Origin of the sequence: Vibrio mytili (genome assembly GCF_000830505.1) — a bacterium.
Lineage (GTDB): Bacteria > Pseudomonadota > Gammaproteobacteria > Enterobacterales > Vibrionaceae > Vibrio > Vibrio mytili.
Map to the genome: position 1 here is coordinate 1 of NZ_JXOK01000063.1, position 57,671 is coordinate 57,671.

General features: G+C 42.8%; 46 protein-coding genes and 8 pseudogenes (1 of these 54 running past the window's edge). 35 read left to right on the top strand and 19 right to left on the bottom strand.

The genetic code is table 11. The features are described 5' to 3' along the window. The first annotated feature begins 111 nt into the window (after nt 1-111). From SU60_RS16240 to cas6f, 8 genes and pseudogenes are all read left to right on the top strand, one after another. Nucleotides 112-597 carry a S24/S26 family peptidase gene (locus SU60_RS16240; protein WP_041156448.1) on the top strand — a complete coding sequence of 162 codons (486 nt, stop codon included), beginning with the start codon at nt 112-114 and terminating at the stop codon, nt 595-597. Between the two features lie 56 nt (nt 598-653). Next, entirely contained in the window at nt 654-1,751 is a 1,098-nt protein-coding gene (locus tag SU60_RS16245; protein ID WP_041156449.1) for a metallophosphoesterase family protein, read from the top strand. A 77-nt stretch (nt 1,752-1,828) separates the two neighbouring features. Then, the gene (locus SU60_RS16250) at nt 1,829-3,637 is read left to right on the top strand and encodes an ORC-CDC6 family AAA ATPase (protein ID WP_041156450.1); all 1,809 of its coding nucleotides are present in this window, start codon (nt 1,829-1,831) and stop codon (nt 3,635-3,637) included. Further along, on the top strand, nt 3,634-4,548 hold the full coding sequence (locus SU60_RS16255; protein WP_041156451.1) for a hypothetical protein: 915 nt from the start codon (nt 3,634-3,636) through the stop codon (nt 4,546-4,548). The genes SU60_RS16250 and SU60_RS16255 overlap by 4 nt, the downstream gene beginning before the upstream one ends. Nucleotides 4,549-4,818: 270 nt before the next feature. Next, nucleotides 4,819-6,030: a TniQ family protein gene (locus SU60_RS16260; protein WP_041156452.1), complete on the top strand. Its 1,212-nt coding sequence runs from the start codon at nt 4,819-4,821 to the stop codon at nt 6,028-6,030. Nucleotides 6,031-6,033: 3 nt separating this feature from the next. Then, a pseudogene (locus SU60_RS16265) lies at nt 6,034-8,123 on the top strand (type I-F CRISPR-associated protein Csy2). 6 nt (nt 8,124-8,129) lie between these two features. Continuing rightward, nucleotides 8,130-9,166 (top strand): annotated as a pseudogene (csy3, locus tag SU60_RS16270) (type I-F CRISPR-associated protein Csy3). Beyond that, nucleotides 9,163-9,777 carry a type I-F CRISPR-associated endoribonuclease Cas6/Csy4 gene (gene cas6f, locus SU60_RS16275; RefSeq protein ID WP_342418119.1) on the top strand — a complete coding sequence of 205 codons (615 nt, stop codon included), beginning with the start codon at nt 9,163-9,165 and terminating at the stop codon, nt 9,775-9,777. Before csy3 ends, cas6f begins: the two are co-directional and overlap by 4 nt. Before the next feature lie 349 nt (nt 9,778-10,126). Here the strand turns inward: cas6f and SU60_RS16280 are convergent, their stop codons facing one another. Next, complete coding sequence (locus tag SU60_RS16280) at nt 10,127-11,095, bottom strand: BrxR family helix-turn-helix transcriptional regulator (RefSeq protein ID WP_041156454.1); 969 nt, start codon at nt 11,093-11,095, stop codon at nt 10,127-10,129. A 191-nt stretch (nt 11,096-11,286) separates the two neighbouring features. Between SU60_RS16280 and SU60_RS22020 the strand changes: the two genes are divergently transcribed. The 5 genes from SU60_RS22020 (at nt 11,287) to SU60_RS16300 (ending at nt 14,942) form a co-directional block, all read left to right on the top strand. Next, nucleotides 11,287-11,448, top strand: coding sequence for a hypothetical protein (locus SU60_RS22020; RefSeq protein ID WP_164833050.1), 162 nt, complete (start codon nt 11,287-11,289; stop codon nt 11,446-11,448). Nucleotides 11,449-11,737: 289 nt separating this feature from the next. Continuing rightward, nucleotides 11,738-11,986 (top strand): multiubiquitin domain-containing protein, encoded by a 249-nt coding sequence (locus tag SU60_RS22025; RefSeq protein WP_041156455.1) that lies wholly within the window; start codon nt 11,738-11,740, stop codon nt 11,984-11,986. Next, complete coding sequence (locus tag SU60_RS16290; RefSeq protein WP_052481551.1) at nt 11,961-13,166, top strand: ThiF family adenylyltransferase; 1,206 nt, start codon at nt 11,961-11,963, stop codon at nt 13,164-13,166. Before SU60_RS22025 ends, SU60_RS16290 begins: the two co-directional genes overlap by 26 nt. Next, entirely contained in the window at nt 13,157-13,594 is a 438-nt protein-coding gene (locus tag SU60_RS16295; RefSeq protein ID WP_041156456.1) for a ubiquitination-like system serine protease family protein, read from the top strand. Before SU60_RS16290 ends, SU60_RS16295 begins: the two co-directional genes overlap by 10 nt. Nucleotides 13,595-13,931: 337 nt before the next feature. Beyond that, complete coding sequence (locus SU60_RS16300; protein WP_041156457.1) at nt 13,932-14,942, top strand: 5'-nucleotidase; 1,011 nt, start codon at nt 13,932-13,934, stop codon at nt 14,940-14,942. A gap of 311 nt (nt 14,943-15,253) precedes the next feature. Here SU60_RS16300 and SU60_RS16305 read toward each other — a convergent pair whose 3' ends face one another. The 5 genes from SU60_RS16305 to SU60_RS16325 all read right to left on the bottom strand — a co-directional run bounded on the left by SU60_RS16305 (nt 15,254) and on the right by SU60_RS16325 (nt 21,817). Then, complete coding sequence (locus SU60_RS16305) at nt 15,254-16,237, bottom strand: hypothetical protein (protein ID WP_041156458.1); 984 nt, start codon at nt 16,235-16,237, stop codon at nt 15,254-15,256. A gap of 125 nt (nt 16,238-16,362) precedes the next feature. Next, a complete protein-coding gene (locus tag SU60_RS16310; RefSeq protein WP_041156459.1) occupies nt 16,363-17,250 on the bottom strand; it encodes a hypothetical protein in 888 nt (295 codons plus the stop codon). A 1-nt stretch (nt 17,251) separates the two neighbouring features. After that, nucleotides 17,252-20,341: a hypothetical protein gene (locus SU60_RS16315; protein WP_041156460.1), complete on the bottom strand. Its 3,090-nt coding sequence runs from the start codon at nt 20,339-20,341 to the stop codon at nt 17,252-17,254. A 117-nt stretch (nt 20,342-20,458) separates the two neighbouring features. Beyond that, nucleotides 20,459-20,647: a hypothetical protein gene (locus SU60_RS16320; protein WP_041156461.1), complete on the bottom strand. Its 189-nt coding sequence runs from the start codon at nt 20,645-20,647 to the stop codon at nt 20,459-20,461. A 753-nt stretch (nt 20,648-21,400) separates the two neighbouring features. Next, on the bottom strand, nt 21,401-21,817 hold the full coding sequence (locus tag SU60_RS16325; protein WP_041156462.1) for a septal ring lytic transglycosylase RlpA family protein: 417 nt from the start codon (nt 21,815-21,817) through the stop codon (nt 21,401-21,403). Nucleotides 21,818-22,031: 214 nt separating this feature from the next. On the opposite strand from SU60_RS16325, the gene SU60_RS16330 reads away from it, so the two are divergent. The 3 genes from SU60_RS16330 to SU60_RS16340 all read left to right on the top strand — a co-directional run bounded on the left by SU60_RS16330 (nt 22,032) and on the right by SU60_RS16340 (nt 23,309). Then, complete coding sequence (locus SU60_RS16330) at nt 22,032-22,277, top strand: hypothetical protein (protein WP_041156463.1); 246 nt, start codon at nt 22,032-22,034, stop codon at nt 22,275-22,277. Between the two features lie 97 nt (nt 22,278-22,374). Continuing rightward, on the top strand, nt 22,375-22,689 hold the full coding sequence (locus tag SU60_RS16335) for a hypothetical protein (protein ID WP_041156464.1): 315 nt from the start codon (nt 22,375-22,377) through the stop codon (nt 22,687-22,689). A gap of 2 nt (nt 22,690-22,691) precedes the next feature. Next, entirely contained in the window at nt 22,692-23,309 is a 618-nt protein-coding gene (locus tag SU60_RS16340; RefSeq protein WP_041156465.1) for an HAD family hydrolase, read from the top strand. Nucleotides 23,310-23,848: 539 nt separating this feature from the next. Here SU60_RS16340 and SU60_RS16345 read toward each other — a convergent pair. Then, nucleotides 23,849-24,874: an IS110 family RNA-guided transposase gene (locus tag SU60_RS16345; RefSeq protein ID WP_041156466.1), complete on the bottom strand. Its 1,026-nt coding sequence runs from the start codon at nt 24,872-24,874 to the stop codon at nt 23,849-23,851. Nucleotides 24,875-24,974: 100 nt separating this feature from the next. Here SU60_RS16345 and SU60_RS16350 point away from each other — a divergent pair, with 100 nt between their 5' ends. After that, nucleotides 24,975-25,712, top strand: a complete 738-nt coding sequence (locus SU60_RS16350) for a hypothetical protein (RefSeq protein WP_041156467.1) — start codon at nt 24,975-24,977, stop codon at nt 25,710-25,712. Nucleotides 25,713-26,035: 323 nt separating this feature from the next. Here the strand turns inward: SU60_RS16350 and SU60_RS16355 are convergent. Continuing rightward, nucleotides 26,036-27,051: pseudogene (locus SU60_RS16355) on the bottom strand (IS110 family RNA-guided transposase). A gap of 118 nt (nt 27,052-27,169) precedes the next feature. On the opposite strand from SU60_RS16355, the gene SU60_RS16360 reads away from it, so the two are divergent. The 5 genes from SU60_RS16360 (at nt 27,170) to SU60_RS22445 (ending at nt 31,593) form a co-directional block, all read left to right on the top strand. Then, nucleotides 27,170-27,916 (top strand): hypothetical protein, encoded by a 747-nt coding sequence (locus SU60_RS16360; protein WP_041156468.1) that lies wholly within the window; start codon nt 27,170-27,172, stop codon nt 27,914-27,916. Between the two features lie 248 nt (nt 27,917-28,164). After that, nucleotides 28,165-28,575, top strand: a complete 411-nt coding sequence (locus SU60_RS16365; protein ID WP_041156469.1) for a hypothetical protein — start codon at nt 28,165-28,167, stop codon at nt 28,573-28,575. Nucleotides 28,576-28,804: 229 nt separating this feature from the next. Further along, nucleotides 28,805-29,401 carry a tyrosine-type recombinase/integrase gene (locus tag SU60_RS16370; RefSeq protein WP_041156470.1) on the top strand — a complete coding sequence of 199 codons (597 nt, stop codon included), beginning with the start codon at nt 28,805-28,807 and terminating at the stop codon, nt 29,399-29,401. Nucleotides 29,402-29,827: 426 nt separating this feature from the next. Then, on the top strand, nt 29,828-31,081 hold the full coding sequence (locus SU60_RS16375; RefSeq protein WP_245228423.1) for an AAA family ATPase: 1,254 nt from the start codon (nt 29,828-29,830) through the stop codon (nt 31,079-31,081). Between the two features lie 23 nt (nt 31,082-31,104). Beyond that, on the top strand, nt 31,105-31,593 hold the full coding sequence (locus SU60_RS22445; RefSeq protein ID WP_245228424.1) for a hypothetical protein: 489 nt from the start codon (nt 31,105-31,107) through the stop codon (nt 31,591-31,593). A 209-nt stretch (nt 31,594-31,802) separates the two neighbouring features. Here SU60_RS22445 and SU60_RS21030 read toward each other — a convergent pair whose 3' ends face one another. The 6 genes and pseudogenes from SU60_RS21030 to SU60_RS16400 form a co-directional block, all read right to left on the bottom strand. Further along, entirely contained in the window at nt 31,803-32,657 is an 855-nt protein-coding gene (locus SU60_RS21030; protein ID WP_052481552.1) for a sensor histidine kinase, read from the bottom strand. A gap of 17 nt (nt 32,658-32,674) precedes the next feature. Continuing rightward, the gene (locus tag SU60_RS21035; protein ID WP_052481553.1) at nt 32,675-33,286 is read right to left on the bottom strand and encodes a hypothetical protein; all 612 of its coding nucleotides are present in this window, start codon (nt 33,284-33,286) and stop codon (nt 32,675-32,677) included. Then, nucleotides 33,286-33,963 carry a response regulator transcription factor gene (locus SU60_RS16385; protein WP_041156471.1) on the bottom strand — a complete coding sequence of 226 codons (678 nt, stop codon included), beginning with the start codon at nt 33,961-33,963 and terminating at the stop codon, nt 33,286-33,288. Before SU60_RS16385 ends, SU60_RS21035 begins: the two co-directional genes overlap by 1 nt. Before the next feature lie 63 nt (nt 33,964-34,026). Then, nucleotides 34,027-35,906: pseudogene (locus SU60_RS16390) on the bottom strand (LTA synthase family protein). A 106-nt stretch (nt 35,907-36,012) separates the two neighbouring features. Further along, the gene (locus tag SU60_RS16395; RefSeq protein WP_245228425.1) at nt 36,013-36,357 is read right to left on the bottom strand and encodes a diacylglycerol kinase; all 345 of its coding nucleotides are present in this window, start codon (nt 36,355-36,357) and stop codon (nt 36,013-36,015) included. A gap of 386 nt (nt 36,358-36,743) precedes the next feature. Further along, nucleotides 36,744-37,646 carry a DMT family transporter gene (locus SU60_RS16400; RefSeq protein WP_041156472.1) on the bottom strand — a complete coding sequence of 301 codons (903 nt, stop codon included), beginning with the start codon at nt 37,644-37,646 and terminating at the stop codon, nt 36,744-36,746. Nucleotides 37,647-37,743: 97 nt separating this feature from the next. Between SU60_RS16400 and SU60_RS16405 the strand changes: the two genes are divergently transcribed. From SU60_RS16405 to udp, 6 genes are all read left to right on the top strand, one after another. Beyond that, complete coding sequence (locus SU60_RS16405) at nt 37,744-38,670, top strand: LysR family transcriptional regulator (protein WP_041156473.1); 927 nt, start codon at nt 37,744-37,746, stop codon at nt 38,668-38,670. Between the two features lie 211 nt (nt 38,671-38,881). Next, nucleotides 38,882-39,379 carry a type VI secretion system tube protein Hcp gene (locus SU60_RS21040; RefSeq protein WP_052481554.1) on the top strand — a complete coding sequence of 166 codons (498 nt, stop codon included), beginning with the start codon at nt 38,882-38,884 and terminating at the stop codon, nt 39,377-39,379. Between the two features lie 189 nt (nt 39,380-39,568). Further along, nucleotides 39,569-40,303, top strand: coding sequence for an RNA methyltransferase (locus SU60_RS16415; RefSeq protein ID WP_041156474.1), 735 nt, complete (start codon nt 39,569-39,571; stop codon nt 40,301-40,303). 192 nt (nt 40,304-40,495) lie between these two features. Next, the gene (locus SU60_RS16420) at nt 40,496-40,915 is read left to right on the top strand and encodes a CBS domain-containing protein (protein WP_041156475.1); all 420 of its coding nucleotides are present in this window, start codon (nt 40,496-40,498) and stop codon (nt 40,913-40,915) included. Between the two features lie 274 nt (nt 40,916-41,189). Continuing rightward, complete coding sequence (locus SU60_RS16425; RefSeq protein WP_041156476.1) at nt 41,190-43,496, top strand: zinc/cadmium/mercury/lead-transporting ATPase; 2,307 nt, start codon at nt 41,190-41,192, stop codon at nt 43,494-43,496. A 282-nt stretch (nt 43,497-43,778) separates the two neighbouring features. Beyond that, nucleotides 43,779-44,537, top strand: coding sequence for a uridine phosphorylase (udp, locus tag SU60_RS16430; RefSeq protein ID WP_041156477.1), 759 nt, complete (start codon nt 43,779-43,781; stop codon nt 44,535-44,537). Nucleotides 44,538-44,639: 102 nt separating this feature from the next. Here the strand turns inward: udp and SU60_RS16435 are convergent. Beyond that, nucleotides 44,640-45,811, bottom strand: a pseudogene (locus SU60_RS16435) (DUF1887 family protein). A gap of 153 nt (nt 45,812-45,964) precedes the next feature. Beyond that, a pseudogene (locus SU60_RS16440) lies at nt 45,965-47,954 on the bottom strand (methyl-accepting chemotaxis protein). 362 nt (nt 47,955-48,316) lie between these two features. Here SU60_RS16440 and hinT point away from each other — a divergent pair. The 7 genes and pseudogenes from hinT (at nt 48,317) to SU60_RS16475 (ending at nt 54,703) form a co-directional block, all read left to right on the top strand. Next, a pseudogene (gene hinT, locus SU60_RS16445) lies at nt 48,317-48,666 on the top strand (purine nucleoside phosphoramidase). 130 nt (nt 48,667-48,796) lie between these two features. After that, nucleotides 48,797-50,194, top strand: a complete 1,398-nt coding sequence (locus SU60_RS16450; RefSeq protein ID WP_041156478.1) for a COG3014 family protein — start codon at nt 48,797-48,799, stop codon at nt 50,192-50,194. Further along, entirely contained in the window at nt 50,194-50,586 is a 393-nt protein-coding gene (locus SU60_RS16455; protein WP_041156479.1) for a YcfL family putative periplasmic lipoprotein, read from the top strand. Before SU60_RS16450 ends, SU60_RS16455 begins: the two co-directional genes overlap by 1 nt. A gap of 68 nt (nt 50,587-50,654) precedes the next feature. Continuing rightward, a complete protein-coding gene (gene lpoB, locus SU60_RS16460) occupies nt 50,655-51,245 on the top strand; it encodes a penicillin-binding protein activator LpoB (RefSeq protein ID WP_041156480.1) in 591 nt (196 codons plus the stop codon). A gap of 59 nt (nt 51,246-51,304) precedes the next feature. Beyond that, the gene (thiK, locus tag SU60_RS16465; protein WP_041156481.1) at nt 51,305-52,192 is read left to right on the top strand and encodes a thiamine kinase; all 888 of its coding nucleotides are present in this window, start codon (nt 51,305-51,307) and stop codon (nt 52,190-52,192) included. A gap of 205 nt (nt 52,193-52,397) precedes the next feature. Then, a complete protein-coding gene (gene ycfP / locus SU60_RS16470; protein ID WP_041156482.1) occupies nt 52,398-52,937 on the top strand; it encodes an alpha/beta hydrolase YcfP in 540 nt (179 codons plus the stop codon). 476 nt (nt 52,938-53,413) lie between these two features. After that, nucleotides 53,414-54,703 carry an NAD(P)/FAD-dependent oxidoreductase gene (locus SU60_RS16475; protein WP_041156483.1) on the top strand — a complete coding sequence of 430 codons (1,290 nt, stop codon included), beginning with the start codon at nt 53,414-53,416 and terminating at the stop codon, nt 54,701-54,703. A 147-nt stretch (nt 54,704-54,850) separates the two neighbouring features. Here the strand turns inward: SU60_RS16475 and SU60_RS16480 are convergent, their stop codons facing one another. The 3 genes and pseudogenes from SU60_RS16480 to mfd all read right to left on the bottom strand — a co-directional run. Continuing rightward, nucleotides 54,851-55,399 carry a GNAT family N-acetyltransferase gene (locus SU60_RS16480; protein ID WP_041156484.1) on the bottom strand — a complete coding sequence of 183 codons (549 nt, stop codon included), beginning with the start codon at nt 55,397-55,399 and terminating at the stop codon, nt 54,851-54,853. 97 nt (nt 55,400-55,496) lie between these two features. Then, complete coding sequence (locus tag SU60_RS16485; RefSeq protein ID WP_084735938.1) at nt 55,497-56,348, bottom strand: peptidoglycan binding protein CsiV; 852 nt, start codon at nt 56,346-56,348, stop codon at nt 55,497-55,499. 7 nt (nt 56,349-56,355) lie between these two features. After that, nucleotides 56,356-57,671, bottom strand: a pseudogene (mfd, locus tag SU60_RS16490) (transcription-repair coupling factor) (it continues 2,145 nt past the right edge of the window).

Genomic DNA, 57,671 nt, shown 5'->3' on the forward strand with positions numbered 1-57,671 from the left:
GGGCTATTTGATATGAAAGCATGGTGCTATCCTTTTAAGTCATTGAATGTTTAGTATAGGATCATAGAGCTGCCGGTCTAAACGTCTGAATGCGAGAATTACTGATCGTATATGCAAGAAAAACAGTACCAATTACTGCCTTTTGATTACGAAGGTGGTAAAAATGTGACCGAAAGACTATGTGAAACTCTTGTAGAAGGTGAGCCATTTCCGAATAGGCAAATGACTGAAGAACAGCTCGAAAGTCTAGAAGAGAAATATCTTATCGATATTGACGTATTTAAAATTCTCAATGGCGAACTAACGAAATTACGAACTCTCACATTCGATAAAGCACTTTTAGAAGAAGCAGCTATTGAGAGCGCTATAGCAATCTATGACGGTGACTCTACCTTTATCATGTATAAGAGTTCACAGCAAGCCGTAGCCGGAACCTACCTAGTAGATGTGGACGGCCGGCTCTCCCTAAACGAAATCCAACGTATTCTGGGTAAAAAGCTAGCTATCAGTTTTAATGGAACGACGATTACTGTTGATGAGGGTGATGTGAAGGTTGTGAGTCGGGTTGCTTTAGTAATATCAAAATCAAATTTGTAGGCTGTAGACACCAATAATGTAGCGAACGATTAAAAATTTATTATTTGACAGATTATATGAAAATTTTACTTCTATCAGATTTACATGCCGTTTTAGAAAATGACAGCCAAAATCTAAGCAACTCAAGGCTTCACCTTGATCAGAATGGAAATGGTGAATGGGGTAACGCACTTATACGTTACATCAGCACACTTAACATCAAATATGACTTAATAGTCTGCTGCGGGGATATTGCTAACAAAGGATCTAAAGCATCTTTCATGGCTGGGTGGACGTTTCTTAACAATTTGAGTAGCGCGTTACCCAACGCAAAATTAGTATGTGTACCAGGTAATCATGACCATCAGTCAAGACCAGACCTTAATGACCCAGATGGTTTTTCTCCAAAACATCAATTGCAGTTTTGTGAACCACCTTTCCCGTTTAATTGTCATGAAAAGAATACACATTTTTGGGCATGGAACTGGGTTTTAGACGATAGTGACCCCCAGTCAAACTTAGTTTTACTAAATACAAGCGCTTATCATGGCTTTAGTAATGAATCACATCATGGCAGAGTGGCTCTCGAAACAGTCGACCAAATAGAGAAAAGACTTGCCAACCAATCAAGTCCCAAAGCAATAAACATTCTTATCTGCCACCATCATCCACAAAGAATGGAACATGCACATGATGATTATGACGGTCAACAAATGAGCGGCGGACAAAAGTTACTTAACTCATTGCAGAAAGTAGATCAGGGTCCATGGCTAATTTTACATGGTCACAAGCATTATTCCTGTATTTCAAAAGCTTCAAGTGAAGGCGAAGATCCACCAATAGTCTTTTCGGCAGGCAGTACATCTGCAAAATACGCAGACCTCATAGATAATCAATTTTATTCAATCGATATTGACATAACAAAAACTTCTGAAAACGAACGGGTTATTGGTACATTTGAAACGCATCAGTTCTCTGTTGGCAGCGGCTGGAAGCCTTCAGCTTCCACCAATATGCCAGCTAAAAGTGGACTTGGTTCAAATATCAATTCACGAACATTGATTAATAGAATAAAAGAGCTTTTAAAAAATGAAGCATTTCTAGAAGAAACTGACATAAAAGATATAAACGACGAACTCCGATATTTTTTTGCCTGCAGAGTTCAAAAAATTTAAGAAAAGGTTAGAAAAAAATTCACTAGTTTCTGACATTGATGAAGCAAACCAGTTCATTTTACAGGTAGGGCCAGCCAATGCTAAATAGAATCCCAAGTGTCAGCGATTCTTTCAACGCAAAGACATCAACTACAGAGGATCTCTGCGAAACTTTTATCACAAATGAATTCTATGACAAATTAGCTTGTCCAAACCACTGTATTATGATCGGGCCTAGAGGTAGTGGTAAAACAACGCTTATGAGAATGTTGGATATTGAATCTCTTGAGCTGTGGACATCAGAAAAAGCAAGTGAATATAGAAAAACCATCAATTATTCAGGTGTATTTATACCCACAGACCGTTATTGGAAAACGCAATATCAAAAAATTGAAAATAAATTAAAAGATGATGAAATATCAAAGAAAGAAAAATTACGATATGACACCGCAATTATTCTTTTAGAACAATTATTTTCTTATCACGTTTTTGAAAACCTCCTCTCTGTAGTTAATTACAGATGCAGCAGAACAATAAAGAAAAAGAACAATTTTAAGAACGTGGAACTTACCAAAGAATCTGAAGTAGAGCTAGTTTTTAGCCTAAAAAGCATCCTAAATGTTGAACCAAGAATAAATTCTTTAAAAAGTCTTTTAGCAGAAGTAATCTTAAAAAAACAACTTATATCAAATGCCGTAAACAACCTTATATCCAACGATGATGTTGATGTCCAAAAAGTAGGTGACTTTGATTTAATCAGTAATCTAGAAAGTGTTGTTGCTATCGTTAACACATACTTTGAAGAAAAAAGTGGAAAATGGGCGTTTTTATTTGATGAGTTGGAACTTGCACCAAACCAGATAATAAAACCACTGGTAAACGAAATGCGTGGTGGGCATAAGGATATTATATTCAAACTTGCGCTATCACCTTATCACAAAGGTGTATCTATAACTGATGACACTGATAGTGCCATGAAAGCCCAAGATATAGAATTGATTGATCTAACAGGTCTAAGTGACAATGGTGGTAATAACTTCGCTAATTCACTATGTACCGCTCTATTTCAAAGAAAAGGGCTCTATAACAATATTGAGCATTACTTTGAAGAACCTAAAGATATAAATATCGACAAAGATTTTAGCGATTTGTCAGCGAAGGACCCTTCCTTCAATAACTATCTTATTGAAAGAGGTTTCAAGTCTGATATCTATACTAATCAGGATAGCCAACTTAGAAAAATAAAATTTATAGTGCATCTACGGAACTTTAAACGTAGTAAAGATGGTAAAAAACATGCACGAAGAAGACCTGCCGACTACTATGGTGGGTTTGAAAACATATGCAAAGCGGTCGAGTATAATCCTAGAATGCTTATCGGTTTAATGAATAAATTTATTTCTCATGCTAAAGAAGGGAAAGTAAGTTTAAATCAGCAATTAATAAGCTTACAAGAATACTTTCATGACTACCGTTCGTTACTAGGCACAATTGCAGTAGATTCCGGAGACAATAAATTTAACAATATATATGATTTAATATCAGAGATTGCACAATTTTTTAGAGACGAAATCCATGGACCACAGTTTAAAACCCAACCTAAAGGTTCAATAGCAATCAAAAGCAAAATAAGTGATGAACTCAATGAAATAATAGGATATGCACTTAATGCTGGCGCACTTATACCAATCGATACTGAGATAGGTTCGTTAAATGATTTAAACTCTAGTAAACGTTGCAGATTATCTTATATCTTCTCACATCATTATGACCTGTTAATGACTAAGCAAAGTGAGATAGATATCGTAGAGCTAATAAATCAAACTAAGCTTAAATCGACTAGATTGAAAATCGTTGACTTACTAGGTTTTACTAACTATCAACAATACTCTTTGGAGCTTGAATGAAAATACTAAGTGATAGCTTTAATGGACCGTATGATTTATCAATATTAGGATTAGGTTACGAAGAACGAGCGTCAAGTAAATATAACCAAGAAAAAGACTCACTTGGTGAAGTCTTAGCTTTGGGTTACCTGACACATACTGAGATTCTTCATTATAAAGATAATAAAGATAAGTATGTTTCAGGGCATAGCAATGTCTTTGAAGGAAATGATAACGATGTTAAATCATATTTGAATGAATGGCTTAAAGAAAAGATTGGTGAAAAAAATAAACCTATCAATGTATTAATAGATATCACAGTTTTTTCCAGACCAAGACTTGCTGCACTATTATATATTTTGGTGAAAAGCCTGCCTAAAAACTCTATCTTAACTATATCTTATGAAATATCGAAGTTCGTTTCTGCACCTGATGGGCTATCTCCAATAAAAAAAGTGGGGGATATTATACCTGAACTATCTGGCGCTATAGGGGATCTAAATAAACCGACAGCGTTAATCTTAGGTTTAGGTTATGAAGACGGCAAAGCTCTTGGATTAGCAACTTATCTTGAGCCAGAGTTCAATTTTGCTTTAGTCCCAATTGGTGTTGACAAAAAATTTGACGATTTAGTTGTTAAAAATAATCAGGCATTCTTAAATGAGATCCCTAGATCGAGAATTGTCCATTACAGATTAGATCAACCTTATAACACATACATTGATATGAGAGACCTAGTAAGTGCGACCTCTTCGTTTGCGACACCTCTTATAGCCCCGTTAGGACCTAAAATTCTGACAGCCATTAGCGTTCTTATTGCTATTGAATTTAATGAAAAATTGCCTGTTTGGCGAGTATCTTCCGACTATGAAGAAAAACCAGTAAACAGAAAACCTAGTGGAACCAGTGTTAAACTTTCAGTTATGATTTAAATAAAGACGCCCATATTTTTGTGGGCATTTTATTTACTTACACAGCAACTCTGACTCTATGCCTTCTTCACTAGCCTAGGACCGCCACCTAAGCAATAATCGCTATCAAACTATGGGGCATAAATTTGTTAGCTCGAATCGCGCTGACATGCCCTGTGTCTACCTGTGATCACCGTGAAGTGTACTTTTAATTTATTAACTAGCCTCATTTGTAATCTGCCAAAACAGGGAACATACTAAAACTTAGTTACTCTAAGTTTTAGGTTGGCAATGGATACGGAAATTGAACTCTACTCTGATGAATCGCTCGAAAGCTTTCTACTGCGTTTAAGTAAGTATCAAGGCTACGAGCGGTTCGCTCATTTTGCTGAAGACATCTGGCAGAGTACGTTACTACAACATGAAGCTATTCCCGGCGCTTTTCCTTTTGAGCTAAGTCGAATCAATATCTATAGAGCTCAAACAACTAGCCAAATGCGTGTTCGAGTACTCATAGATTTAGAAAAGCGGCTGAAACTTAACGACTTTGGTCTTCTGCGATTAGCTCTTTCCCATTCGAATGCGAGTTTTTCTCCGGATTACAAAGCGGTGCATAGCTTTGGTGTTGATTACCCTTTAACTTTTCTTAGAAAACGTTTCACTCCTGTTTGCCCTAAATGCATAGATGAAGCACCTTATATCCGTCAATTGTGGCATTTTATTCCTTATCAAGTTTGCCATAAACACCATTGCCAACTCGTTCAGCGATGCACTGAATGCGGAAAATTATTGGACTACCAGTCGTCAGAGCTAATTGATCAGTGTGAATGTGGCTTTTCCTTACCTAATAGCGAATCAGAGAGGGAAAGTGGTTCGGCATATATCGTTGCTCAATGGCTAGCGGGAGAAACGGTGATAGAATCTGGGTTAATGACTCGGGAGTTGACTCAATCAAGTCGATTTGGGGTTCTGCTTTGGTATATCAACCGATATGGTGAATTTGATGATATTAGTATCGACGACTTTGTTGAGTACTGTAAAACTTGGCCGAAGAAGCTCTATGACGATCTAGATGCAACCGTGCAAAGGGCTGATGTAGTGCGAATTCAGCCTTGGAATAAAATCTACTTCAGCGAGGTGTTTGGTGATCTACTGAAAGAGTGCCGAAACCTTCCAAGTCGTGACCTTAGCAAAAATCCGGTGCTGCAGAATGTAGTTCGCTATTTCAGTAGGTTGGTTGCTAATTATCCTAGGGCGAAATCAGCTAACATCGGTGATGTTTTATTAAGTCCTTTAGAAGCTTCTACGCTACTTTCATGTAGCACACAAGAAATATGTCGCCTGTACCAGTTTGGAGAGCTTAAAGCGCAGCTCACGCCCAAATTGCACACTAAAATTGAAAACCATCACTCTGTTTTCACTCTTCGTAGCATTATAGAGCTCAAATTATCCGGGATGTGCAGTGAAACTGATGGTTTAAATCATTATTTACCAGAGTGGTAAACTATGACGACTTTGCAAGACTTAATCGATATTGAAGACGCTAAGCTCCGCTTTGCTGAGATTAAAAAAGCGTTCATGCCCTATACGCGACCAGTAGAAGTTGATGGGAGTGAAAAACAGGCATTAATTGTGTTACTCAATCTATCATTGAGTAAACCGGAAGCTAAAGACTGGCTCGATTTTACTCGTGCCTTGGGTTACTTCGCCAATTCAGATAATTTAGCGACTGCGGAACAAGAAATTCAGTGGTTTCATACTCATAACCTCAAGTTTCCAGATTGCCGTGTATCGGAGCAGCGAATTATAGCGAAACCTCTGTACAGTGAGACGCTGACGCTTACCAGTCAGTCATTCAACAAAGCTTATGGTTGGGCGCATAATTCAGCTGTTTATAAACATACTATTTGGTTATTAAATGAGTTCCGCTGGCGTGGAAGATTGGAAAATCTACTTAATCTCATTCGTGCTGGAGATGATTTCTGGCTGGAACTTTTAGCTGATATGGGATTAAAACCTAAAGCACAAATACAGCTCAAAGACCTAATTGAATGCCAGTTGCCACCAACGCATCTCCCGACGAAGTGAACCGCTATAGCAAGCAGCTACGCTTCCCTTGGAAGGGTGATTATTTATCCGTAACTCCAGTTGTTAGTCATGCTATCCAGCAGGAGCTCTCTGTATTGTCTCGTCAAGTTGAATGCTCTCTTCGCTTTAAAACGATGAGCTATCCCAATTCAGCTAGTATTGGGAATTTATGTGGCTCACTTGGCGGATATATAAATATACTCAGCTATCCGATTGATGTAGTGGCGAATCGGCATCAAACACTCGGTGCAAGCCGCAGTAGAACTAACCGCTACTTCGATGATTTTCAGTTAACCTCAAAAAGAACCTGTAGTGTGTTAGCTCATTTGATAGGTTTTGAACAACCTCAAACGCGCAAAGCGCAGAAACAAGTACGCCAATATCAGCTCAAATTCATACGTAAACAAATCGCGCGATGGTTACTACCGCTCATCGAATTACGAGACAATTCAGTCACAGAACCAATAGGCTTTTATGATGAGCCAGATGACGATCTGGTGAAGCGGTTCTTATCCATCAATGAGTCTGACTTTTTAGAACTGATAACTGGTTTAAATCAACGCTTGAACTTAGCTCTGCAGAACAACCGCTTTGCTTCTCGTTTTGCCTACCATCCCAAACTGATGCGAGTGTTAAAAACGGAACTTATATGGGTACTAACTCAGCTAAGTCGTCCTGAACCTGATCATCCTGCCGTTTTTGATAGCAAAGTACAGTATCTTTATCTTTCATCTATGAGGGTATTTGATGCCGCGGCTTTGAGTTGTCCATATTTATCAGGTGCACCTTCATTAACGGCAGTGTGGGGATTTGTTCATCGTTACCAAAGAGAGTTGCAAGATTTACTGCCTGATGGTGAAGGTCAATTCGAGTTTAAAGACTTTGCTATTTTCGTTCGCAATGAATTAGTTCAAACCAGCGCAAAACTCACCGAACCAAGTGTAATAGCTAAAGCTCGGAGTATTTCGCCAGTTAAGCGAACCACAATCATTCGTGAAGACTGTTCTGATTTGGTATTTGATATTGTAATTACAATAGAAAGTGACCAGCGTCTCTCAGACTACCAAAGCCAGTTAAGAGCTGCGTTACCAACTAATTTCGCCGGAGGTACTTTGTTTCAACCTGAAATTGATTCAGAGATTAATTGGTTAAGAACCTTTGTAAGTAAGTCAGTTCTGTTTCAAGCGGTGAAAGGTTTACCTGGCTATGGTACTTGGTTATCACCATATTCTTTCCAGCCTCAAAATCTGGCTGAGTTACAAAAGCGTTTATCTATTGATGGTTCGTTAATTCCGGTAGTAAATGGCTTTCATTTTCTAGAGCAGCCACAGGAACGAAAGGGCGCATTGACGAACCTTCACACTTATGCGGAAAACAATATTGCTTTAGCGAAGCGGGTTAATCCAATTGAAGTAAGATTAGCTGGAAGAGATCAATTTTTTGAACAGGTATTTTGGTCGCTGGAGGTGACCGAGCAGACTATCCTTATAAAAAACAAAAGGGTTTAGTCGCTTATGGAACTCTGCAGTCAGTTAAATTATGTTCGTTCATTATCACCTGGAAAAGCATATTTTTATTATCTTGATAGGGATAATAAAATGCGCCCACTTCAGATAGACCGGACTTATCATCGATCTCCTAAGAGTGGTTATTCAGAAGCTTATTCTGGCGACTTAAAAGCGAAAAATGTAGCACCGCAAGACCTTGCACTTTCAAATATTCAATTTCTAGAACACTGTTATGTCCCTCCTAGAGTAGATGATATCTATTGTGCCTTCTCGTTAAGAGTTCGAGCTAATTCGTTATCACCAGAAGTATGTGTTGATAATGAGGTCCGAGACATACTCAGTAACCTTGCTGCCCTGTATAAAGAATTGGGAGGATACAAAGAGCTGGCAAGGCGTTATGCTAAAAATATTTTGATGGCATCGTGGGTTTGGCGTAATCGAGCGTGTAGAAATATTGAGGTTGAAGTTAAAACAGAAGATAAACAGTGGGTAATTGCTGATGCAAGATTATTGGATTGGTATGGTTCATGGGATAAGAATTCACAAATAGTCTGGGATGAATTTACAAACTATTTAACTAAAGCTTTGTCGGATAGGACCGGCTATTTCAATGTGGATATTAAAGCGAAGCTCACCGTAGGCTGGGGCGATGAGGTGTACCCAAGCAAGAGTTCTTAGATGCGAAAGAAGCAGGAAAACCAACCAAACAGTTAGCAAAGGTAATAGTCAATGGAGAAGAGTCAGCAGCATTTCATTCGCAGAAAATTGGAGCCGCAATCCAACTAATCGATGATTGGTGGGATGAAAATGCAGATAAGCCGTTACGAGTGAATGAATATGGCGCTGACAAAGAATATGGAATCGCAAGGCGACATTGTTCACAGCACCGAGATTTTTACTCATTGATTGCAAAAACTGAAAGTTATGTTGAATCGATGCTTGAAACCAATCTAATCCCAGATGACGTTCATTTTATCATGGCGGTATTAGCTAAGGGTGGTGTGTACAGCGGTGCGAGTAAGAAAAATAAGAAGGATGAATGATGGAATCACGGTATTATTTTTCTATTCGTTACATACCGGAGCGTGCTGATAATGAGCTCTTGTCAGGCCGCTGTATTTCAAATATGCACGGCTTTCTTTCTCATGAGCGCAATAAGCAATTCAAAAACAGTGTTGGTATCTGTTTCCCTTTATGGAATGAACAAACCGTTGGTAATGTAATTACTTTTGTCTCGACCAATGAAAGTATCCTCACTGGCCTATCGTACCAACCCTACTTCTCCACAATGATGAACGAAAACCTCTTTGAAATCTCAGATATTAAGGTTGTTCCTGATGACGCAGAGGAAGTACGATTTGTATTCAATAAAACGATTCAAAAGATCTTCAACGGTTCGAAAAAGCGAAGAATTAAACGAGCAATGAAACGTGCTGAGGAGCAAGGTCGTATTTACACACCCATATCTATTGAAGATCGGGAGTTTGATCTATTCCATGAAGTCCCTATAAGTAGTCAGTCATCAGGCCACGAATTTGTTTTGCATATTCAGCGGCAATGTCATGTGGAAGCGGAAATAGGACAGGGCTTTAATGGTTATGGTTTCGCATCCAATAACAAGTGGAGAGGGACAGTACCTATCATCACGGTTTAACCCTATTTTAGAACGCTAAAAGTTAATGGTCTAAAATCAAGCAGTTAAATATAGAGCTAAAAAGAAAGGTATTTTAGCTAGAAAAGTTATAAATATTCGTTTAATAAATGAGTTATGGTGTAATCTTAATAGTACTCCGCCGAGTAGGCGGCTAATAATTTTACTAGTCCTGATCTAGTTAAAGGTTTTTGGTACTCCGCCGAGTAGGCGGTCAAGAATAGGTCAGGAAGTAAGCCCCCTGTATCCGCTGGGCTAGCGGTAAATAAGCCAACTAACCCGTCATAGTCGAAAGCCTGTGGTTCTGCCTTTATGGGAGGATGAAACACTCCTCAATACTGAGTACATGATTTTAAAACCTCTCGTAGCAATCATTTGTTTCAAGTAGTACTTTAATCATGTCTAGGTTACATAGTCTAAACTTATAGTACTTTTTACTTCCTGCCATGTTTGCTTTCTCGAGTCGTTTATTTTCTTCCTTGATTTGCTCAGGTGACCGAGTATCAATATTCCATTTGTTTTTTAAAATCCACAAAAAAGCAGCTCTCTTTAAAACAAATAACTGGTCAGTCCCGCTACTTAAACCAAAGTCGATTCGGATTTCCTCTCGCTCTTTTTCATTTCTATCCTCATGTAACTTTAAATCTAAAGGAATTTCTACGTTCCAATCTGGGTCGGAGTCTAAGTCTTCGTGCTTTTGCTTTTTGAAACCTAGGCTTGCTTGATTGTTTTCGAGTTTAAGAACTCTGGAAAAGTTAAAAAACTTGAAGGGGTTTCTAGAAACATCTGTTTCTGAACGGTCATAGGCTCTAAACAACCAAAACTCGCCATCATTTAATATTTGAAGTGGCACTAATTCTCTTTTTGAGCGTCCTTTCCCACTTTTGGAGTAATACTCGCAAAAGACTGGGTAGCCGTTGCTGATTGCACGAGTTATAGCAGAGACAGTATCAACTTTCATTTGATCAGGCAGCGATGTTACCTTCTCATATGGAATCACGGTGTTACTGTGGTCAGAAAGCTTATTTTTGTTGAATCCATTCGCTAACATTCCAAGAGCAACTTCTGCTTTCCACTCTATCAAAGGTTCATAACTGCTCTTTAGAATATTAGAGCGAATAGAATGATCGTATCGCATATTCAGAGGGCATGCGTCATTGTATGCGGCGAGAACTTTCGATGCCGATGCATCCGACAGATTAAATTGGTTCCCTAAGTCTGAGCGTTTAATAGTGCCAGTAAATCGTAGCATGAAGTCGATGTAAGCAAAGCGATCTGCATTGTTTTTATACTTCTTCTTTAGTTCATCGTAGTTGAGCATTATAAATCTCTCGAGTTAGTTACTATAAACATGATAAGTATTCATATTGAATTTAGCTACATTTAAAGTTAAATGTTACAACTAGTTCGTCTATTTTTTATAAGTGCTGTTGATCTTTTGATCGATCTAATGTTAGATTAGTAACGGTAGCAGGAAGTGGCTTTGTTTTTTAGAAATAGAGGAAGGTAGAAATGGCCAAAAATACGGGCAATGATTATCGGAAAGGTGCGGTAAAGAATCGGAGCCAGACTCAGACGGGGTCAGGTAATTGGGTAAAAAGAGATGCTGAAACAGGGCGGTTTATGGAAGTGAAAAGCGACAAGAAACCATTCAAGGGTGTCTCTAAAGAATAAAAAGGCACTTACAGTTGAACTGAAGTGCCTTTTTACCAGTGAAGTGAAAGATAAAAATCATTGCAGTGATTCTTATCGGACTCAACACATTGAGGAATGAGTTCACTAAAGGAACATCAATCACTCGGTCAGAATTGTGATAGTAGCTTCCTTTGGTTTTCACCTCAAGGTTAAGCATTCATTTTATTATTTTAATGAGATGTCTGTTTATCCATTCCTCTGTCAATTGTTCGGATTTCAAACAATGAATCTGAATGCTATTTATAATTTTCAGAATATGGTGACAACTATGTCTATTCATAAAGAAGACAAACCAACGAACATCATCATTAATGGCCGCCCGAAAAAAATTGAAGGTGGTTCTGTTTCTTACACAGAAGTTGTTGAACTTGCATATCCCGGAGAATCCAGTTCGGGGATTGTATTTACAGTGACATATATGGGACCTCAAATGCCTGATGGTACTTTGACTGAAGGTCAGTCTGTGGAGATCAGAAATGGGGTGAAGTTCAATGTCAACAAAACAAACCGATCGTAATCCATCTATTCTTCGCTTAATTGAAGAAGGTTTTGATGTGGAAATTGTGAACCAACATTTGTTGGTTCATTCCATCCCTTATTTAAATTCAGAAGGTGTTGTTGAATTAGGTGTGTTTGCTTGTCCGTATGCGGGTATGGGTGAGCAGGATACGTGTCCCAGAGACCATACAATGTGGTTTCAGGGGAAAAAGCCGTTTATGAGTACTGGGCGGGAAATGTCTCAGGTGATCAATAACTCGAATCCACGGCAATTGTTTCAGGGTTTTACTGCTCAGCATTACCTTTCCAATAAACCTAACGGTAAGGCTTTTACTAACTACTATGACAAAGTTGTTCACTATCATACTTTGTTCGTTAGTCAGGCTAGAGCTGTTGAGCCTAACGCTGATGCCAGAACGGGGCGAATCCATCGTGAGCGAGACTGCAGATCTGTTTTTCAGTATCCGGATACGGCTTCGTCCCGGGTTGGGATTACGGCACTGAGTCAGAAATTAGAAGGTGACAAGGTTGCGATTATCGGGCTTGGCGGGACCGGAAGTTACATTCTGGATCAGCTGGCCAAAACGCCTGTAAGTTCCATTCTTTTATGTGACGGAGATATTCTGGAACCTCATAACGCCTTTCGCTCGCCCGGAGCGGTAGCGTTTGAAGATCTGGAGAAGAAGCCGAAAAAAGTTGAGTACTACCAGGCTATATATTCACAAATGCACAAGCATATCGGGATCGTTGATGAGTTCATTACTGCAGACAATGTATCGATACTGAAAGATTGTGACTTTGTTTTTCTTGCGCTTGATAGTGGAAGTGCAAGAAAACTTTTGACTGATTACCTTGTGGAAACAGGCATCCCTTTCATTGATGTCGGGCTGGGGATTGAACGTCTTGAACTGAAAAGTGGTGATGCAGTATTGCGTGGTAGTTGCCGGGTAACGTTAGCAACTCCAGAAAAGCATGATCATTTATCTAAGCATCTGGTTTTTATAGATGATGACCCTGATGAGGCTCTTTATAAGAGCAATATTCAGGTTGCTGATATGAATGCAATGAACGCTATGCTGGCTGTTGGCTTATGGAAACAGTACAAGTCTTTTTATCAGGAAGAATGTGATGGCCCTCATAACATGGTCTATACCCAACCCTTCCAGTCGATTTCCAGGAGCGAGGAGCGATGCGAGTAAAACAGATCACGCCAGTTTTTGTTGAATACATTCCTGATCATATAGAAAGCGGAAAGCTTTATATCAGTGATGAATATGAGATAGCAATTCACAAATGCTGTTGTGGCTGTGGTGAAGAGGTGGTGACACCTCTTTCACCAGTTGATTGGCGATATACCATAACATCAGAAGGAGTTTCTCTGTTTCCGTCGGTAGGAAACTGGAAATACCAGTGCCAGTCTCACTATTTCATCCGTGACAATGGTGTTTTATGGGCTAAAGGAATGTCACCGGCTCAAATCAAAAAAGTGGAACAGCGAGATATTGCTGATAAACAAAGATTCATTAATGAGCGTAATGCACAGCGAGGTTTGTTCAACTTGTTTAGACCTCTTGTAGCGATATGGAAACGTATAAAAGCTTACTTGTTCACGAACAGTAAAAAATGAGTTTTTTCTACCTAATCGCTTCCAGTTCAGTTCCAAATTGTTCACCTTCAGGTGAGCTCATTCTGGCTGAAATATGTCTGGCTCATAGTGTTCTAGCCAAAGATTTAGGACACATTCTATTTATTATTAAATTGACCTACTTTTTCCAATAATGGAATGCTTGCTCGGTGTTGTATGGTCTGTTTTTGTCGGCGATGTTTGGGTGCGTGATTGTTTTTGTAATATAAAACAATTGATTAAATGTTATTCTTTAAGTTCAAATAGATGGTGTCTAGTTGAACAATACTGTTAGTTGCGCTAACAAAAATAAATTAATATGTCAGAGAGGCAAAGCATTATGCCAATAGATTTAACAGAAACTTTGGTTATAGGGATTTCAGCTACTGCACTATTTGATTTATCTGAAGCTGATGAGATCTTCAGGAAAAAAAACGAAACAGATCCAAATACTGCGATCGATGAGTATCGTACATATATGCTTGAGCATGAAAATGAACCCTTAAAAGATGGTACCGCCATGCCTCTAGTAAGGTCATTACTCAATCTCAATACTCACAAGAGCTCAGAAGCCACCGCACCGATAGTTGAGGTGGTTGTTATTTCGAGAAATAGCCCAGAAACGGGTTTTAGAGTATTAAATGAAATTCGCAGGAGAGAGCTTCCTATTACTCGTTCTGCATTTACTGCTGGCGAAGCAAGCTCTATCTACCTAGATGCTTTTTATGTAGACCTGTTCCTAACTACCAATGAACAAGATGCTCAAGAGGTTATCGATAGTCGCGTATGTGCTTCAGCACTAGTTAAACGACCACCGCAATCAGAGGCAAGCTTAAACGAAGATCAAGTGCGCTTTGCATTCGATGCGGATGCTGTTCTTTTTAGCGAGGATAGCGAAATTGTTAATCAAAAAGATGGATTAGAAGAGTTTTGGCGAAGTGAAAACGAGAAACAAGACATCCCTTTGCAAGAAGGACCTTATGCTAATCTTCTGAAAAAGCTCTCTAAAGTACAGGAAAGGCTACCTGGGCGTATCGAATATTCGCCTGTAAAATTAGCAATCATGACTGCCCGAAATAGTCCCGCAGAAATGAGAGTAATAAAAACACTTCGAAGTTGGAATGTTTATATTGATCAGGCCTTCTTTCTTGGAGGTTTAGAGAAAAGTCGTTTTCTAAAAGCGTTTAAGCCACATATCTTTTTTGATGACCAAGACTCACATTTGGACCCAGCGTCAATTGAGGTGCCGAGTGCAAAAGTTCTTTATCCATCAAACTCAGTACTAAATAAAATAATGCAGGACAAAGTCAGCGTAAAAGTAGAAATCATGCAAGACGAAGATTGCAACTAACAGAGTACTTATGGAGCCAGTCTCGATGCTTCTAACTCGTTTCTGCCCCATTCCGTGTTTCTTCGGATATATGCGCTATTTATTCACGCTACTCTTTGACTGAATTTATCTAATAGATTTATAGCTCACTTGGCGATCAAACCTGTCGTATGTATAGACCATGAACAACGGAGACATTCGATGCTCTACCGAAAAGGTAGCGTCAAGTGAGGGAGGGCAGATGGCTATGTCGAATGTATGAACAGCCTAAACTTTGGGCTTTTTGGGTAGGGAATGTCCATTTATTTGATAACTGACCAGCTCCCCGAGGATTACACTTGGCGAACGACTATCTTCAAGTCATCTCTAGGTATATTGCCAAGACGGTCGGTTAGAACATTCAGGTCTTCGCGCGCCATCGAAAGGCCTCCTCCGGCTAAGTCTGTCGCCGTGATTTTCGGAACTCGACCTGTTCCAGTCGTTAGAGGAAACTCGATGAACATGTTCTCCTTGGTGGTTCCACGTAGAGCGACGCGGTGGTAGGTGCCTTCTTGCAGTCCATCGTCACTACCTTCAATTTTGAATGCCCGATCCAAATGCCAAAGTTGCGTATTCGTAGAACCACGTTCTAGAGAAAGAACCGATGCGCTAGACGTACCAGCCAAAACGTCAGCACGGGCTCGATCTGGGCCGCGCACAAGTGACTTCACAACCTCAGCAACTTGATGAATGCCAGATGCACCGCCAGCAAGCAGCCCCCCTGTCACAATTGTATCTACCCCACGCAGGATTGATCTGGAGAGTTCGACATTTTCTGCCGATATTCTGCCGATCTCTTGTGCTACTTCTTCTGTAGTAATTTGAAGGGCGAGTTGGTTGGCTTTGTTCTGGAGATTTGTGACCACCATCCGTGCTATTTCCATAGTAGAGTCGATTTCTGACGGTTCGATGCTAATAAGCGGAGTGATCACTCCAATTCCAGTCAATCCAACAGCTAGACCCAATGGGAGGCTAATCATCATGGCGGCCCGTGAGCCATCCTTGGCTTTTACACCAGTTGCCTCAACAATGGCCCGGTCGGTACCATCGGTCTTGGTTAGAAACAGCATACTTTGCGTTGCTCGTTCAATGGCGGTGGCGAGGATAGCAAGTATTGCGAGGTGTTCTAGAAACTGGAGTGCGTCAAAATCAGCATTTAGTTTGACCGAATTTGGCAGAAGGACAGCAACTCCCCAACCGAGCCCAACGATAGCCAGGACCGCAAGTGCGATTCCGAACGCGCTAGTCCAATTCCAACCTGAGTCCTGAATATCCATAAAACTCTCCTTCTGTCGGGTGTAAATTTTCCCTGACCTGTCTGCCCACTTCTTCAGAGCTACAGAAGTCTTTCAATATTACGTCTCTAGCTAGCTCGGCTAGGGTGTTCTAAACCGGGTAGCCGTTAGAAGTTACTTCGGACACTGTTAACGAGATCATTGGCGGCCTGACCGCCCACGATCATGCTGCCCAAACGTCCACCAAGATAGATTCCAGCTCCCAGAGCAATCGCACATCCTACAACCCCTATCCCTCCAGTCGTCACTATCAGTGCCGTACAGAATTTGGCTCCGCCATACACACCGAGCGAAGAGCCAAGGTCTTCTCCCAGACCGCTGAGTGCAGCCTGTTGTTCTTCCGGCGTATTGGCAAAGTAGACTCGTCCTGCGGAGGTCGATATATCGGCGACCATAACAATCGCGCTGCCCTTTTTTAGCAGTTTGCCAACACCGCTTCCAATCGTGGTGAATTTTGTTGCCGGTCCAGCCCGGACCGACGCCTCGATGGCTCCTCGATAATTACCCTGCTTGTAAAGTTTCACAAAGGATGGATCTCCACTACGCTTGCTTTCGCGATACTTGTCCACGATCTTGTAAGCAAAATTCGGGATCGGGTCCTGTGCTCTGGACGATTGCCGCGTGATCTTGCGCAGGGCGATCATGTTATCGGCAACTTTCTTGGTTACCTTGCGACCATCATCGATCCATGCCTTGTGCGTGGCCTCAAGGGCAGAAATGTATTGTTTGCGGGTCTCATGGAGGTGCTTGAGGATATCCCCTGCGATACCAGCTGGTAGATAGTATGATGACGCAAGAGAGGATGAGAGCTGGTTCGAGATTTCCTGCAATATCCTATTAGAATGATCCTCTGACTCCCCTGGTACAAAGAGCAGGTTGGACTTGTCTGCAAGGGCTTCAGGCTGAACCGGCCCATAGCACATGAGTTGGTTGCTAGACGTGGTCTCGACATCACCCGCGAAGCCGAGACTGTTGGTGTCACTGAATCTCAGCATTTCACCCTTCCATATTTAGATTGATAAGAATGAATGTTCGACCCTTGCGTATGTTGATCAATCGTCCTTCAGGTTCAGCCAACCATTCTTGAGCTTCACCGCAATCGTGTTCGACCGTCTGCTGATCTTCTGCGATATCGAAGCTGGTGACCTCTTTCGCATCGACTTCTAGCTTCCACCTCCCAGAGGTCACGAACTCCCGTAACTGGATGACGATTTCCTGATCAGACTTTGCATAGGCGTAGAGGATTTGCGGCTGGTCTCTGCCACCAGAGCCAAGTGGTTCCTGACCCGACAGGACACGGTAATAATCGGCAATGGCCCCCTGTTTGGCGACCTCTGCCGCTTCCATGAGAACTTTCTGTGCACGCATTTCTTCGGCATAGGGTTCGGTTGCCGGAGAAACACCCATGACTGTATCCACATAGAGGCCGGGCGATGCCACGCGTAAGTCGTGTGAGAGCAGTGGCAGCAACGGTTCATTCTCATCAAGCGCGTCGTCGACAGATTTTTCTAACTGTTCGATGATCTTCTCAATAGCCTCCTGTAACTTGGCATAGAGATTTTCGAGCGTGTACTTGTCCTCTCCATCGCCCAGTACGATATACGGTGCCTTGCCTCCGACAGTTGTTGCTTCATTCATTATTTCGCTTAGGGCATTAGACACTCGAATTACCTTTGCCGAGGCTTCCGCACCCCCAACATCATACTCCTTTTTTAGTAGGTTTAGGATTTGGTCGATGATGTAGGACCAATATGAAACAAACAGCTTAGCATATTCTTCTGAGCCTGGCGTGGCCGCTGTCTGGTAGGGCAGGTTGCTTAGGTCAAATGGTGAGAGCGCCTGATCCATGTCCGACAACTCAAACACCTTAGGAATTGTAATCCCGCTGCCTGAAACCAGTTCGATCCCGTCTTCAGATACGAATTGTAGACTCTCAGCAGTCAGGGATGCGTCAAAAATGTTGTATAGCCTGTAGAAAAGCAAGTTCAGTGTCCGGCCTTCGTTTACGTTCTTCACGTTGATTGACGTGCTTTCGCTGCGCGAAGCTTTGGTGGTTACCGTGGTTGTGGATTTGACCTCCTGATGTGACCGTCGGGTAAGGTTTCTAGCAGCCTTGCGGGCGACCTTCTCCATCTGGCGCGAGAATTGCTTAGCAGTCTTGGTGGAGGATGTGCTGCCCGATGCACTGCCGCCAAAGGCACCAATGGAGCCACTAGCGGAGGCTGAAAAGGTACTTGTGCGTGTCGACTCAGATGAGTTACCGGCTTCTCTTTCGATCTCGCTTGAGAGTTCCAACGTATCAGAGCGGGTGAGGTCAAGAATGGAGGTCGTGGATTGTACCGTTTCAATCTGGCGCGACGTTGTCTGTTCAACTGTAATCGTCCGTTCTTCACCTGGTCCCATATTGATCGAATGCACTAGCTCACCTAGCTCCGAACTGCGCCATGCTGTGCGATAACTCAGAGCTTCGTGAACAAAAACGGCCGGCGATCGTACGGGTGCATAACCTCGGAAGGGCCGCTTGATAATAGTGTATTTTGTAAGGATTTCACCTTCAGTTAATTTCTGTTCATATACCGGTATCCAAATCGCGGTTTTTCGTCTGAACTCTTCATTACGGTCGCAATTCTCGATCACCGATTCCAATGAAGTGCCGTTGACGTCAAAATAGTCGCCATTGATCCTCTCAAACCGGTAGGATTCCAGACCTTCTTTTTCGGCCAGTTCGACTTCTTTCTCTTCCCATGGATCAAGATCGACCTGTACCTCACCGTATTTGGTGACTCGGCGAGAATTGTTGACCGTCTCCATCCATTCTTGACGAACACGACGCCTACTGACCACGACTCCAAATACTTTCTTGGTTCTGGTAACGTATCGAACACGCTTAACCTGAGATCGCCAATAAATCGTCGTGCGATATGGCTGGTAGAGTTTCCCAGGTACCATTTCTTCAGTACTACCGTCAACATATTTGTACGTTCTGTTGGTGAGCGGCAGGATATAATTAAGGTCAGAGGCTCTATCTACGAGTTGCCGTTCGCTGAAGGTGACATCCCGCTGCGGTTGCTTCATGCGAAGGATAGCGTTCAGAAGTTGGTTGATTTGGTTGTCGGTAAGCAGCCCTGTGACCTGTGACGTTGCCAACTCATTGGCCTTGTCTGATAAAGTCTTTGCAAAGGGTTTAAGGTCCTGCAATTCTTGATACTGGCGTAAGATGATTGACGGAGCCAGGTCTATTTCATCAATCGCTGGCAACAGCTTGTCCGCGATGCTGTCATCTTCGGTGTCCGAGAAGCTAACCTCTACACTATCTGCGCGTTCAGTCCAGATTTTGAGATAGGTTGGGTAATCCGCAAAATCTGCCTCGCTTATCGCATCCTGTCCAGCAATTGGCTCGATATAGAACCAACGATTGACAAGCGGGTGCTTGAGAACCCAGAGATTCTCCTTTTTCTCCATAGAGAAAACTGTTTTTCCATTCTCATCCCGACTAACAGACGGAATCTTGATTGTAGCCTGCTTTAAGAACTCGGCTTTGCGTTCTTCGAAGTTGCCGGGGCTGATACCCCACAATTCGTCGAAATAATTCTGAAAGTAGTTGAGTTGGTCGGTAAGTTCAAAAGTCTTGCTGGGAGCTGGTTCGTCAGTGTGATAGTCTTTGACCAGTTTGGGCGAGAATACATATTGCCAGTCGATATCGATGACACGCGATCTGTTGAAACTAAGAGCTTCAGTCGCTCTGGCTCGGTCCTGCGGTGGGTTGATTGACAAAAATGGACGAAGTTTTTCTGCTTGTTCCTCGAAAAAAATATCATGACGTTTGGACTTCTCGCCCCTGGATGAATCAGATGCTCCTTCCCCTTCGATGATTTTTTCTGTGCGGAGCAGGTTAGTATGCGCAAATCCTTCGTAGTTCTTTCCGTTGACAGTTGTGTAGCCTTCTACCCATTCACCAACGACTTTGGTGCCGAGAAACCAGTGATTTGTCGGCATCACGACCAAAACATTGGTAGGCTCGCTTGCTTGTGTTTTCCTAGGCTCACTTCTTAGATTGGTATTAGCTTTAGTTCTAAAATAGATCATGCGAATTCATCCCAGAGTCGACCAATTAATACAGCCTAGCACAACACTCAACAGATCGACGTTATCGACATGTCTCAAAACTTGGACGTTACTGTTGAGTACAGGTTTACCGCTAACCTAGATCAATTCTGATAGCCCTCGATTGTTCAACTCGCTGTCTGACGCGGATTCGACACGAGCATCTAAGGCAAACCACGTTTCTACGCCGACAGTTGGTTTCTGGTAGGGAATAATTTCCACGAAGCGACGGTGAAATTCGCGGCGCGCCCATTGTGCCGACTGCATTTGACCGCAGTATGCCGCCATTTCTGCGAGTGTATATCCTCGCCGCGTACACCGGTTAACGTAGGCCAAGGTCGGGACGGGCTCGAGCGGAACATCGCTTTGTCTATTGATATGGCGCAGCAAAATCTCAAGCGGGGCACCGTGTAAGCTGCGCGCGCATTGTCGTCGTTCAGTTCCTTGAAGTCAGTGCCGAAAAGACATTCGAGTTCTTCGGGATTCACTAACCGCACCATGTGAGCTGGATGAGCCAGCAACTAGAAAGCCCCAAAACTCTATTATCTCTCAAGCTTTTTGATATCTTGGTCGTCAAATAGGACAGCTTTGCGATACATCAGGTAATTTAAGCTTTGCTAATTTAGAAAGGCATGTAATGCGTTTTTGTCCATAAATGGTTCAATGATACTGTGTGAGGTTGTGGCTTTATCTCTTGTCGCTCTAACTAATAACCGAGATATGTGGTGTAAACTTACCACGATGAAATTTGAGAATGGTTTGAATTTGAAGTTTTTTTGCGCAATATTATGCCAACTTATACTGCAATCCCTGATGTAACCCTTTGAATATTGATTTTGGCTATGCAGACTTTTGCTGCAAACATCACATTAAAAAGCCTGCAATGTGAAAGCATTGCAGGCTTTTTTCGTAAATAAAGTTTCGTAATTGAAGTCTAGATATTGATCGCCTGACTTACGTGAGCGAGTGCTTGTTAAAGCCTTTGTCCTGACACGTTTTCGTCGAAGTTTGATGACTAAAAAGTCATATTCAAGCCGGGAATTAGTGCTTATATCTAAAGGTATTACTGTCATCAATAATTTCAATTTTGACCGGCGCAACGCCTTTCTTGATACTGCCAATTTGCTCAAAGGCTTTTTGTGAGAGGTCGATAACACGACCTTTTACAAAAGGGCCTCGATCATTGATTTTGACATCAACCTGTTTGCCATTAGCGGTATTAGTCACCCTCACGATCGTTCCAAAAGGTAAGCTTCTATGCGCAGCCGTATAGGCGCCGTTGTCATACCGCTCACCACTTGCTGTACGTTTTCCATGAAACTTTTTCCCGTACCATGAAGCTTGACCAACAAGCTGGTGTGATTTGGCATACCCCTTTGTTTTCCCGTTATCGATAGACGAGCACCCAGCTAACAGAATCAGGATGAAAGCGGTAAAAATAAGGTTGAATTTTTTCATTCTATTCGGGGGCTCCTCGACTAACATTTTTTGAGCTTACCATTCTACGCATATCCTACCAAAACACTTGCCACTTTGTTGGTAGCTAAATGCGTCTGCTAGGTTATCAAGTTTAAGGTTGAGTCAATTAAATGCCTTATGGTACAAACGATGAAATTGTAGATAACAGCAGGGTTGCCAAAGAGCTGCCCACTTTAAAACGAAAAAACTGACTATGAATTTTGATATCAATGCACTAAAACACCACCAATTGGTCGAAGATGGTGAACTAGAGGGATGTTACCTTCATCAGCCTTTACTGGGCGGTCGGCAAGACGATGAAGCGGTTTTGGCAGAGCACAAGGCGCTGGAAAAGATGGGTTATAAGGTGATGCAGGTTCAAGCTAAAGGCGGGACGACAACCTTTGCCGACGCTATGCAAGAGTTTGCGAAGAAGATGGGGCATCTGCCCAAGGAATAAGCGAGGAGTAGAAGAGGTTGGAACGCCACGGCTCCATATCGGTCAAGACAATGTAGACTAAAACCTTTTTAAAGGTGTTAAATAGGAAGTGTGCTTCATGCGTAAATCAGATAAGAAGGTCGAGAATCTCATTAGAAGTGTGTTGACCGAAGTTTGTGAAGATACTTTAAAAGGCTACGATGGATTTCTTTGGGTGACTCATACGGTCAAATTCTCCTCTTTTCCCCAAAGCTTAGAAATAGTCTGCGTATTCGAAACGAACCAATATAAAGAAAACTTTTTAGTGGGAGAGGGCCACCAGCATGTCGCAACAGCCATCCAAAAGGCGTTTAATAAGGTCGGGGTGCAAATAAAGAACGTAGGTAAGCAAATCCGTTACGATATACAGCGAAAGCGTTATGTGAAGGAGTGAAAATGAGTTCTGATAACATAAAAAATGTCGTTTTTGACATCGGTAATGTTGTTGTTCGTTGGGCTCCTTTGGAGATTATTAGGCTCACTTTTGGTGAAAAAAACTCTCTAGAAGAGCTAGCAAAATCAATATTCCAGTCTGAAACTTGGTTAAGTTTGAACAAGGGGCAGATAACTGAAAGTGACGCCAGAGCTCAGTACCAAGAAACCATAGGTTTAACCGAACTAGAATGTGAACGTCTTTTCTATTATGTGAAGCAAACACAAATCCTAATCTACGGTTCCGTAGACCTTATTAAACGTTGTAAATCTGCAGGCTATAACGTATTAGCGTTAACAGATAATGTGCATGAAATTGTATCTCACTTAAAAGCACACTATACATTTTGGGATTTGTTCGATGGTGCAACAGTTTCTGCGGAAGTCGGTTTACTGAAGCCTCAACCAGAAATCTACCACTCACTACTCTCTCAACATGATTTGCAAGCTTCAGAAACCGTGTTCATTGACGATATGTCATACAACGTTAAAGGTGCAGAGGCAGTCGGTATGTCAGCTATTCAGTTTGAAAGTGCAGCTCAATGTGAGCAAGCTTTAAAGTCATTGGGAGTTCAGCTCTAGTGGCAGAATTTCCCATAAAAACGATATGGCCTCAATAAACTTTTCCTAATCTGACAGAAGCGCTATAGCGCATGAGGTCTAGCACATTTATGTCCAGAAATGAGTTGGTAGATCGTTAGATTTGTTCATTTTTATAGCTACATATATGCTACACATATAGTTGACATGTTCTTTGGGTTTGTATCTAAGTTTTTGTATTTAAACAATTTATCATTTATCATTTATCATTTATCATTTATCATTTATCATTTATCATTTATCATTTATCGCTTATCCCTTAACTGGACTAAATGGATTCCCCCGGTTGTCAAACATCCGCTAAACTTCAAGTGATGGGTTTTGGACTGCCGCTCTACATTCGGTCTTTATAATCGATGGTTCGCAACATCGTGACCCTGATGACTTTGCGCGACTGCGGTGCCTTATTCGTTAGATGACATCATATGTGTCCGCCGCATTAACAGGCTCTATCTCCATCCATTGCGTCTGCTATGACCCGGTGGGTGAACTCTTGTTACGCTGCTTGAGTTAATGGTTTCTTAAGCAGCGTAATTCTCATATTCCGTTTGTTGGTGTAATAGCGACCAGATAATTCGAGCATTCTTTGCTGAAAGAGCGACAATAGTTCGGTTCATTCCTCGTTGTTCCAACACGCCTCGACACCACTGGCTGAGCCTGTCTTGTTTATCACCTAGATTAGCAATGACTGTTCTAGCTCCATGGACGAGTAAGGTGCGCAGGTACTTGTCTCCATGTTTGGTTATCCTACCTAACCTAGGTTTACCGCCAGTAGAATACTGCTTTGGAACTAGCCCTAGCCAGGCGGAAAAATCCCGGCTTTTATCAAACTGAGAGCCGTTACCTATAGAAGCTAGAATAGCCGTTGCTGTTTGTGGGCCAATGCCTCTGACTTTCATAATACGCTGAACATTCTCGCTAACCTTTGAAAAGGCATCAAACACTTGCTCAGTATCCGCAATACGTTGGTTCAGTTGTTCAAGGTGATAATAAGCGTCTGCAATAACGGTTCGAGCTAAGTGTGGAAGTTCGTTTTCAGCATCTTCCAGCATCAGAGGTACTTGCTTCATTAAAGAAGAGCGTCCGACAGGAATAATGAGACCAAACTCAGAAAGTAAGGCGCGAATCCGGTTCATTAGAGCAGTACGTTCACGCACCCAATGCTCACGCATTCGATGAACGGACAGTATGGCTTGTTGCTCAGGAGACTTTACAGGAACGAATCGTGTAGATGGATGTTGGACAGGTTGGCAGATAGCCACGGCATCATTGAGGTCGTTTTTGCCTTTAGTTCTATGTGGAACAACATACTTAACCGCCATAATGCGAGCATCATGTCCTAATTTATTAAGCGTTCTTGCCCAATAATGTGCACCGCCACACGCTTCGAGTCCTATACGCATGGGGGGCATATTTGCTATTGTGGTCAGTAGTTTAGAGCGAGTAACCGATTTATGAAGAGTCACTTTACCTTGTGAGTCAACGACATGAATACTAAAATGGTTTTTAGCTAAATCGATACCGCCAAAATAAGAATAATCAGACATGGTGCCTCCAGTGCTAATAAGTACCACGTAAGTGTGGCAGATCCTCGGGAGGGGGAATCCATGTCATTCGTTAGGCATTTTTATGGAGTTACGAGATTAGATGACTATATTGTTCAAAGCAGTTTTATCTCCGACATGGTTTTTGGCTAAACAACTCAAAGCTAAGAAAGTTGGTGATGAACGGAAAACTCTGTTGAAGAATCTGAATAGTTTCTATTTAGTGCTCGCAATTATATTGATTGTCCCGATTGTGTTTTTCCAGTCAGAGTGGGAGTTAAAATCAGGAGAGAGTGTTAGCTCTCTGTATGAGTTATTGCCGTTTGGATATCGTATTTTTTGGGGGTATTTCTTAATTTCGCGCTGTAATGAAATTTTTATTGCATTTTTAGATGATGCTGCAGATAAGCTAAAAAGGACTGATAGCACTAGCTCTTTAGAGTTCTTTGAACGCTTAAAATTGTCGTTGCATAGCTACCTAGAGCTAATTATCAATTTTTCTTTTATATATATGCTGACTCCGACCTCATATTGGTGTGAGGCTAGCAATAGCGTTTGTCAGTCAGACTTAGTAAGTGTGAGTGATGCGTTATTTTATAGTGCAGCAACGATCACAACCCTCGCGGATAGTAGTGTTTCTCCTAGTTATTGGCTTGTTCAGTTTCTCACCATATACCAGATATTCTGTGGATTTACTCTTTTAATAGTATGTTTTACCGTTTATACCAGCCGAGCTATCAGTGATATTGGTACAGCCTCTCAAGTAGAAAGCGCAACAGATACTGAAACTTACACTGTCACCGTAAAGCCTGAGAAACCAAATGCCATACAAACAATTTAAGAGTGATTCCCCACGCTTGGCATTTTTACTTTGGGTCTAGTTTAGTGTTTATGGCGTCCAAATTGAGTGTTGTGGCAGCGTGGCTCACATATATGGTCTCCCCCAGTTTTGCAAGTCAGTAGCATGATTAAAAGCGCAGATTAACTACCATATATACGGCCTGTTTTAACGGCTATTGCCTTGGCCAAGATGAGGCAGTCGAACACGAAGTCCTAATCACCTTATCGACTTTAAAAGCCAGTGTGAGCACAAGGTTTTCAACGTGTAGGATTTATCCTGTTATTCATCTCACTACGTACTTTGCAAAGGGTGGTGTGTGTGTTTTATGCTGGTTGATACTCTTCATTTTTTGTTATGACGGCCCAAGCGATCCGCATGAGTTTGTTCGCTAATGCTACTGCTGCTCGGTTTGGCCCTCGTCGCTCTTGGAGATCTAACATCCATTTACTCAGTTTGTCGGATTTAAATTTGGCTCGTCGTAAGGCGGCTCTAGCCCATGAACAAGTAAGGACCGAATATAAGTATTGCCTTGTTTCGTTATACCTAGAAGCATCACGTTGCCGCCTGTTGTGTCTTGCCTTGGAACAAGCCCCATCGCAGCAGAGGCATCTCGCCCAGTTTTGAACTGTTGGCCTGAACCTAGCCATACGGCAACTGCTTGGCTAGTGAGTGGCCCAAAGCCAGGAATTGACATCAGTCGCTTGGCATTATCGAATTGTTTGATGGTTTGGTTTAGCTTGTCTTCAAACCATTTGATTTGCTCATCGATATATAAATAGCGCTCATACTGACGTGATACAAGTTCACGTAATATTGGTGATAGTTGGTTGTTGGCGTCTTCCAGTGTTTCGGGAATAGCTTGTCTAAAAGAGGCTTTTCCTTTGGGGAGAATGATACCGTATTCAGCAATGAGTCCTCGAACTTGATTAATCAAACGGGTTCTTTCAGTGACACATAATCTACGCATTCGAATCAGTGATTGAATATCTTGCTGTTCGATAGAGTTGTGTGGAACGGGGTAATGTCGTTGGTAAAGGGCCAGCTCAGCAATGGCTCCAGCATCGTTATAGTCATTCTTTTGTGTGCGGCGCTGATTTTTAACATGCTGGGGTGGATATAAAAGTACTTTGTGTCCAAGGTTTTCGAATTCACGAGCCCAGTAATGCGCCCCAGAACAGGCTTCCATCGCGATGGTAGATGGAGTTTGATTTGCGACGTAGTTAAGCAGTTTACTTCGTTGAAGTTTTTTACGGCCGAGGTTCTTTCCTTTATGATTGATTTCAAAAATAAAGAAGATATTTTTTGCTAAGTCGATGCTGATGATTTTATGCTGAGTCATGGTCTTCTCCTTTTGCTTCGGGACCTAAACACTCCAAGCATGGCCGATGGACATGCGAAGAGGTAGGGGGAGACCATCTCATCACCTTAATTGGGCGTTGGTTAAAGGAGATAACCTCATGAAAACGTTTCTTGAAAGGAACAAAATATATTTCGATACTGCAATTGCAACACTTGTCGGTCTCGCTTCAATTGCCCTTGCTGTTATGGCAATCCTAGTTTCGATCAACGCTAACTCGATAGCACAGTCCCAATTACAAGTAGCTGAAGCCTCACAACAGCTAAATATGTGGACACATCTACCCAAAGTATCAGCAACGTTTTATCACGTTGATACGACGGAGGGTGTTCGACAAGAAACACTAGAAATTGTAAATAATGGGCAAGAGTTATACGATTTAGAATTGAAGCCCATTGCTATTCTAGGTTATAAGCAAGATCAAATTATAGATAGTGAAAATCAGTTCGACTCAAAGTTACAGCTAAAAAAGGGTGAGTTCCCGCTAGTCAGTTATTTCCCCAGTGTGAGATATGGCTATAACGAAAACACAGGTGTTCTTGTACGCATCCATTTAAAAAATGTGAATGAACTGAATAAACGACTCGAAGATATATCTGATTCGTTGCGTAGTGACGTGCTTTCATACAACTTCTACGTTAGGAGATATTTGCACATTTCCTATATTGACAATTTTGGTATAACTCACGAAAAATATTATCGCTTTACCGCAGGTGGTACATCGGTTCCTATAAGCATGGAAGAGGGAAGTACTTTATTTAATAACTATGAAAATAATATTAAGAACAAAAATTTAGTAAACTATAAAAAATCCACTTCACAAGAAATCTTAAATAGACTTCTGTGAAATTAACCTAACAAACGTTTAAGGTTTCTAGATACGTATTCTTATCTGAAATGATGCCACTAAATGATTTGAGCTAAGAAGCTTTTTTCCAAAGGCTTCTCAGCGGTAGTAATCGCTTGCAAAGTTCTGCCCTATTTCTTGTTAGGAGGTAATTATGGATGGCAAAATAGCACTAAATAGACTAATCACCTTGATTTTAACTCAGGGTTCTTTACGGAATTATTGGTTATGTTTAAGGAGAGCTAAAAGTGAGAAATATTTGTCTGGCAATTTTATTCCTACCTTCTTGGAGTTTTGCCTCAGAAACTATCAACTGCCATTTTGATAAGTTTCATCAAGTAAATCACGAAGTGCCTGAGATGACAGGATATGCTGCCATCGACCAAAGTTTTGAAATTGTGGCAGGTAAAACATCGGAGAAAACATTAAAACTAGACGGTGAGAAACGTGCTGTAAATAGTAATAACTGGGTGCTCTTAGAACGCAAAGGCTGGGAAACGAATTCAACTACATACGCTGGTGACTTTGGTGAGTTACTTACTATTGAGCATAAGTTAGGCGAAAATAAAAAAGGTCTAAATGGCTGGTATAAGGCGTCACTTATTAGTTCAAACATAACCACCACTCATACGCGGCTTGGTAAGTGCTTAATAAAGTGACACACATAATCGGATAGCAAGATATGTATTTCCTACCGCTATATTAATAACCAATCATACATCCTTACTTTTCCTAATGCCTGCTAGTCGAAATAGAGCAAATAATCTAAGCGGTTTGTGTCCATGGGTGTTCCTGCTCGCCCTGATCGACAGCGATCGAGACTGCTGCAACAGTTGTAGTCGATAACCAGACTTTATGTTGACCAATAACGCCTAAGAGGAGGTCAACATGAGAAAGTTATCTTCAGGAAAATGTAGCGGGATAAAAAGACCATTCAAGTTGGAAGAGATTTGGCGAATCAGAACTAGGCTAGAGCTTGAAAACGACCTAATGCAGCTTGCACTATTGAACCTAGCCATTGATAGCAAGTTGAGGGCGAGTGATCTACTAAAGCTGCACGTATATGATGTTTCTTCGCAAGGCGTGATCTATGAGAGGGTTCAATGTATCCAGCAAAAAACAGGTACCGATGTACACTATGAGATTACTCCGAGAACGCAACAGAGTATTAGACGGTGGGTTTACTCAGCACATCTAGAGGCAAGTAGTTTTCTATTTCCAAGCTGTCGCCGTAAAGACCAAGCCATCAGTTATTCGTTTTATCGTACGATTATCAGGAACTGGGCTGTAAAGCTTGGCTTGAATGCAGACTATTATGGTACGCATTCTATGCGTCGTACTAAAGCTACTCTGATCTATGCCAGAACAAAAAACATAAGGGCGGTACAGATCTTACTTGGTCATTCGAAGCTAGATAACACTATTCGATATCTTGGCGTTGAACTAGAAGACGCTCTGAGACTCTCAGAGCAAACGGATTGCTAGAAGGACTGATACGGGCTTTTCATACCTCTGGAAAGCCTGTGCCCCAAAGCCATTTAGAATATTTGATCCAAATGTTTGACGTCACCAAATTCAACTTAATTTTTCTAATGTTTTTAGGGCAGAAATGCCTGCACTCTTATCTGCGTATTTATACAGTTTATGAGTTTATATGGTTGTAAAGCATAAATATGGCTTGTTTTTCCGAAAACTCTGGCTCGTTTTTTTTAATGAAATGACTGATAAATTATTGTTAATAAAGGTATTTACTCCTCCAAAGATAACGCGCCTTCTCGTTTTATGTGATATGTAATATGTGATGTATATACTATATTTTTTAGTTACTTATGATAGGTTGGTCGAAAGCTAGGCAAGCGGAAAAACGAGCGTGCCTGATATTAAGAATGTTAGATTTACAAGGATAATTTTGTGCTACTAAAAGGTTTTGGTTTTTCTGGTTACCGAAGTATTGGTGATGAAATGGTCAGGATAGGGCCGCTCAAAAAAGTCAATTTGATCATCGGTCAGAACAACGTGGGGAAGTCTAACATTGTCAACTTCTTAAATGACCAATATGCCTATTTTGTCGGAAAAGCAAAGAATCAACAAAACTTTGGAAGAAATCAGCAAGAGAATCCATTTAAAGATATTGATCATCACATATCAAATGAAAGAGCTCAGCATCGCGTATCATTCCCATTGTTTGGGGAGGATATTGATAGTTACATTAATCAGAAATTGTCTGATGAAAAACAACACGCTTTTCATCGCCAGCTCGCAAGAAGGGTTCTGTGTTCAGCGTGCTTTATGCATGATGGAGCGATTTGGTTTACATATAAAGCTGGAACCCCTAATGGCACGTTCGAACTGGAGATCAATGCTGATGATGTATTTCAAGAACTTAATGAAAAAGAGTGGCAACAGTTATGGAATGGACTAACTCGAAGAACAGGCGGGGGGCTAAGGGAACATTGGTTGCCAGAATCACTTAAAGCTCTCGCCTATTTACCCGATTCGATACCTAACGTAGAAGTAATACCTGCGATCAGGAAAATTGGTGGAGCTGGAAGTGAAGCTAGTGACTATAGTGGCGAAGGGATCATCGAGAGAATTGCAAAAATTCAAAACCCGCCTCTTGCCGAACAAGAACTAAAGGAAAAGTTTCATTCTATAAATGGTTTTATACAGGAAGTCCTTGAAAATAAAACGGCTGAAATTGAAATACCATATGAAAGAAATATGGTGCTCATACATATGGATGGCAGAACACTTCCGTTAGAATCATTAGGTACTGGCGTTCATGAAGTAGTAATTTTAGCAGCGGCAGCAACATTGCTAGAGGAAACAATACTCTGTGTAGAAGAACCAGAGCTCCACTTACACCCTTTACTACAGCGAAAACTGGTTAAATACCTATCAGAAAAAACAGAAAACCAGTATTTCTTTACAACACATTCCGCTCATTTATTAGATGCTGTTGAATCTGAAATATTCTACGTCACACAAGTTGATGGTGTTTCTTGTGTAGAAGCTATTTCGAGTACTAAGCAACGCTCAAATATATGTAATGATCTTGGTTATAAGGCTTCAGATATATTGCAAGCAAATTGTATTATTTGGGTAGAGGGGCCATCTGACCGAATATATCTAAACTATTGGCTTGAGCTCATTCGCCAGATTTAGTTGAGGGTGTTCATTATTCTATTATGTTTTATGGCGGTAGATTGTTCAGCCACTTAACAGCACTTGATCAGGATATTGAAAATGAAGCGGCTGATGATTTAATCACTGTAAGAAAGCTAAATAGAAACACAGTGATAATGTTTGACAGTGATAAAGATAGGCCTCGCGCGCGCATCAATGCTACAAAGCAAAGGTTGAAAGATGAGTTTAATTCAGGTCCGGGGTTTGCTTGGGTAACTAAGGGGCGAGAAGTCGAAAATTACTTAGATTTCGATAAAATTGAAGAAAGTGTCAAAGCAGTTCATCCATCTGCAAGCAACCTAGTAAATAAAGGTGAGTGGGAAAACCTTCTTAAATATAAAAAGCTACGGAGCATAGAGGAAAAGACAGCAAGCAAAGTCAAAGTTGCCCGTCACTATGTAAAGAACAATCCCGCTGACTTAAATATTTCAGATTTAAGAGAGCGTATGGATCAATTGGTGGGATTTATAAATAGTGCAAATGGCTATTAAACTAACAAGTTGGAGCACGCGAAAAAATTACTCGCTGCGCTCCCAATTTCCAGGTGAGTAAGGCGTTACTTTCCAATACTTCAGTTAATCCGTTAAATACTTATTTAGTAAAGTCACTGGCTCACAATTGTCCATTCCTAAGTTAGAAAGGGTCGTATTGGGTATGTGATCACCAAGCGACTTTATCATTTACTACATGGAGCTTTGGGTTAGTTGGGCGTAACGTCTATGGCAGAATCGTTTCTCATTTTTGGAGGCGGTGATGAGTGAGGGAGATGAATTTTTACCGCGAATTGAGCTTGGCTCTCTGACTGGGAAATCGTCAAGTCATAGCCATTGTGCTGGCATAAATTCTCAACAATCGATAGACCGAGACCAAAGTGTGTTGAGTCGGTTCGCGACGTATCAGCTTGATAAAGCGGTGATGTCAGTTTATCGAGCTGTTTATGATCAAGCAGTTTACTTAGTTGATTGATTACCTCAATGTCCATTCCATCTTTAGTCGACCACACATTAATTTCTACGAGTGACTCTGGCATACGATAAAAAAGTGCATTATCTACCAGGTTAAATACAATCGTTTTTAAGCTAAATCTATCTGCATAAAACGTCGTATCTACAGGGACTTGGGTCTTAACTATTGATGAAATATGCGCATATTTAAATGAAAACTCACTTAATATTTCTTGTATTACATCGTTGATATCGAGTTCTTCTTGATGGAGATCGATGTGTGATGCCCGTTGCAATAACAAGAGTTTTTCAACAATATTTTTCATTCGAGTTGCAATCGACAGGACGTCTTGCTGATAAGTTTCGCCAAGTCTTGGGTCGTCTGGGTAACGCATATACACTTCAGTCAGTGTCAGTATTTCAGCAATCGGTGTTTTGAGCTCGTGAGCGATGTCACCAGTAATCCGCTTCTCACTGGAAAGAAGATATGCATTGCGCTGTATATATTGGTTTATTTGCTGACGAATTGGTTCAATTTCATCGATCGTGTGTTTGGGCTTGGGCAACAGAGTTGGTGACTCATGATCCTCTGTAGCGGTGAGTTTTTGCAACTGTGCATTAAGAGAGCTTAGAGCTCGAGGCCTTTATCAACGATTATTACTGCCAAATAACGCATGAGCGCAATAGAACCCAAAAATCCCACGACCAGCAAAATATCAATGATCAGCAGCATCTGTTCAACGGCATGATCCGATTTATACAACGCTAGGTACAACGGTGCTTCTTCTAAATCATGAGCGTTATTTGTTGGTCTAAAAGAAGACAATGATGCTTTACCACTCAAGCCATTGGGTAAAGTCGTTGGAATAATTGTTGTCGTATTCACCGCTACATTTTGCCTAGGCAAACTTTCCGCTGGAAATGCATCAAATGACGGAGAGTAGGATAATAAGGTGACCCCTTGCCATAACTGATAAAACTCTGGGTCATCCTCACGACTAAATTCGGGATGGAGTTTCATTGCTTGTGCCGTTGGAGAGCGATGAGCCACATCTGAAAAGTAGGCTTGGAGGCTTTCTGTTCGATTAAGTAAAGACTGATCAAATTGTTCATCTATCCAACCATCGACGCTGAGATCAACGATTAAAAATACGGCAAAGACGATAAACCCAAATACTAAAGACAGCCAGTTAATCAGCCGATACTTAATGGATCTATGTGTTGCGTGCGAAGACCACATCAGCAACCCTCTACAATCATGTAACCAAAACCGCGTTTGTTTCTGATCGGCAGTTGTCCACCATACTGACGCACTTTTTTCCGAATCGAAGACAAGTGCGCTTCTATGGCATTTTTAGATAAGTGATCAAAGCTACCCACCACAGATTCACTGATCATTTCTACTGTTACGACTCTTCCTTTAGCGTTAAACAAGCACTGGACAATCATAAATTCGTTCTTAGTTAATTCAATGGGTTGTTGTTGATAAGAGAAGGTTTTCGTTGCTGTGTCGAGATCAAAGTCGCCAATTCGAATATGAGTATTCATTGATTGGGTTAAGCCACGTCGAGTGATTGCCAGCAAGCGGGCATGTAGTTCTTCAAAAGAAAAGGGCTTGGTTAAGTAGTCGTCAGCACCTTCTAGTAAGCCATCGATACGATCTTGAGTTTGAGTTTTGGCAGACAAAATAAGAACACGAGGTCCATTTTCCTTTTTTCGCAATGTCTTGAGAACGTCCATTCCGTCAAGACTGGGTAACATCATATCAAGAATAATCGCATCATAGTGATTGACTAGTGCCATACTCAGGCCTTGTGCTCCGTCACCACTATCGTCGACTGTAAATCCAAGGTTGCTTAGACCAACGCGTAAACTACGTCTAAGAGGCTCAGAATCTTCTATGATTAACAATTTCATGCTGTTAAAAGGCCCAATAATTAATATTGGGCCATATTATCACAATTTTTAAACACACTGCGATTATGGCTGATACCAACCTTTTTGATACGCAACGGAACCAAAATTGGCATAAGCGTGTGCTTCTTCGATTAACGCCTCGTCAGCTTGACCTGGTGACAACACGCGGTTATGAAGATCAAATGCTTGTGGTGGCTTATTAGGCTGAAAGATGATCGCTTTGTCCGATTTCAGATAAGCAAAATTTTTATCGTATTGAAGCATCGCTCGAGGTTGGTCTTCTTTCATCGGTTTGGTGAAGTCATTGCCAAGCAGTGGCGTTTCCCCAGATGCCCCAATTAGAGACAACAAGGTTGGCGGCAAATCTATTTGACTCGCTAAACGACTTTCTTGCTTCGCAGGGATATCCTGACCAAAAATGACGGCCGGAATATGAAAGTGTTTGACTGGTACTAAATCGGCCCCTGAAACACGTGAGTCATGATCTGCGACCACAACAAACACGGTATCTTTCCAGTAGTTAGACTGCTTGGCCTTTTTAACAAACTCACCTAACGCGTAATCTGAGTATTTTGCCGCATTATTCCTTGTTGCTGCGGGACTGTCGTAAGGCGTTATTTTACCTGCGGGGTAGTCATATGGAGAATGATTTGACGAGGTAAAAACTAAACTGAAAAATGGCTTACCTTGTTTAGCCAGTTTATTGAATTCGTAATCCGCTTGATCATACAGGTCTCCGTCTGAGGCGCCCCACGAACCGGTAAAGTCGACTTTTTGGAAGTTATTAATATCAACAATATCGCTAAAGCCGTTGCCTAAAAAGAAGCTCTTCATATTGTCAAAATGGCTTTCGCCTCCATAAATAAACTGAGTCTGATAGCCCTGAGCTTTAAGAAAACTAGCCAAGGTAAAAAAGCCTTGTTGCGATTTATCTAACTTCACCACGGAGCGTGCAGGCGTAGGTGTAAAGCCAGTCACTACGGCTTCAATACCACGAACAGAGCGAGTGCCGGTAGCGTATAGGTTGGTAAAATTCCAGCCTGATTCCATGATTTTGTCTAAATTAGGGGTGAGAGGTAAGCCACCTAAGCTGCCAACGTAGCGAGCTCCTAGGCTTTCTTGCAATAAGATAACCAGATTCTTTTTGCGCCCTGAGTAGCTAGATTGACGAAAAGTTTTCGTTGGTGCCGTGGAATCGATGTACTTTGCGTCCTGTAATTGCTGGCTTTGATAGATGTTATCCAACAACGACTGCTGAGGCAGAGCGCATAGTATTCAGCGCTTGAGTCTTCGTGTTGCAGTTGTTTTAAGGCAAATCCAACTGAGTAAATTGAGTTAATGCTTAACTCGTTTAATAAATGATCCGTTGAAAAGGCGACAAACGCTGGGTTGATTGGTCGGTGTTCCAATGTGCCTCGTGCACCAAGAAAAACGCCAATGGTGGCCAAAAAATAGATGCCAACTCGTGAAGTCGCACTGACTTTCCACGTGGTTTTTTCCGCGGTGGTTACTATTTTGGAAACGATTTTGGTATACAAAAATAAGACTATCGTCGTCACGACAATTTCGATTTTGTAACCGCCGAATAGCATACTCAATACTTCTTTAGGGTAGATTAAGTAGTCAATAAATAGACGGTTAGGGCGCAAGTCATATTCAAGAATAAACGTAGGTGTGATGAGTTCAAAAAATACGATCACTACGCTGATCGCAATTAAGTAAACTCGCACGACAGGCCAAAGTATGCGCCCAGCATGCAGTAACTTAATGACGAATAGTGCAAGCAATGCAGGTGCGAAGGCGTAGCAAACCGTTGAAACATCAATTCGAAACCCGCCAATAAACAGCTCTGAGTAGTCCGTAACCGCAAAAACACGCTCCGCTTGCCAAATAGCCAAAAGACTGCGTGAGAGACTCAGTACTAATAGGTTGGTGACCATCATGACAACGATGGTCGTCAGTGTTCTCAGTTCTACTTTCGCGGTGACCACGTCTTTAATACGCGCTGTTATAGACTCCATAATACTGCCCCCCAGACCAGCACACACATCACCATACTGAGAAATACCAAGCCGAGCCAATATCCTTCGCCACACCAGAAAGACGATGAAAATCTAGTCCAACTCTATCGACGACCGCTTCGATAGCGGTGTTCACCATTTCGGCAAAGAGGACAAACAGCATGGAAACGATAACCGCCACCGTCTGCAAGGCACTGATGTCGAGATAACAAGCGATTCCCGTTAGCGGTACGAACAGCATTAACTCTTGTTGAAACGCCGCCTCATTTTTTATTAACCATTTGAAGCCATTGAAGCTATGTAAAAATGTATACAGAATTCTTGTAACCCCAGTTCGCTTTTTAACGGCTGAGGATGAAATGCTTTTATGCATGCTGATTTTCCTGACAAGATGAGATCTCATCTAGCGATGTCTGTTCGTTCTTAGTTGGAACACCGTAAACGGGTTAGACGTAAAAAATATTATCGTAAGAAAAGTGATTAGTTTCGGCTTAAAAAACAGAAGAGCTAATGACTTTTAGCTGCTTATGGTGCCTTAATAAACTTAAGGTTTACTTAAGATACTCCCTACAACTGAGGGATACTAAAACGGCGGCTGGTTAGCCTATTCACGCCAAAAGTTGGTTTTGACGAAGACACTTCGTGAGATTAAGCCTCAAATTTGTTCGACCGACAAGGTTCAGAATACTGCAACGTGAAGTAAAAGGAGTTTATACAACCTGAATACGACGCGGGTCATAAAATCTTAGATTGCTTTCATCAACCTTGTTTACGGACTGATGCATGAAGGACGGAAGCCAATAACAGAGCTGCGCCAGCCCACTGAAGGCTGGTGAATGTTTCTTGTAACCAAAACATCGAAAATAGTGCACCAAACAAAGGCTCGCTGCCCATCAAAAGTGACGCTTTTGTTGGTGAAATTTTGCGAACCGCATAATTTTGGACATAGAAAGCAAATAGTGTGCAGAAAAGAACCAAAAAGGCGGTGATGAGCCAAAAATCAACCGAGGATGGAAGTAAACCCACAGACATCTCTAATGAGGTAACGCTGATTAACATGGCCCCCATCGCCACAACGAAAGATTGGACACAAGTTAGAGTCGTATTGGTAATCTGTTTACCGTGAGCCAGTTTTTTGGTCATGGTTACCATGATTGCTCTTAGCCCTGCAGCACAAAGAATAAAAATATCACCTTGATTAAAGGTTAGTTGAAACTGTCGGTCATAACTCAGCATAAGTACGCCACTGGTACAGAGTACTGACAGAAAAATGAGTTGCCTGTCCGGCTTTCTTTTCCCAACCAATACGTCGACGAAGGCAGTAAATATGACATTTAAACTGATCAGAAACGCTGCGTTTGAGGCGGTGGTTTGGCTAACGCCGTAAACCTCAAAAAAGAACACTAACGCTAGGATAACACCAGTCGGTAATCCGATAGACCAGTCGGGGCTTTTGCGTTTAAGGATGTCTTTGACTAACAGTGGCGCCAGCAGCAAGAACGTCCAGCCAAAACGGATGGCAATGAACATGGATACCGTTGTGTAGGTTAATGCGCTTTTGGTCAAGCCGTAACTGCTTCCCCACACGATTGCCACAAGAAGTAGCAAGACCTCCGGCATAATGAACATTGGCAGCTTGGTTCTTAACGCTAAGCTAGGCATCGCTTTATCTCCTAATAGAATCTCCGAGTTGACTCATTCACTATCCATGAGTACGTTATGTGAAACAATGGCTGTATTTGGAAAGGATTTTTGCGCTATGGACACAAATAAACTCATCGCTCTTTTACCTGAGATGGCGGTATTTGTTGTTGTGATCGAGGAAGGCAGTTTTTCAAAAGCAGCGGAGAGGCTTGGTGTCGCTCCATCTTCAGTGAGCCGATCAATTTCTAAATTGGAGACGGGGCTATGTCAAAAACTCCTTGAGAGAACGACGCGGAATATGAGATTGACCAGTGCAGGTGAAGAAATTCATGGGCTATGTGTGGACATGCTCAAGTCTGCGCGATTGGCATCGGACGCTGCATTTTCCTCTCAAAATGAAATAGCGGGAGAAGTTAGGATCGCAGCCCCGAGAGCCTATGCCAATCAAGTGCTTTCGCCATTGATTCTCGATTTTCTCGACGCTTACCCGAAAGTTTCAGTCCATATGATCGTAGAAGACCACTTTATCGATCCCATCGGGCATGAGGTTGACATGGTTATACACATCACGGACAGACCAGTGGAAGGTCTCGTCGCCAAAGTCTTGGGTATCAATAAATTAAGCGTGTGCGCCAGTCGTGCTTATCTGAAAAAGTACGGTTATCCATCCAGCCCGGCGGACTTATCGACGCATCAATGCATACGTTTGGGAGAAACGTCTTTGGACAGGAAATGGTCATTTGGCAAACGGGGCCAGATTCATCACGTCAATATCGACGGGCGATTTGCGGTTAACCATACTGAAATTCGCAAACAAGCGGTGCTAAGGGGAGGGGGGATTTCCATATTTCCTGAATTCTCCGTTGCTGAACTTATCGCGTCTGGCGATTTCGTCGAGCTCTTTTCCGATTGGGAGGTTCAAGGAAATTATACAGGACATATAGTTGCACAGTATCCACAGTCGAGGTTCATTCCAAGTCAACTCAAGGTACTGGTAGATTATTTGCAAAACAAGTTAACACTATGTCACTCAGAAGTATAACGTCATTCATTCCTTTGATATGAATAACTTCATTTCGTATTTCTATTCAAATCTTTCTTCACGTTTTCATCTTCGGGCTACCTTACCTATGTAGGTTTGATGGCAGCGGTCTTCTGCTGCGTGAATGATTTTTAGTACAACGTTTGAGCATCGTCTTTCCGTTAAAAAGCTACCTATACTTGATCTGAACGTTGACCGAGGAGATCAGTTCATGAGTATAAGAAAAAAATCAATACTAATCGTGGCAAGTGCACTCATTACCGTCAGCATGACCGCTTCAGCGAAAGTTGAAGGGCCAATGATGATGACCATTGAAAATATTGGAACATCCGAAGTGTTGGCTTGGTCGTGGGGCGCTTCGAATAGCAGCTCTTTTTATGTTGGAGGCGGTGGTGGTGCGGGTAAAGCTAACGTTCAAGATGTGAGTCTCACGCGCTACAGTGATGCCCAGTCATCCCAAATCTTAAAGTATGTTGTCACGGGGGAACATTTGGACAAAATCGTTCTGGAGCGAGATGGTTTACGTATCGAATTGAAAGATACGTTGATAAGCAGTTTTAGCGTTGGTGATTCTAGTAATGTTGGTAAGTCTAACAGGAGTAACGATGCGCAAACGGAGAACTTAAGCCTCGCGTTTAAACAAATTACATACGAAGTGGATGGTAGTCCGGCTTATTGTTACGACGTATCGACCAATACCACGTGTTAGTTGGTACAATATTTTAGCGAGTTTTTTACTAGTACCCTATTTATAGCCCGCAACTTATAGCCCGCAACATAACGGTTTAGCGGGCTTTTATTTGGCTTCTTATCCGTCTCTCTTTAGCTGTGCTCGGGTTTACTCTATAATCCCCTCCGTTTTCTACGGTACTCAACCATTTTCTCCTGGGATATTTTCATGATTTCAAAAAACCAATTAAAACTGCTGCGTGCGTTAGGTCAAAAGAAGCAGCGTAAAGCGCACGGCTTATTTCTGGTTCAGGGTGAGAAAAACGTACTAGAGCTAACAAGCAGTTCGCTCACGGTAAAACAAATTTTTGCGACGGCAGAGTTTCTTGATCTGCACCGCTCAGAGTTAAGCGCCTTTGACTGCATTGAAGCCTCACTAGATGATCTAACGAAAGCCAGTACGCTGGTGAGTAACAATGCCGCTATTGCTGTCGTCGAAGTTCCCAATGTAAAAGCACCGCACGCGAAAGGCTTAATGATTGCGTTAGACGGAGTCTCGGACCCAGGTAACTTAGGGACGATTATTCGCGTTGCCGATTGGTATGGTATTCAACACATTGTCGCGAGCCGCGATTGTGCGGATCCTTACAACCCTAAAACCATCAGTGCGACCATGGGCAGCTTTGGGCGCGTGCAAGTGAGTCTTGTCGACTTACCCAATTATTTGCAGCAAGCCAACTTACCGGTATATGGGGCATTTTTGGAAGGGGAAAGTGTCCACAAAACGGATTTCTCTGCAGAAGGTATTTTGCTGATGGGAAGTGAGTCTCACGGTGTGCGTGAAGAAGCTGCGCAGTTTGTGACGGATAAAATTACCATTCCGGCTTTTGGTGGTGCTGAATCACTGAATGTGGCAATGGCGACAGGCATCATATTGGACAATATGCGTCGTCAACATAGCTAAGCCCGTAATCTACATAGATGAACACGGCACAGATAGTTTAACATGTCATAGATGGCTCAATACGCCATATAAACAGTTAAACGCGTCATATCTACCTATCTTTAAACAAAATTACGATTTTCCATTTAGTAAAATCGTAATTTTGGACGACACTTATCTTAAGGCTGTAAATTGGCATCGAAGGAGATAAGAATGAAGTCATTAAAAGTAAAAGATTACATGACCTTACAAGCTGTGACCTTTACAAAAGATATGTCACTTTCGGCCGCGTTGAATAAGGTCATGCAAAGTGTGACACTCGGTGGGCCAGTTATTGATGAAAACAAGAAGGTTATTGGGTTCTTATCTGAACAAGATTTGCTGGATAAGTTAGTCAAAGCGAGCTATTTCTGCCAAGACACACATACCGTTAAAGAGTGCATGCACCTAGATGTATTATCTGTATCACCGGATATGTCTATCATCGAGTTAGCGGATATGATGAAAGTTGGTAAACCTAAAATGTACCCAGTCGTTGATGATAAAGGAAAGCTTGTTGGTGTGATAACTCGACGGGACGTCCTACGAGCAATCGGTATGACCATGAATGATTGCTTCAAGCACCCGGTATAACCGTGGTAACAATCCCTACGTTCCTATCTCTGAGGCAAGGTGCTTGAGTGCCTTGTCAATGAGTTAATCCGTTTTCGAATGCATATTCTGCTAGTGGTACTCGGCGACGAAAACCGAACTCTCTTATATCTATTTAGTAAATTAGAAATAACTATTCAGTAAATCAAAAAAAACCTTGACCTTGGAGCTATCTCCAGGGTTTATCCTTATTACTAAGAGCACAATGACTCAGATTCTAAAGGCTTAGTTCAGATAGTATTAAGGAGTGTTCACTATGTGTACCAAACATAAAGGTTGTCAATCTAATCATATTAAGACCGCGGTCCCTTTGTATTCGGGTGGCTCGTGCTGCGCGCCTCTAAAGGCCTCTGTTGGCATGTGTCAATCGAACATGGAAGGCGTCGATAATCAGTGCTGTAAAGACGATAGCTGTGACACTGGATTCAGCGACGACGATGATGTTGAGCATCGGCTTAAATCAGGGAGCAATCATCGCTGGTTAGTGTCTGGCATGGATTGCCCGTCGTGCGCCCAAAAGTTAGAGAAAGCTATCCTATCGATTGACGGTGTTAGGCAGGCGAAAGTGTTGTTTGCGACAGAAAAACTGGTCGTAGACTTTGATGATCATGCTCTGACCGATGTTATAGAGCAAACGGCTCGTAAAACTGGATTTCCCTTATCTAAACCCAACGCACAAACGTCAAACAACGATGTCAAAAATTGGCAAACGTTGGTTTTAGATAATCTGAATATTGTTGCTATCGCCCTGGGTATGGTGATAGCAAGTGCTATTGCAACCACTTACCCACAACTGGGAACGTGGGGGTTTGCTATAACCTGCTTACTTGGCTTGTATCCTATTGCTAAAAAAGCAGTCAAACTCGCGCGAAGTGGGACGCCATTTGCTATCGAAACCTTGATGAGTGTCGCTGCTCTCGGAGCGCTCTATCTGGGAGAAACGGCAGAAGCCGCTATGGTGTTGCTCCTCTTTCTGGTCGGTGAAAAGTTAGAAGCTTACGCGTCATCCCGTGCCCGTAGTGGTGTTCAAGCATTAATGAACTTAGTGCCTGAAAACGCACTTCTACTGGTTGATGGTGAACGTCATGAAGTCAACGTGTCACAACTGAATCCAGGAGACATCATAGAAGTGGCTCCAGGAGGACGATTGCCGGCTGACGGTGTCTTGATGAGTTCTGCTGCCAGCTTTGACCAAAGTGCGTTAACGGGGGAGTCGATTCCCGTTGAATATGATAATGGCGCAAAAGTGATGGCGGGCTCGGTGGTTGTCGACAAAGTGGTTAACTTACGAGTGACCTCACGTCAGGGCGAGAATGCTATCGACCGTATTCTGCATTTAATTGAGGAAGCGGAGTCACACAAAGCACCTGTGGAACGCTTTTTAGATAAGTTTAGCCGCTGGTATACACCGTTAATGATGCTGGTCGCAGTAATTGTGGTGGTTGCGCCTCCGTTACTTTTCGCACAGCCATGGGAAACCTGGGTATATCGCGGTTTGGCGTTGTTATTGATTGCGTGTCCGTGTGCTTTAGTGATTTCGACACCTGCGGCAATTACATCAGGCTTAGCGGCCGCAGCGAAGAGGGGCGCGCTCATCAAAGGTGGCGCTGCACTTGAGTTACTTGGGCGAGTAGACTCCATCGCGTTTGACAAAACTGGCACCCTGACCAAGGGAAAACCACAAGTAACGGATATACATCATTTTGATTGCGATAGAGAAACGTTGCTCAGTGTGGCTGCATCGGTAGAAATAGGATCACATCATCCTCTTGCGGCCGCGTTGGTTCAAAAGGCGCAGGAAGAAGGAATAGCCATACCAGAGGCGAGCGACAAAACCGCGCATGCGGGGTCGGGGGTGAGTGGATACGTTAACGGACAATTGATCCAAATAACGGCCCCTTCTAAAGTACCGTTTAGGCTCGCCGCCGACGTTGCTCAAATGATTGAAGCGCTCGAAACCGAAGGGAAAACAGTCGTGGTCGTTCGCTCTGATGAACGTGTGATAGGACTCTTTGCCTTGCAAGATACGGTAAGAGAAGAAGCACGCCAAGCGGTACAACGCCTTAAAACACTAGGTGTTAACGCAATAATGCTAACCGGGGATAATCCTCGAAGTGCAGAAGCGATAGCAAAAGAAATCGGTTTGAATTTTGAATCCAATCTATTACCTGCTGATAAAGTGCGGTATGTAGAAAAATTATCTAAACGTCACACCGTTGCTATGGTAGGGGATGGGATCAATGATGCCCCTGCAATGAAAGCGTCGAGTATTGGCATTGCAATGGGAGGCGGTACCGATGTCGCGCTAGAAACTGCAGATGCAGCCTTGGCCCATAATCGCTTGGTTGAGATCCCAGCTATGATTGAGTTATCACGAGCGACGCTAAAAAACATTCGTCAAAACGTCACGTTGGCGTTGGGGTTGAAGGGGATATTTTTAGTCACCAGTTTGTTCGGTATTACCGGACTTTGGGTCGCCGTGTTGGCGGATAGCGGCGCGACTGCATTGGTCACCTTGAACGCGCTAAGGTTGCTGAGGTTTAAAGCCAATCACGTCGACTAACATCACGTGGTAATAGCATGTTGTTGGTAGCAATGCTTACTACGTCTGAGAAAACTTGCTCTATATTTAGTGGGTAAATAAGTGCTTGGTTAGACATAAAGTCATCTCCCATGCCTTATTAATGAGATCTGTGTATGTTTTTTGTGAAAATCATCATATGTTTCATATTTGAAATGTGACAAAAATCACTATATATCCGCAGAAGGTTCGCTAAAGTGCTGGCGTACCCTAACAACTGATTAATGAGCTTATCGTCAAATAAGCCACAACAAGGAGCGACTTATGTCTCAAGCTGTATTCCATTTAGGTATTACTGAAGAAGATTTAAATGGTGCTACCCTAGCTATCATTCCTGGTGATCCTGCTCGCGTACAAAAAATTGCTGAGCAAATGGAGAACCCAGTATTCCTAGCCAGCCAACGAGAATACACTTTATACCGTGCGGAACTAGACGGTAAGCCAGTTGTGGTTTGTTCTACTGGTATTGGTGGCCCTTCTACCTCTATTGCTGTTGAGGAGTTAGCTCAGCTTGGCGTTCGTACCTTCCTTCGTGTCGGTACAACTGGTGCAATTCAACCACATGTGAACGTCGGTGACATGATCGTAACGACTGGCTCTGTACGTTTGGATGGTGCCAGCCTACACTTTGCTCCGATGGAGTTTCCTGCTGTTGCAGATTTTGACGTTGCAACTGCGATGCGCTCAGCGGTAGAAGAATCTGGTGCGGTTGTTCATATGGGCGTGACAGCGTCAAGTGACACTTTTTATCCAGGTCAAGAACGATACGATACCTTCACTGGTCGTGTGGTTAAGCGCTTCCAAGGCTCAATGAAAGAATGGCAAGATATGGGCGTGCTTAACTTCGAAATGGAATCTGCAACACTGTTAACCATGTGTGCGAGTTCTGGTTTGAAAGCGGGCTGTGTTGCGGGTGTTATCATCAACCGTACCCAAAAAGAAATCCCAGATCATGCGACGTTAAAAGAAACCGAAGCGCGTTCAATCAAAGTAGTTGTGGAAGCGGCTCGTAAAATGCTTTAAGACTTGATGAGTTAATTCAGCAGAATTAAATGAGTTTACTTATTCAAGCATTTAACAAAAAGCCAGAGAAATATCTCTGGCTTTTTGCTATCTAGTGTCTGATTAGATTTTTAGCTGAATTTCGTCGTAACCACCAGCAGCTTTAAACCAAGCGGTGAGGTGGGTCTTCAGGTCTTTCAATTCATCAGGACCAATTAAGGCTAAGCTAGGTCTTCGGCTCGAGTAATGTCGTTGTGACGAAGAGGTCTGAAGCTGACTAGCATTGCTCGTGCCTGTAGGCCTCCGAGAAGATCTCGAAGTGATTCCAGCTTGTATAGCGTATCATCACCATCATCTCGCATACCTTTTGTTTTGCATTCAATAATGTGTAGCTTATTGTTCACAACGGTTGCAACATCGAGCTCGTTGCGGACTTCGCTTTCCCCTCGTGTTCGGTACACTTGAACGTTCAAAGAGCGGTCTTGGATTGTCGGCATGGTATCTTGAATTTGTTTCACGGTACTGTTTACCAGTGTTTCCAACCATTCACCATTAGAGAAACGGCGAGCGTCTTCATTGGCGAAGGTTAAGATCCCATTTTCATAGGTGGCGATTTTTGCGTCAACAAGATCGGTCAGCAACATATTGAGCTCGCGGTAGCCTTGTTGCTTTTCCGACAGTTCTACGTCTAGCTTTTGCTCTTTGCGGCAAGTGGTTGCAAGATAATTTAAGGTTGCGAGTCCAGGACCAAGCTCAAGAGCATTGGAGGCCCAACGCTCACCCAGCGCATAAAGGGTTTGATCTAATTGGGGAGAAATATCGACAGTTTGGAATTCGGCTCGCGCACCGAAAATAGTGAGGTAGTCAGAAATCGTAATATGGTCTTCGACTTCCGTCTCTTCTTTTCCGTCCGGATACAGCCAACAAAGTTTATCGCTGTTTGGTTCCACGACAAAAATCGGCCAACGGTACGAGCGGAACACTTCATATACCGATAGAAGTCGATGGCGTAGGCCACAACTGGCGTTAAGTTTGACATCTTCTCCTCGATCAAACAGGTCTTTTGCTAATGTTTGAATGGATTGTTTAATCAAAGAGGTGTTGACTTCAGACGGTATCTCAAAAAACTCAGAGGTAATCTCTCTTTGTTTCAACACACTACTCAGTCGTTCAAATATGCTTTCTTGGCTTTTCTCACCAATAAAAACGATATGCTTACTTACCGTGCGATTATCCAATAGAGGAGTGACCAATCTCACCGGGTCTTGGTCGATAATGCCAACATGAACAGCCATATTTTTTCCTTTTTATGTGACCGCTCTAAAAGATAAATGCAAAAAGGTGAGCCGGTCATACATAAGCATATGTAGACACAAAGAACAAAAAACAAGGGCGACTTGATAAAAAGTCGCCCTTGTTTCATTAGTTAGTATAAATCATGGTGTTGGCTATAGCTTAAATCGGTGTACCAGCGCGTTTTGTTGGTGAGCCAACTGAGTGAGTGATTCACTGGTGTGAGCAATACTCGACATGGCTTGATAACTTTCGTCGGCGATATTGTTAATGTCTTCGATGCTACGTGCAATATCCGCTGACGTTTCACTTTGCTCTGCGGCAGCCTGAGAAATGTGCGTGCTCATCTGTGTTATCTCGATGATCAGTGCTTGAATTTCTTCCATTGAACTGTTGGCCTTCGAAGCTTGTTCGACCGACATCTCCATATCGCTCATACAGCTCTGGATGACTTGGTTCGCGGCTTGAGAGCTAGATTGAAGGTTGCTGATCATCGACTCAATTTCTGTCGTTGATTGTGTGGTTCTCGATGCCAAAACACGTACTTCATCTGCGACCACAGCGAAACCGCGTCCTTGCTCTCCCGCACGAGCGGCTTCGATGGCTGCGTTGAGTGCCAATAAATTCGTTTGTTCAGCGATGTTGCGAATGACATCGAGAATGGAACCAATTTGCCCGCTCATTTTTTGCAATTCAGAGACCGCCGATACGGACTCGTTGAGACGCAACTCAAGCTGGTTGATGGTCGAGATATTGGTGCTCATGACATTTCTGCCTTGTTCCGATGCTGATTCAACCCGTTGAACCATTTCCAAAGAACCTTGAGCACTTTGTGCGACTTCTTGAACCGAGTGAGACATCTCTGTCATTGCGGTCGCAACATTGGCTGTTTGTTCTCTTTGCGAATTTAATTTGAGCTGTGCATCCGATGAGGTGTGCTCATTACTCGCCGCCGTTGAAGACAAGTCGTCTGACGCGTCATTTAACTTGACAAGAATTTCGTGCAAGCTATCTGCCAATGAGTTGATATGGCCACTTACTCGGCTAAATTCATTGTTATAGCGAATATCAATTCGCTGTGTCATATCGCCTTCGGTTAAGCTCTCAAGTACTTTAAGAATTCTAGTCAAAGGTTCACGCACACTGTGCGCGATATGGTAGCCAATCGCCGCGGCAAACAGGACAACGATGATGCCAATGAGGATCGCTTTTGTAACGCCGGCAGAATAGATATTGCCCGCTTCGGCAAGAGATTCATTCAATTTATTGGTCGCAGTCGAATTGAACTGTTTAAGGATGACCATCGCGGAATCGACTTTGTTTGCAAGGTTAGCAATATTGTTATAAAGCGCAGCGCGGGCGTTAGGTAGTTGTTATGCTGATCCAGCACGCCACCACGCTGACCAACGTCGCGAGTAAACTGCTCAACAGAATCACCGAATGCTTTTTTCAGCTCTGGCAACTGAGCAACCAGACCACGAAATGCATAGTTAAGATGAGTCACCGCTTTGCGGTTTTTGGCCACAGCTTCTGTTACAAATTCAGGGTCCGAACTCGCCAATGCATCAGACGTAATGACTTCGGCATCTTTTAACTTGATGAAGTAACTCTTCGCCATGACTTTCACTGAAATACTTGACTGGTCTGCAACGTACTCCTTAAGACCGACAGACAACTGGGTTTGTAGGGTTTGGAAGCGTCGAGAAGATTTTTGGACCTCCTCTTGTGCTGCAAACATCGCTTCGTAGTTGTCCATCGCCTCTAAGGCTTCTGTAAAGTAGCTTTGTTCTATGGTTTGCAGTTCGGAGTAAGATTCCGCAAGAGAAGGGTACATCTTGCTTGCAGACTCAAGTTGGCTCAAGGTTTCCTTAAATCGTTGTTGTGATTTAGCAAATTCCTGACGCATTTCTTCCATGCGTTGTTTATTCTCTGTAGTGAGGAAGTCTTTGAACGACTTATCAGCAGAAAGCAACTCGACACTGGTTTGATTAGATAAAGAGACAAGTGGTAAAGACGATTTGGAAACATTTGCAAATTTTCCATGAATATCGCTCATTCCACCATCATGATGGTAATGGTGACGGCAAATAGGACGATGATCAGCGCGAACCCTGCATACATCCGTTTAATAACTGAACCTCGCATACGTGAGTTTCCTCTCCCAAGAATAGACAACGAAAAAGATAATTTTCACTAAATAACCACTTGTGAAGACATCGCTAAATCGAAGGTTGTAGTAATCGGAATGCCTTGAATAAACAAATGTCATGAGATTATTGATGATTATCTTAAAAAAGTAACAAAATTCATCGGATTGTATTGAGTATGTGAAGCACATTTTATGACGCATACGACAAAAATAGGCTCTGCTCTAAAGTATTAACGGAGAATGTTAACTCAAGCGAGTTCGTCGATGGCGCTTACTTTGGTAAAACCCTTGTTTTTATTGAGCTCTGCGTAGGCTTGACGCATACTAAAGTGACTCAACCTCATAAAATGGAGCTCCCATGGCAGAAGAGACGATATTTAGTAAAATTATTCGTAAGGAAATCCCAGCAGACGTTCTCTATCAAGATGATTTAGTGACGCTTTTCGTGATATTAATCCACGCGCGCCAAGCCATATTCTTATCATCCCAAATAAGTTGATCCCAACCACCAATGACGTGGAAGTCGAAGACGAAGCGATGATGGGACGCCTATTTACGGTTGCGAAAAAACTTGCCAAAGAAGAGGGTATCGCCGAAGACGGTTATCGCCTTATCTTAAATTGTAACCCACACGGTGGGCAGGAAGTCTACCATGTCCACATGCACCTACTCGGCGGTCGTCCGCTTGGTCCAATGGTCGTGAGCTAACGATAGGGGGTGGAGTGCCACCCCATTGTTATATTTCCCGTGGACTCAATCTCTAATCGCTATAACAATTTGTCTTTAGAGCAAGGCGATTAGAGATTGTCTTTAAAGCACACATTTAGTGGAGATGACTGTGAAACTCGGTGTGAAGTTGCTTGGACTGATAACTTGGACTGCCTTGGCATCGGGGTGTGCAAACCTTTCTGCAGGTAACTTGTTTAGTCACTACAGCGCTCAAAACCAAGACGTTTATCAAGCGTTGGTTGCCGGCCAATATGCTGAAGCAAAGGAAAGCCACTCGAGCGACGTCGGTGGCGAGATTCTTGGCAACCTTGAAGAGGGGCGATTGTCCTTTCTTGCACAAGATTACCCTGATAGTTTTAGTGCGTTCGAACAAAGTGATCAGGCGGTCAAAGTGCTGCAAGAGCGGGCGACCGTGTCGGTATCCGAAACAGCAACAAGCGTTGGCTCTCTCGCGGTCAATGACAATCTCAATGATTATCAACCAGCAGATTACGAACTTGGTTTTTTACATTTGTACTTAGGTCTTAACTACCTGCAAAAAAATGATCTTGAAGGCGCGTTAGTCGAAGTTCGTCGAGCCAATCAAGTGCAAGAGGCGGCAAGGAAAGCGCGTGAAAAAGAGCTAAAAGCTGCTGAAAAAGACATGCTAAGCCAAGGTATGTCTGCCAACTTGGGCAGTGTGTTAGCGAATTACCCCGATGCAGGAGATAAGCTCGGAGCGGTGCAAAATGGCTATTTATTCTATTTGTCGGGGTTACTTTATGAAGCATCACGAGATTTAAACAGTGCTTATGTCGACTATAGACGCGCGTTAGCTGTGATGCCAAACAACCAACAAGTTATTGAAAGTACATTATATGCCGCTAAAAAGTTAGGTATGCGTGAAGATTTGCGTAAGCTTGAAAAACGTTATGGTAAAGCCCCATCAGGGTTAAATTCGTCTCAAGGACGGGTCATTATCCTTGATGAGCAAGGGGTGGTTGAAGCGCTACAGGGGTGGCGTATCGACTTGCCGATACGTGATAGTCGAGATAATTGGGCGATCTACTCTTTGTCTTTGCCTTATTATCCCAATCGCGGCGTAATACGATTGAGTGACTTGGCTCTGAACAACAAGAAACTTTCGTCCGGTACTTTGGTCAATGTAAATGCGATGGCGCAAAACGATCTCAATGAACGCCTACTTTCGATAGTCATTCGACAGGCGATCCGTGTTTGGACGAAAGATCGACTCAGAAAAGAGGCCACCAAACAAGGTGATGATATTGGCAATATCGTTTTCAACGTCTGGAATACATTAACTGAACAGCCTGATACTCGAAGTTGGCAAACGTTACCGGCCCAAGTCAAGACGGCATCACAAATCGTCAAGCCTGGTAAACAACGCTTAAACTTAGGTGATCAGGTGTACGAATTTGACGTACCTGCACAGCAAACCACATTAGTTTGGGTTTCTAGGCAGGGAGCACACTCAACGGTGTGGCATAAACAACTGGGGAGATTGTAATGAGAGCATGGCTGATTGGCTTGATGGTGATCATTGGTTTAGCGGGATGTGCCGCCAACACGGCGGGTGTACGTATTGATGGTCAGACACAGCAAGTTTTTTTCAATGATGACGTACTAGGTAGTCGTTTGGTGGTAGATAACGTCTCGACGACTTATGTCGATGACAGAGCCAGAGGCGTTGTTCAGTTAAGTAGCCAATATAAGGGCGACCAACAAATTCTTTACCGATTCTATTGGTATGACAATACGGGGCTAGAAGTTAATACCAAGCCCGGACCATGGCGAAAAATGATTGTCCGTGGTTATGAATCCGCGATTCTGTCAGAGGTGACCGTTAACCCTAACGGAACACGTTTTCGCGTGCAAATTCGCGAAGCAACAGACAATTAATTTACGGCTGTGCCGTCGTAACCGCGCTGTAAGTAAAGCGTTGGTATGAATGAAACTAAGGAACTCTCATGAAAAAAAGTATTATTGCTCTTTTAGGTCTTGCCGTCATTTTGGGTGGTTGTTCTAACAAAGTCACTTACGGTGATGCGCAAGCAACAGAAACGACCACGATCGATTTTGGTTCTACCGATCTGCAAACTATTGCCGCAGAAATGGTTGATAGCATGATGATGTCGGGTTCTGTAGCGGCAATTACTCGTGACCAACGTCCTATCGTCTTTGTTGAACGCATTAAGAACAAAACCAGTGAACACATTGATACTGAATCCATTACCGACACAATTTCAACTAAAATGCTCAATTCTGGTAAGTTCCGTTTTGTTGATATGGATCGAGTTGATTCTGTGCGTCAGCAGCTTAACTTCCAAAATACCGATGAACTCGTAAATCAAAGCACTGCGATTCAATTCGGTAAAATGGTAGGGGCTCAATACATGCTATACGGCAACCTGTCGAGCATTGTGAAAAATGCAGGCAGTGATAAAGATGTCTATTATAAAATGACTATGCGATTGATGGATCTTGAAACGGGCTTGATTGAATGGGCTGATGAGACCGAAATTCGCAAAGAGCAATCTAAAAGTTTATTTGGTATGTAAACGGCTGTCTTTGTCTACAGGCTAATAAACCCGAGTCTTTAAACATGGAGTAGCCACTAATGGCCTGGTTTTCTTGGCAACAAGCAAAAGAATTAGACCCTAGCCTCAATGCATTAGATGGCTTCTTTAAAGATCCTCCTGTGAAAGTTCAGACACTCACAGGAGGATTAACCAATCGTTGTTGGCGGTTGGAACCTTCTCAAGGACGTGCGTACGTATGGCGGCCTAGCAGCATGGTATGTAAGGCTTTTTCCATCTCTCGTCATAACGAATATCAGATACTGTTCGCGATTTCACCGCTCAACCTTGGACCAAAGCCTATCTTTGTGCACGAACAAGGCCTCTTAGTTGAGTGGGTTGAAGGTGACATACTCACCAATGTTGGCGTTGAATTGTCAGAGTTACTGCCTGTCGCCGCGCTTATTCATCGGTATCCGATAAGTGATATTCCAGTCGTCCCTTTTTCTTATATTGCTCGTCTAGATCATTATTGGCTCGAACTCGAAGGCCAATATGCTGGGACGCAATTTGAAGCGCTGTATCGTCAATGGCGCACAGATCCCAGCGTTGACATCATTGAGCCTGCACTGTGTCACTTCGACTTGGGCTGTTATAACCTAGTAAAGAGCCACCATGAAGGGCTCAAAGTCATTGACTGGGAGTACGCTGCTATTGCGGATCCGAGGTTAGACTTGGCGATAGCATTGCAAGTTGCTGGGGCCTCGTCGGTTGAGGAGTCTGTTCTACAGTATTGCCAATTGCGTGGCATTGAGCAGACCTCTAGCTGGCTAGAAGGTGTAAAAGCATGGCAACCGCGTAGTTTAGTCCTAGCGATGCTTTGGTATCTGCTTGCTTATAAATTGTGGGAAGATGAACAATACTTATTCAGTGCGAACGAGTTTAAAGACTTATTGTGCCTAGAAGGTCACTGTTTTGAAAACTCGTGAGAATTTCCTCTGAAACAGTAAGGAATTAGTGGTAATTTTAAGGAAAGTAACAATTTTACTCAAATGACTTCATAACGCGGGCGGTACGGATGTTGTTTGCGCTGAACCTGGGGAAGCGTACGTTTTGTCAACATCATCGATACTGAACATTCATTATCACAAGCATCATGAAGTTGTGCGAAGAATTTAACAGGGAGAGGTCCACATGATTATTTACTTACACGGTTTTGACAGTACAAGTCCGGGTAACCACGAAAAAGTTCTACAGTTACAGTTCATTGACGATGATGTTCGTTTTGTCAATTACAGTACACTGCATCCTAAGCACGACATGCAGCATCTATTAAAAGAAGTGTCCAAAGTGATAGACCAATCGGACGATCCTAATCCTCTTATTTGTGGGGTGGGGTTAGGAGGATACTGGTCAGAGCGTATCGGATTTCTCTGCGGTATCAAACAGGTCATGTTTAATCCGAATTTACATCCTGAAGAAAACATGGCGGGACGTATTGATCGCCCTGAAGAATATGAAGATATTGCAACAAAGTGTGTCGATCAGTTTCGCGCGAAGAACAAGGGGCGCTGCTTAGTCATTTTGTCTAAAGAAGATGAAGTGCGAAACAATAATGAAACCGCAGCGGAACTAGAAAAGCATTACCAAATCATTTGGGATGACACTCAAACACACAAATTTAAGAAGATCTCCCAGCATTTACAGACGATGAAGGAATTTAAGAACACTTAATCGTTCGAAGTTAAATCAAGAATACCAACAGCAGCACGCCGTCAACGCGTGCTGCTTTTTTATCTAATTAATATTTGTTTATCTTTTGGTCATTTTTCTTGTTGCAATGTGGCACGAAAGTGTCGTTTTAGAGACAACAAAATTTCGCCAAACCGTATCTTGAGTAAGGATTTTGGTTGCCTTCAAAACACGGCTCTATATAATGAAGTGAGCTCAAATAATTTGATAAAAATCAAAAAAAAATGAGAGCGAGTAGCAAACTTGCCCATTTTCTCTGGGTTGATATGACCCAGCTTAGATGTTCAGTGTTGATAATTAATTGATAAAAAACAAAACACAATACATCAGTTTTAATCCAAAACCTGTTGAAACCCTCTAACCGTTAAGAATTCATCGGTTGGATACTTCTCGCAGCAGCGCTGGCAGTGAAGTATCGAGCTGAACCCATTTATTCATTTTTGTAGAGGAAAATCATTGTGACACGCATTATCGTTGTAGGCGGCGGTGCTGGTGGCCTAGAGTTGGCGACTAAGCTTGGCCGAACTCTTGGTCGTAAGAACCGCGCGCAAATTACGCTGGTAGACCGTAAAGCGAGCCACTTGTGGAAGCCATTGCTGCACGAAGTAGCGACAGGTTCATTGGATGAAGGCGTCGATGCACTTAGCTACCGTGCCCACGCAAAAAATCATAGTTTCGATTTCCAAATGGGCAGCCTTGCAGACATTGATCGTGAACGTAAAGTGATCACCTTGAGCGAATTAAGAGACGAGCACGACGAACTTCTTATCCCAAGCCGCGAGATAGAGTACGACATTCTTGTCATGGCGATTGGCTCAACATCCAATGACTTCAACACTCCAGGTGTTCGTGACAACTGTATTTTCCTCGATAGTCCTGAGCAAGCCCATCGATTCCGTACGGAAATGAACAATGAGTTCCTTAAGTTGCATGCTAAGAACGGGAACGGCACGGTTGATATCGCCATTGTCGGTGCAGGTGCAACGGGCGTAGAGCTGTCTGCAGAGCTACACAATGCAGTTAAAGAGCTGCGTGCTTATGGTTTTGGCGATCTTGATTCTAGCAAACTCAACGTTAACCTGATCGAAGCGGGTGAGCGTATTCTTCCTGCATTGCCTCCTCGCATTTCTACTGCCGCGCATCAAGAACTGGTTAAGCTTGGTGTGAACGTACGTACGGCGACGATGGTGACGAAGGCTGAAAAAGACGGTTTAACCACCAAAGACGGCGAAAAAATCAACGCGAAAATCATGGTTTGGGCTGCGGGCATCAAAGCGCCTGATTTCATCAAAGACATTGCGGGCCTGGAAACCAACCGTATTAACCAACTGGTCGTCAAAGACACCCTGCAAACCACGCGTGATGACGATATTTTCGTTATCGGTGATTTGGCGCAATGTACGCAAGCTGACGGATCGTTTGTTCCACCGCGTGCACAAGCCGCTCACCAAATGTCGACGCAAGCCTTTAAGAACATTGTGGCAAAGATCAACAACCGTGAACTTAAGCCTTACGTGTACAAAGACCATGGTTCATTAGTTTCACTTAGCCAGTTTTCAACCGTCGGTAGCTTAATGGGTAACTTAACCAAAGGCTCGATGATGGTCGAAGGACGTATCGCTCGCGTGGTGTATATTTCATTGTATCGTATGCATTTGATGGCGCTGCATGGAATGTTCAAAACCGGACTCATGATGCTAGTTGGTCGCATCAACCGAGTGTTACGACCAAACCTAAAACTACACTAAGTTTTACGTAAAAAACCGGAGCTAAAGTGCTCCGGTTTTTTGTTGGCTGTTAAGCTAGAAAAATAGCTTGTACTTGATATGCTCAGCTAACTTCCTGCAGAGTAAGGTGTTTAGTAATAAAAAGCAGCAAAAGCACTGCTTAATAGTTTACTCCAAATCACGGGGAAGCAGTGAGTAGACCACACCATCTTTAGGTTGCTGATTGAAAATAAAACGATCTCTGGCGATGGCTTCTTTATGCGCGCCGACCGACTCTATCAAGGCTTGACTGACGGTATTGTCTGGGTCACAGACGATCTCTAAGCGGGTAAGGCATAAAGTGGCAAAGCAAAATTCTGCCAACGCTCTAATTGCTTCCTGCGCATAGCCTTGACGTTGATACCGATCGGCAACCCAGTAGCCAATACTGGCCATATTGAAGGTTTGATAGAGCTCGTTCACCGCAACCATGCCAAGTAATGCTCCTGTTTCACGCTCATAGATACCAAAGCCAAAGGCCTCTGCTTTGACCCAGTTGAGGCGCGTAGACAGCAGGAAATCTTGTGCTTCCTGTAGGGATACATCCTCATTACACCAGTCCAACCAAGTATGAAGAGATGGCGAGGTGGCCAGAAGTTGGTGTAGGGCCGACGCGTCTTCCGCCGAAATCAGACGCAGAGCGAGGCGAGGTGTGATGATCTCAAAGTCAGGGCTCATAACTGGGAAGTCCTTTTCTGTTGGATATGGTCACGTTACTGGAATTAAATAAAAGCACAAGCGCAATCAGGGCTGCGCTTGTGCGAAGAGGGAGTGATTATTCGACGTTACGAACTTGGATGATCACGCCCATCATTGGGCTATCTAGGTAATGGATTTCTTCACTTCTCATACGACGTTTTTGTTCCATTCGGTAAGTTTTGAGAAACTTCTCTTCTGTTACCGTCGGCGAAATTTCTGCTAGGTTACCCACTTGGACATTACCGTCGACTTCTCCTAGCTTGTCATCTAATTGTTCATCAGGTGTTGCCTCGAAACGAACTTCACGAACACTTGGCTCGCGCAAGTCCAAAGTAGTATCTGCAAATAAATAGTGCTGCACGTACACTTGAAACTTACCATCTAATTCATATAGTGCTTTGCTCATGTTTCCTTCAGAGCGTGTTTCTTCCAAGTTGCTGTCATTGACGTCGCGTTCGTCTACGTAAACATCGTCTGTTTCATTCGTTTCTGTGGCATTGACGTCAGCGTTAGCGATAGTCGACGAGGGGCGATTGATGTTGCTGCCGTCAGCGTTAAAGGATCCGGAAAAATCGCGACCACCCACAATGCGAAAGATTGGTGCACTGTCTTGTCCTTGATCACTTTGTCGCCATGCCACGTGCTTAAGTACTTTAAACCCTACGTGGCTGTTTAATGCAGCTTCTTGAGCATTGAGCTGATAAGAAGAGCGTGGTAGTAGAGCAGCGCCTTTTGCACTAAGGTAGGCCTCGCTATCTAAGCTACCGACATTGGTCATATCGATTTTTGGGAGCTGGCTGGACCAAGACTCGCTTGTACTCTCTGCGTCTCCTACGCGTTTAAAAATAATCAATTCGATATCAAATTGACGTTGTGCCCAAGTAGGCATCGACACGCATAGAAGCAATAATGGGATCAGTATTCTCATTCGATTATTAGCTCGCTGGGATTAAATTTTGTTTAAAGTCATTCAGTAAATCTTGAACAAACTGAATGCGCTTACGTCGGTCCGCTAAAGGGACGTTAAATTTGAACTTAGTCGGACCTTCCATCGCGAATTTCTTCGGCTGTGATTGTAAGAGCTGTACTAGATACGCTGGGTTAATCTCTGCATCAGGATAAAACTCAATAAACCCGCCTTTATCATGGGCTTCGATTTTCTTGGCTTTCAGGTTACCTGCGGCAAATTTCAGCTCAGAAACCGCGAGTAAATTTTTGGTTGCATCTGGTAAGAGGCCGAATCGGTCAATAAGTTCGACTTTGAGTTCAGATAATGCTTCACTATTCGTCACACTGGCGATGCGCTTGTACATCGAAAGTCGAGTGTTTACGTCTGGGATATAATCATCGGGCAATAGAGCAGGAATGCGCATTTCGACTTCAGTTTGTTCTCGCAATAATTCATCGAGCGATGGCTCTTTGCCTTCTTTCAATGCTTGGACTGCTTGTTCTAGCATTTCCATATAGAGTGTAAAACCAACCGATTGAATTTGACCACTTTGCTCATCGCCAAGCAGTTCGCCAGCCCCACGAATCTCTAGATCGTGCGTCGCCAATGTAAAACCAGCACCGAGGTCTTCGAGAGAAGCGATGGCATCCAGACGCTTGATTGCATCTTTAGTCATGGCTTTAGGGTGTGGCGTAAGCAAGTAGGCATAGGCTTGATGGTGTGAGCGCCCCACACGGCCACGTAACTGATGCAACTGAGCCAAGCCTAAGTTGTCCGCACGATCCATGATGATCGTGTTAGCGGTAGGCACATCGATGCCTGTTTCTATGATGGTTGTACACACCAATACATTGAAACGCTGATGATAGAAATCATTCATGATGCGCTCAAGTTCACGTTCGCGCATTTGGCCATGAGCGACGGTGACACGAGCTTCGGGTATCAGTTTTTGTAAATCTTCCGCCGCTTTCTCTATCGTTTCAACCTGGTTATGTAGGAAGTAGACCTGACCGCCACGCATGATTTCACGTAATACCGCTTCACGAACTACCGACTCTTCACGCTGACGGACGAAGGTTTTGATCGCCAAACGGCGCGCGGGTGGTGTGGCGATAATCGATAGATCGCGCATACCACTCATTGCCATATTCAGCGTACGAGGAATTGGCGTTGCGGTGAGTGTTAAGATGTCGACATCCGCACGCATTGCTTTTACTTTTTCTTTTTGACGTACGCCAAATCGGTGCTCTTCGTCGACAATCAATAAGCCGAGATCCTTAAACTTAATATCGCTTGATAGCA

Excerpts from the sequence above, each read along its gene's own strand:
- SU60_RS16425 (WP_041156476.1), top strand. The coding sequence starts at position 41,190 with ATGTGTACCAAACATAAAGGTTGTCAATCTAATCATATTAAGACCGCG.
- ycfP (WP_041156482.1), top strand. The coding sequence starts at position 52,398 with ATGATTATTTACTTACACGGTTTTGACAGTACAAGTCCGGGTAACCAC.
- udp (WP_041156477.1), top strand. The coding sequence starts at position 43,779 with ATGTCTCAAGCTGTATTCCATTTAGGTATTACTGAAGAAGATTTAAAT.
- SU60_RS16280 (WP_041156454.1), bottom strand. The coding sequence starts at position 11,095 with ATGCTCAACTACGATGAACTAAAGAAGAAGTATAAAAACAATGCAGAT.
- thiK (WP_041156481.1), top strand. The coding sequence starts at position 51,305 with ATGGCCTGGTTTTCTTGGCAACAAGCAAAAGAATTAGACCCTAGCCTC.
- SU60_RS16335 (WP_041156464.1), top strand. The coding sequence starts at position 22,375 with ATGCGTAAATCAGATAAGAAGGTCGAGAATCTCATTAGAAGTGTGTTG.
- SU60_RS16260 (WP_041156452.1), top strand. The coding sequence starts at position 4,819 with ATGGATACGGAAATTGAACTCTACTCTGATGAATCGCTCGAAAGCTTT.
- SU60_RS16400 (WP_041156472.1), bottom strand. The coding sequence starts at position 37,646 with ATGCCTAGCTTAGCGTTAAGAACCAAGCTGCCAATGTTCATTATGCCG.
- SU60_RS16340 (WP_041156465.1), top strand. The coding sequence starts at position 22,692 with ATGAGTTCTGATAACATAAAAAATGTCGTTTTTGACATCGGTAATGTT.
- SU60_RS16455 (WP_041156479.1), top strand. The coding sequence starts at position 50,194 with ATGAGAGCATGGCTGATTGGCTTGATGGTGATCATTGGTTTAGCGGGA.
- SU60_RS16395 (WP_245228425.1), bottom strand. The coding sequence starts at position 36,357 with ATGCATAAAAGCATTTCATCCTCAGCCGTTAAAAAGCGAACTGGGGTT.
- SU60_RS16290 (WP_052481551.1), top strand. The coding sequence starts at position 11,961 with ATGTCAACAAAACAAACCGATCGTAATCCATCTATTCTTCGCTTAATT.
- SU60_RS16405 (WP_041156473.1), top strand. The coding sequence starts at position 37,744 with ATGGACACAAATAAACTCATCGCTCTTTTACCTGAGATGGCGGTATTT.
- lpoB (WP_041156480.1), top strand. The coding sequence starts at position 50,655 with ATGAAAAAAAGTATTATTGCTCTTTTAGGTCTTGCCGTCATTTTGGGT.
- SU60_RS22020 (WP_164833050.1), top strand. The coding sequence starts at position 11,287 with ATGGCCAAAAATACGGGCAATGATTATCGGAAAGGTGCGGTAAAGAAT.
- SU60_RS16330 (WP_041156463.1), top strand. The coding sequence starts at position 22,032 with ATGAATTTTGATATCAATGCACTAAAACACCACCAATTGGTCGAAGAT.
- SU60_RS16250 (WP_041156450.1), top strand. The coding sequence starts at position 1,829 with ATGCTAAATAGAATCCCAAGTGTCAGCGATTCTTTCAACGCAAAGACA.
- SU60_RS16255 (WP_041156451.1), top strand. The coding sequence starts at position 3,634 with ATGAAAATACTAAGTGATAGCTTTAATGGACCGTATGATTTATCAATA.
- SU60_RS16415 (WP_041156474.1), top strand. The coding sequence starts at position 39,569 with ATGATTTCAAAAAACCAATTAAAACTGCTGCGTGCGTTAGGTCAAAAG.
- SU60_RS22445 (WP_245228424.1), top strand. The coding sequence starts at position 31,105 with ATGTTTTATGGCGGTAGATTGTTCAGCCACTTAACAGCACTTGATCAG.
- SU60_RS16420 (WP_041156475.1), top strand. The coding sequence starts at position 40,496 with ATGAAGTCATTAAAAGTAAAAGATTACATGACCTTACAAGCTGTGACC.
- SU60_RS16320 (WP_041156461.1), bottom strand. The coding sequence starts at position 20,647 with ATGGCGGCATACTGCGGTCAAATGCAGTCGGCACAATGGGCGCGCCGC.
- SU60_RS16480 (WP_041156484.1), bottom strand. The coding sequence starts at position 55,399 with ATGAGCCCTGACTTTGAGATCATCACACCTCGCCTCGCTCTGCGTCTG.
- SU60_RS16345 (WP_041156466.1), bottom strand. The coding sequence starts at position 24,874 with ATGTCTGATTATTCTTATTTTGGCGGTATCGATTTAGCTAAAAACCAT.
- SU60_RS22025 (WP_041156455.1), top strand. The coding sequence starts at position 11,738 with ATGTCTATTCATAAAGAAGACAAACCAACGAACATCATCATTAATGGC.
- SU60_RS16300 (WP_041156457.1), top strand. The coding sequence starts at position 13,932 with ATGCCAATAGATTTAACAGAAACTTTGGTTATAGGGATTTCAGCTACT.
- SU60_RS16370 (WP_041156470.1), top strand. The coding sequence starts at position 28,805 with ATGAGAAAGTTATCTTCAGGAAAATGTAGCGGGATAAAAAGACCATTC.
- SU60_RS16240 (WP_041156448.1), top strand. The coding sequence starts at position 112 with ATGCAAGAAAAACAGTACCAATTACTGCCTTTTGATTACGAAGGTGGT.
- SU60_RS16485 (WP_084735938.1), bottom strand. The coding sequence starts at position 56,348 with ATGAGAATACTGATCCCATTATTGCTTCTATGCGTGTCGATGCCTACT.
- SU60_RS16245 (WP_041156449.1), top strand. The coding sequence starts at position 654 with ATGAAAATTTTACTTCTATCAGATTTACATGCCGTTTTAGAAAATGAC.
- SU60_RS16360 (WP_041156468.1), top strand. The coding sequence starts at position 27,170 with ATGAAAACGTTTCTTGAAAGGAACAAAATATATTTCGATACTGCAATT.
- SU60_RS16325 (WP_041156462.1), bottom strand. The coding sequence starts at position 21,817 with ATGAAAAAATTCAACCTTATTTTTACCGCTTTCATCCTGATTCTGTTA.
- SU60_RS16315 (WP_041156460.1), bottom strand. The coding sequence starts at position 20,341 with ATGATCTATTTTAGAACTAAAGCTAATACCAATCTAAGAAGTGAGCCT.
- SU60_RS16305 (WP_041156458.1), bottom strand. The coding sequence starts at position 16,237 with ATGGATATTCAGGACTCAGGTTGGAATTGGACTAGCGCGTTCGGAATC.
- SU60_RS16295 (WP_041156456.1), top strand. The coding sequence starts at position 13,157 with ATGCGAGTAAAACAGATCACGCCAGTTTTTGTTGAATACATTCCTGAT.
- SU60_RS16350 (WP_041156467.1), top strand. The coding sequence starts at position 24,975 with ATGACTATATTGTTCAAAGCAGTTTTATCTCCGACATGGTTTTTGGCT.
- SU60_RS21040 (WP_052481554.1), top strand. The coding sequence starts at position 38,882 with ATGAGTATAAGAAAAAAATCAATACTAATCGTGGCAAGTGCACTCATT.
- SU60_RS16385 (WP_041156471.1), bottom strand. The coding sequence starts at position 33,963 with ATGAAATTGTTAATCATAGAAGATTCTGAGCCTCTTAGACGTAGTTTA.
- cas6f (WP_342418119.1), top strand. The coding sequence starts at position 9,163 with ATGATGGAATCACGGTATTATTTTTCTATTCGTTACATACCGGAGCGT.
- SU60_RS16310 (WP_041156459.1), bottom strand. The coding sequence starts at position 17,250 with ATGCTGAGATTCAGTGACACCAACAGTCTCGGCTTCGCGGGTGATGTC.
- SU60_RS21035 (WP_052481553.1), bottom strand. The coding sequence starts at position 33,286 with ATGTGGTCTTCGCACGCAACACATAGATCCATTAAGTATCGGCTGATT.